The organism is Pseudomonas syringae group sp. J248-6 (assembly GCF_032586995.1).
Taxonomy (GTDB): Bacteria; Pseudomonadota; Gammaproteobacteria; order Pseudomonadales; family Pseudomonadaceae; genus Aquipseudomonas; species Aquipseudomonas amygdali.
In genome coordinates, this window is the sequence record NZ_JAWHOP010000033.1 from 9711 (window position 1) to 52580 (window position 42870).

The 42870-nt window shown below is 58.9% G+C and carries 39 protein-coding genes; 13 read left to right on the forward strand and 26 right to left on the reverse strand.

What is annotated here, in order from left to right; genetic code table 11:
• Positions 1–509: 509 nt before the first annotated feature.
• From RYC17_RS25580 to RYC17_RS25590, 3 genes are all read left to right on the forward strand, one after another.
• The gene (locus RYC17_RS25580) at positions 510–1127 is read left to right on the forward strand and encodes a TetR/AcrR family transcriptional regulator (RefSeq protein WP_058400317.1); all 618 of its coding nucleotides are present in this window, start codon (positions 510–512) and stop codon (positions 1125–1127) included.
• Between the two features lie 81 nt (positions 1128–1208).
• Positions 1209–2318, forward strand: a complete 1110-nt coding sequence (locus RYC17_RS25585; RefSeq protein ID WP_316904716.1) for an efflux RND transporter periplasmic adaptor subunit — start codon at positions 1209–1211, stop codon at positions 2316–2318.
• On the forward strand, positions 2315–5404 hold the full coding sequence (locus tag RYC17_RS25590; RefSeq protein ID WP_316904717.1) for an efflux RND transporter permease subunit: 3090 nt from the start codon (positions 2315–2317) through the stop codon (positions 5402–5404). The genes RYC17_RS25585 and RYC17_RS25590 overlap by 4 nt, the downstream gene beginning before the upstream one ends.
• 2 nt (positions 5405–5406) lie before the next feature.
• On the opposite strand, the gene thiO is transcribed toward RYC17_RS25590, so the two are convergent.
• Genes thiO through RYC17_RS25625 form a run of 7 tightly spaced genes read right to left on the reverse strand, consistent with a single transcriptional unit; the run spans position 5407 to position 12353 of the window.
• On the reverse strand, positions 5407–6519 hold the full coding sequence (gene thiO, locus RYC17_RS25595) for a glycine oxidase ThiO (RefSeq protein ID WP_058408737.1): 1113 nt from the start codon (positions 6517–6519) through the stop codon (positions 5407–5409).
• Between the two features lie 27 nt (positions 6520–6546).
• Positions 6547–6951, reverse strand: a complete 405-nt coding sequence (locus RYC17_RS25600) for a type IV pilin protein (protein WP_316904718.1) — start codon at positions 6949–6951, stop codon at positions 6547–6549.
• 11 nt (positions 6952–6962) lie between these two features.
• A complete protein-coding gene (locus tag RYC17_RS25605; protein ID WP_316904719.1) occupies positions 6963–10163 on the reverse strand; it encodes a pilus assembly protein in 3201 nt (1066 codons plus the stop codon).
• Complete coding sequence (locus RYC17_RS25610; protein ID WP_058408740.1) at positions 10150–10656, reverse strand: PilX N-terminal domain-containing pilus assembly protein; 507 nt, start codon at positions 10654–10656, stop codon at positions 10150–10152. Before RYC17_RS25610 ends, RYC17_RS25605 begins: the two co-directional genes overlap by 14 nt.
• A gap of 11 nt (positions 10657–10667) precedes the next feature.
• Positions 10668–11375, reverse strand: coding sequence for a PilW family protein (locus tag RYC17_RS25615; protein ID WP_004659630.1), 708 nt, complete (start codon positions 11373–11375; stop codon positions 10668–10670).
• Complete coding sequence (pilV, locus tag RYC17_RS25620; protein ID WP_005733840.1) at positions 11372–11887, reverse strand: type IV pilus modification protein PilV; 516 nt, start codon at positions 11885–11887, stop codon at positions 11372–11374. Before pilV ends, RYC17_RS25615 begins: the two co-directional genes overlap by 4 nt.
• Positions 11877–12353 (reverse strand): GspH/FimT family pseudopilin, encoded by a 477-nt coding sequence (locus RYC17_RS25625; RefSeq protein ID WP_058408741.1) that lies wholly within the window; start codon positions 12351–12353, stop codon positions 11877–11879. Before RYC17_RS25625 ends, pilV begins: the two co-directional genes overlap by 11 nt.
• 131 nt (positions 12354–12484) lie before the next feature.
• Here RYC17_RS25625 and RYC17_RS25630 point away from each other — a divergent pair, with 131 nt between their 5' ends.
• Positions 12485–12985: a GspH/FimT family pseudopilin gene (locus RYC17_RS25630; RefSeq protein WP_122281636.1), complete on the forward strand. Its 501-nt coding sequence runs from the start codon at positions 12485–12487 to the stop codon at positions 12983–12985.
• A gap of 6 nt (positions 12986–12991) precedes the next feature.
• Here the strand turns inward: RYC17_RS25630 and ispH are convergent, their stop codons facing one another.
• The 6 genes from ispH to murJ form a co-directional block, all read right to left on the reverse strand.
• Entirely contained in the window at positions 12992–13939 is a 948-nt protein-coding gene (ispH, locus tag RYC17_RS25635; protein ID WP_122281637.1) for a 4-hydroxy-3-methylbut-2-enyl diphosphate reductase, read from the reverse strand.
• Between the two features lie 57 nt (positions 13940–13996).
• Positions 13997–14473, reverse strand: coding sequence for a peptidylprolyl isomerase (locus tag RYC17_RS25640; protein ID WP_002551981.1), 477 nt, complete (start codon positions 14471–14473; stop codon positions 13997–13999).
• Positions 14466–14972, reverse strand: a complete 507-nt coding sequence (gene lspA, locus RYC17_RS25645) for a signal peptidase II (protein WP_004667306.1) — start codon at positions 14970–14972, stop codon at positions 14466–14468. Before lspA ends, RYC17_RS25640 begins: the two co-directional genes overlap by 8 nt.
• A complete protein-coding gene (gene ileS / locus RYC17_RS25650; protein ID WP_316904720.1) occupies positions 14965–17796 on the reverse strand; it encodes an isoleucine--tRNA ligase in 2832 nt (943 codons plus the stop codon). The genes lspA and ileS overlap by 8 nt, the downstream gene beginning before the upstream one ends.
• A 20-nt stretch (positions 17797–17816) precedes the next feature.
• On the reverse strand, positions 17817–18743 hold the full coding sequence (ribF, locus tag RYC17_RS25655) for a bifunctional riboflavin kinase/FAD synthetase (protein ID WP_316904721.1): 927 nt from the start codon (positions 18741–18743) through the stop codon (positions 17817–17819).
• 122 nt (positions 18744–18865) lie between these two features.
• Positions 18866–20404 (reverse strand): murein biosynthesis integral membrane protein MurJ, encoded by a 1539-nt coding sequence (gene murJ / locus RYC17_RS25660; protein WP_058408745.1) that lies wholly within the window; start codon positions 20402–20404, stop codon positions 18866–18868.
• 250 nt (positions 20405–20654) lie between these two features.
• Between murJ and rpsT the strand changes: the two genes are divergently transcribed.
• The gene (rpsT, locus tag RYC17_RS25665; protein ID WP_003344603.1) at positions 20655–20933 is read left to right on the forward strand and encodes a 30S ribosomal protein S20; all 279 of its coding nucleotides are present in this window, start codon (positions 20655–20657) and stop codon (positions 20931–20933) included.
• Positions 20934–21137: 204 nt separating this feature from the next.
• On the opposite strand, the gene RYC17_RS25670 is transcribed toward rpsT, so the two are convergent.
• The 5 genes from RYC17_RS25670 to rplU form a co-directional block, all read right to left on the reverse strand.
• The gene (locus tag RYC17_RS25670; protein WP_003318791.1) at positions 21138–21608 is read right to left on the reverse strand and encodes a CreA family protein; all 471 of its coding nucleotides are present in this window, start codon (positions 21606–21608) and stop codon (positions 21138–21140) included.
• A gap of 27 nt (positions 21609–21635) precedes the next feature.
• Positions 21636–22754: a glutamate 5-kinase gene (gene proB / locus RYC17_RS25675; protein ID WP_005746379.1), complete on the reverse strand. Its 1119-nt coding sequence runs from the start codon at positions 22752–22754 to the stop codon at positions 21636–21638.
• 89 nt (positions 22755–22843) lie between these two features.
• On the reverse strand, positions 22844–24067 hold the full coding sequence (cgtA, locus tag RYC17_RS25680) for an Obg family GTPase CgtA (protein ID WP_316904722.1): 1224 nt from the start codon (positions 24065–24067) through the stop codon (positions 22844–22846).
• Between the two features lie 216 nt (positions 24068–24283).
• Positions 24284–24559: a 50S ribosomal protein L27 gene (gene rpmA, locus RYC17_RS25685; RefSeq protein ID WP_002551972.1), complete on the reverse strand. Its 276-nt coding sequence runs from the start codon at positions 24557–24559 to the stop codon at positions 24284–24286.
• A gap of 32 nt (positions 24560–24591) precedes the next feature.
• Complete coding sequence (rplU, locus tag RYC17_RS25690; RefSeq protein ID WP_002551971.1) at positions 24592–24903, reverse strand: 50S ribosomal protein L21; 312 nt, start codon at positions 24901–24903, stop codon at positions 24592–24594.
• 239 nt (positions 24904–25142) lie between these two features.
• On the opposite strand from rplU, the gene RYC17_RS25695 reads away from it, so the two are divergent.
• Positions 25143–26111: a polyprenyl synthetase family protein gene (locus tag RYC17_RS25695; protein ID WP_058400303.1), complete on the forward strand. Its 969-nt coding sequence runs from the start codon at positions 25143–25145 to the stop codon at positions 26109–26111.
• Positions 26112–26192: 81 nt separating this feature from the next.
• Here the strand turns inward: RYC17_RS25695 and RYC17_RS25700 are convergent, their stop codons facing one another.
• The 5 genes from RYC17_RS25700 to selD all read right to left on the reverse strand — a co-directional run bounded on the left by RYC17_RS25700 (position 26193) and on the right by selD (position 30866).
• Positions 26193–27089 carry a LysR family transcriptional regulator gene (locus tag RYC17_RS25700; RefSeq protein WP_058400302.1) on the reverse strand — a complete coding sequence of 299 codons (897 nt, stop codon included), beginning with the start codon at positions 27087–27089 and terminating at the stop codon, positions 26193–26195.
• A gap of 58 nt (positions 27090–27147) precedes the next feature.
• Positions 27148–27735 (reverse strand): NAD(P)H-dependent oxidoreductase, encoded by a 588-nt coding sequence (locus tag RYC17_RS25705; protein WP_058400301.1) that lies wholly within the window; start codon positions 27733–27735, stop codon positions 27148–27150.
• A 198-nt stretch (positions 27736–27933) separates the two neighbouring features.
• A complete protein-coding gene (locus RYC17_RS25710; protein WP_058400300.1) occupies positions 27934–28698 on the reverse strand; it encodes a sulfite exporter TauE/SafE family protein in 765 nt (254 codons plus the stop codon).
• Between the two features lie 33 nt (positions 28699–28731).
• Positions 28732–29832 carry a tRNA 2-selenouridine(34) synthase MnmH gene (gene mnmH, locus RYC17_RS25715; RefSeq protein ID WP_316904723.1) on the reverse strand — a complete coding sequence of 367 codons (1101 nt, stop codon included), beginning with the start codon at positions 29830–29832 and terminating at the stop codon, positions 28732–28734.
• On the reverse strand, positions 29832–30866 hold the full coding sequence (gene selD, locus RYC17_RS25720; protein ID WP_122281640.1) for a selenide, water dikinase SelD: 1035 nt from the start codon (positions 30864–30866) through the stop codon (positions 29832–29834). Before selD ends, mnmH begins: the two co-directional genes overlap by 1 nt.
• Before the next feature lie 235 nt (positions 30867–31101).
• Between selD and RYC17_RS25725 the strand changes: the two genes are divergently transcribed.
• Genes RYC17_RS25725 through phnE form a run of 4 tightly spaced genes read left to right on the forward strand, consistent with a single transcriptional unit; the run spans position 31102 to position 34332 of the window.
• Entirely contained in the window at positions 31102–31953 is an 852-nt protein-coding gene (locus RYC17_RS25725) for a putative selenate ABC transporter substrate-binding protein (protein WP_003408408.1), read from the forward strand.
• Positions 31950–32747, forward strand: a complete 798-nt coding sequence (locus RYC17_RS25730) for a phosphonate ABC transporter ATP-binding protein (protein WP_316888288.1) — start codon at positions 31950–31952, stop codon at positions 32745–32747. Before RYC17_RS25725 ends, RYC17_RS25730 begins: the two co-directional genes overlap by 4 nt.
• Positions 32741–33568, forward strand: a complete 828-nt coding sequence (locus RYC17_RS25735; protein WP_122281642.1) for a PhnE/PtxC family ABC transporter permease — start codon at positions 32741–32743, stop codon at positions 33566–33568. Before RYC17_RS25730 ends, RYC17_RS25735 begins: the two co-directional genes overlap by 7 nt.
• Positions 33565–34332, forward strand: coding sequence for a phosphonate ABC transporter, permease protein PhnE (phnE, locus tag RYC17_RS25740; protein WP_122281643.1), 768 nt, complete (start codon positions 33565–33567; stop codon positions 34330–34332). Before RYC17_RS25735 ends, phnE begins: the two co-directional genes overlap by 4 nt.
• Before the next feature lie 66 nt (positions 34333–34398).
• On the opposite strand, the gene ggt is transcribed toward phnE, so the two are convergent.
• The 3 genes from ggt to RYC17_RS25755 all read right to left on the reverse strand — a co-directional run bounded on the left by ggt (position 34399) and on the right by RYC17_RS25755 (position 38779).
• Positions 34399–36126 carry a gamma-glutamyltransferase gene (gene ggt / locus RYC17_RS25745; protein WP_122281644.1) on the reverse strand — a complete coding sequence of 576 codons (1728 nt, stop codon included), beginning with the start codon at positions 36124–36126 and terminating at the stop codon, positions 34399–34401.
• 205 nt (positions 36127–36331) lie between these two features.
• Positions 36332–37219, reverse strand: a complete 888-nt coding sequence (gene mmsB / locus RYC17_RS25750; protein ID WP_122281645.1) for a 3-hydroxyisobutyrate dehydrogenase — start codon at positions 37217–37219, stop codon at positions 36332–36334.
• A 33-nt stretch (positions 37220–37252) separates the two neighbouring features.
• The gene (locus tag RYC17_RS25755; RefSeq protein ID WP_122281646.1) at positions 37253–38779 is read right to left on the reverse strand and encodes a CoA-acylating methylmalonate-semialdehyde dehydrogenase; all 1527 of its coding nucleotides are present in this window, start codon (positions 38777–38779) and stop codon (positions 37253–37255) included.
• 158 nt (positions 38780–38937) lie between these two features.
• On the opposite strand from RYC17_RS25755, the gene RYC17_RS25760 reads away from it, so the two are divergent.
• The 3 genes from RYC17_RS25760 (at position 38938) to RYC17_RS25770 (ending at position 42800) form a co-directional block, all read left to right on the forward strand.
• The gene (locus RYC17_RS25760; RefSeq protein WP_122281647.1) at positions 38938–39885 is read left to right on the forward strand and encodes a LysR family transcriptional regulator; all 948 of its coding nucleotides are present in this window, start codon (positions 38938–38940) and stop codon (positions 39883–39885) included.
• A gap of 273 nt (positions 39886–40158) precedes the next feature.
• On the forward strand, positions 40159–42246 hold the full coding sequence (gene tssI / locus RYC17_RS25765; RefSeq protein WP_316904724.1) for a type VI secretion system tip protein TssI/VgrG: 2088 nt from the start codon (positions 40159–40161) through the stop codon (positions 42244–42246).
• The gene (locus RYC17_RS25770; protein WP_122281904.1) at positions 42243–42800 is read left to right on the forward strand and encodes a DUF4123 domain-containing protein; all 558 of its coding nucleotides are present in this window, start codon (positions 42243–42245) and stop codon (positions 42798–42800) included. Before tssI ends, RYC17_RS25770 begins: the two co-directional genes overlap by 4 nt.
• The last annotated feature ends 70 nt before the right edge of the window (positions 42801–42870 follow it).

Below are 42870 nucleotides of genomic sequence, written 5' to 3' on the forward strand. Positions count from 1 at the left end.
CGTGAGGAACGATAAGTGTCTGGGCAACGATAATCTCCACTATCGTGCGACGCTTCGCGTCGGCATGCGTTTCTGGAAGCTCTGCGTCCTATCCTGAATAGGCGGCGCGGCGCAGATTTGTGACGCAGAGCGTCACCCCAGGCATTCCCACGCCGGAGCGTGAGGAACGATAAGTGTCTGGGCAACGATAATCTCCACTATCGTGCGACGCTCCGCGTCGGCATGCCTTTCTGGACGCTCTGCGTCCTATCCTGAATAGGCGGCGCAGCGCAGATTTGTGACGCGGAGCGTCACCCCAGGCATTCCCACGCTGGAGCGTGAGGAACGATAAGTGTCTGGGCAACGATAATCTCCACTATCGTGCGACGCTTCGCGTCGGCATGCGTTTCTGGACGCTCTGCGTCCTATCCCGGTTGGATGTCGCATGCGCTGAGAGCGTAATGGTCGTGACCAATTCCCAACAATGTCACTTATTGTCCACTTACTCCAATGTCAGTAAGCTCCGCCTCATGAGCAAAAACATCAGCAATCCCGCAGCAGGCCGTGGTCCGGTGGACCATGAGATTCGTGATCAGATCGTGATTGCGGCCACCGAACATTTCAGCCAGTACGGTTACGGCAAGACCACCGTGTCCGATCTCGCCAGGGCTATCGGTTTTTCCAAGGCGTACATCTACAAATTCTTCGAGTCCAAACAGGCCATCGGCGAGATGATCTGCGCCCACTGCCTGAATGAAATCGAGGCCGAAGTCAGCGCTGCAATCAGCCAAACTGACAAGCCACCGGAAAAGCTGCGACGCATGTTCAAATCAGTCGTTGAGGCCAGCATTCGCCTGTTTTCGCAGGACCGCAAGCTGTACGAAATCGCCACATCGGCAGCTACCGAACGCTGGCAGGCGACGCTGGTTTACGAGGAACACCTCAAGGCCACTCTCCGGGACATTCTGCAGGAAGGCCGACAGACCGGCGACTTCGAGCGCAAGACGCCTCTTGATGAAACGGTCATGGCGATCTATCTGGTCATGCGCCCCTACATCAACCCGCTGCTGCTGCAATACAGCTTCGAGCACACCGACGAAGGGCCAAGTCAGTTATCCAGCCTGGTGCTGCGCAGCCTGTCGCCTTAACAAAACAACAATTGTGACTATTGACTAAATTGGTCACTGGAATCAAAGTGCAGACACTGATCACTGCACATTGAGATTCCCATGCTCCGGCACCGATTCGTTTTGCTTGCTCTCGCCAGTGTTTTGCCGGCTGTCCTGACCGGCTGCAACGAAAAAACGCCAGCGGACCCGCGCACAGAAGCGCCACTGGTGCGCGTTGCGAGCCTCCAGGAGGCCGGCCTGGAGCCCCGTTCCTTCACCGGAACCGTAGCGGCGCGGGTGCAAAGCGACCTGGGTTTTCGGGTGTCCGGCAAGGTGCTGGAGCGGTTTGTCGATACCGGGCAGGCCGTCAAGCGCGGTCAACAGTTGATGCGTATCGACCCAGCCGACCTGAAGCTCGCTGCCAACGCACAACGCGAAGCAGTGAATGCGGCCAGAGCCCAGGCAAAGCAGGCCGCAGACGAAGAGATACGCTACCGAAGCCTGCGCAGCAGTGGTGCCATTTCAGCGTCAAGCTACGACCAGATCAAATCGACGGCTGATTCGGCCAAAGCTCGACTCAGTGCAGCTGAAGCGCAGGCAGAAGTTGCTCTCAATGCAACTCGCTACGCAGACCTTGTGGCGGATGCCGACGGCATTGTCATGGAAACCCTCGTTGAGCCCGGTCAGGTCGTCAGTGCAGGGCAAGCCGTGGTACGCGTGGCCCACGGCGGACCGCGTGAAGCGGTTATTCAACTTCCGGAAAACCTGCGCCCCCGTATCGGCTCTATCGCCCAGGCTACGCTGTTCGGCAATCAGGACATCAGCGCCACGACACGCTTGCGACAGCTGTCGGACGTTGCGGACCGTCAGACCCGCACCTTTGAAGCACGCTGGATACTGGAAGGCGAGATGGCAAATGCCCCGCTGGGCACCACCATCACCGTGAAAATCCCCAGTGCAGATAGCGCCGGGCAAAGCACGTTGCGGGTGCCAATCGGCGCGCTGTATGACGCAGGCAAGGGACCGGGCATCTGGGTCATTCAAGGGGAACCAGCACAGGTTTACTGGACGCCAGTAGTGGTTCAGCAGCTTGATGACGAGCAAGCCAGCATCAGTACGCAGCTCAAGCCAGGCACACGAATAGTCGCACTTGGCGCGCACCTTCTGCACGAAGGCCAGCAAGTAAGAGTGACCGCTCAAGCGGCCTTGGCACAGAGCGCGCGCCCATGAGTAATGACCGTTTCAATCTGTCAGCGCTGGCCGTCCGCGAGCGCTCGATTACCCTGTTCCTTGTTTGCCTGATTTCGCTGGCCGGGATCATTGCCTTTTTCAAACTGGGCCGGGCCGAAGACCCGGCATTTACCGTCAAGGTAATGACCGTGGTGTCCGTCTGGCCGGGAGCAACCGCCCAGGAGATGCAGGATCAGGTGGCGGAGAAGATTGAAAAGCGCCTTCAGGAGCTGCGCTGGTACGACCGCGCTGAAACCTACACCAGACCGGGCATGGCATTCACCACCCTGACTCTGCTCGACAGCACGCCGCCGTCGCAAGTGCCGGATGAGTTTTACCAGGCGCGCAAGAAAATCGGTGACGAGGCCATGACTCTTCCGTCCGGGGTTATCGGGCCGATGGTCAACGACGAGTATTCGGACGTCACCTTCGCGCTGTTCGCGCTGAAGGCTAAAGGCGAGCCGCACCGCGTACTGGCACGTGACGCCGAATCACTGCGCCAGCGCTTGCTGCATGTGCCGGGAGTGAAAAAGGTCAATATCGTGGGCGAGCAGCCCGAGCGAGTCTACGTCGAGTTCTCTCACGAACGGCTGGCAACGCTGGGTATCAGCCCTCAAACGGTATTTGCCGCGCTGAACGACCAGAACGCGCTGACTGCCGCAGGCTCGGTCGAAACCCGAGGACCGCAGGTATTTATCAGGCTCGACGGCGCTTTCGATGAGCTGCAGAAAATCCGCGATACACCTGTTGTGGCACAGGGCCGGACATTGAAGCTGGCGGACATTGCCACAGTAAAGCGCGGTTACGAAGATCCGGCGACGTTCATGATTCGCAACGGCGGCGAGCCTGCGCTGCTGCTGGGGATCGTCATGCGCGATGGCTGGAACGGGCTGGACCTGGGAACGGCACTGGACCAGGAAGTGGGCGCGATCAACGCCGAACTACCACTGGGCATGAGCCTTAGCAAGGTCACGGATCAGGCCGTCAATATCAGTTCGGCGGTCGATGAGTTCATGATCAAGTTCTTCGTCGCACTGCTGGTGGTCATGCTGGTCTGTTTTATCAGCATGGGCTGGCGTGTCGGTGTGGTGGTTGCTGCCGCCGTCCCGCTGACCCTGGCGGTGGTCTTCGTAATCATGGCCATGAGCGGCAAGAATTTCGACCGGATCACACTGGGCTCGCTGATCCTGGCACTCGGGCTGCTGGTAGATGATGCGATCATCGCCATCGAAATGATGGTGGTGAAGATGGAAGAAGGATACGACCGCGTCGCTGCCTCTGCGTATGCCTGGAGCCACACCGCCGCGCCGATGTTATCCGGCACGTTGGTCACCGCTGTCGGCTTCATGCCTAACGGCTTCGCGCGCTCCACGGCAGGCGAATACACCAGCAATATGTTCTGGATCGTCGGTATCGCGCTGATTGCCTCGTGGGTGGTCGCCGTGTTTTTCACCCCGTATCTGGGCGTCAAATTGTTGCCTGATGTGAAGCAGATCGAAGGCGGACATCAGGCGCTTTACAACACACCACGCTACAACCGCTTCCGTCGGATTCTGGCGCGCGTCATTGCAGGCAAATGGCTGGTAGCAGGCTCGGTCATCGGGCTCTTTGTGCTGGCCGTGCTGGGCATGGGACTGGTCAAGAAACAGTTCTTTCCAGTGTCCGATCGTCCTGAAGTATTGATCGAACTGCAGATGCCTTATGGCACCTCGATTTCTCAAACCAGTGCGGCTGCTGCAAAAGTGGAAAGCTGGCTGGCCGAACAGGCGGAAGCCGGGATCGTCACCGCCTACATTGGTCAGGGTGCGCCACGCTTCTACATGGCGATGGGGCCGGAATTGCCTGACCCGTCATTTGCCAAGATCGTGGTACGTACCGACAGCCAGGAACAGCGTGAAACGCTGAAGCACCGATTGCGTCAGGCTATTTCCGAGGGGCTGGCCGCCGAGGCACAGGTAAGAGTCACGCAACTGGTCTTCGGCCCCTATTCGCCCTACCCCGTCGCTTACCGTATTGCCGGACGCGACCCGGAAACACTGCGCAGCATTGCGGCGCAGGTGCAACAGGTTCTGAACGCCAGCCCGATGATGCGCACCGTCAATACCGACTGGGGCACACGTACTCCGGCGCTGCATTTCACTTTGCAACAGGACCGTATGCAGGCCATGGGGCTGAGTTCCAGTCAGGTGGCTCAGCAACTGCAGTTTCTCCTGACAGGTCTGCCCGTTACGGCAGTGCGCGAGGATATTCGCACCGTGCAGGTGGTTGCACGCTCCGCTGGCGACACCCGACTTGATCCGGCAAGGATAATGGACTTCACCCTCACCGGCGTCGATGGGCAACGTGTTCCGCTGTCGCAGATTGGTACCGTTGATGTGCGCATGGAGGAACCGGTGATGCGACGACGCGACCGCACGCCGACCATCACTGTTCGGGGCGACATAGCCGACGGCCTGCAACCACCGGATGTGTCGACAGCCATAACCCGACAGTTACAGCCGATCACCGACAAGCTGCCCAGCGGCTACCGGATCGAGCAGGCAGGTTCAATCGAGGAGTCCGGCAAGGCCATGGCAGCGATGCTGCCATTGTTTCCGATCATGCTGGCGGTCACGCTGATCATTCTGATTCTTCAGGTGCGTTCGATATCCGCCATGGTCATGGTCTTCCTGACCAGTCCGCTGGGGCTGATCGGTGTGGTGCCTACGCTGATCCTCTTTCAGCAGCCATTCGGCATCAATGCGCTGGTCGGGCTGATCGCACTGTCCGGCATTCTGATGCGCAACACGCTGATTCTGATCGGCCAGATACACCACAACGAGCAGGCGGGGCTCGACCCGTTTCAAGCGGTGGTCGAGGCCACCGTACAACGTGCGCGCCCCGTGATACTGACAGCGCTGGCCGCCATTCTGGCGTTTATCCCACTCACCCATTCGGTGTTCTGGGGCACGCTCGCCTACACGCTGATCGGCGGCACCTTTGCGGGTACGGTGCTGACCCTGGTGTTTTTGCCGGCCATGTACTCGATCTGGTTCAGGATCAGGCCGGATGGCAGCGGGCGACGCCTGGAGACACAGCCTGCCTGAGTTCAGTCAGTCGGAAAATGCAAACGCCCTGAAGGTGTATAAGGCGAAGGATCAATAATGGGCTCGCGGTTCAGCAGCAGGTCAGTGATCAACTGGCAGGAAGCCGGGGCCAGCACCAGGCCGTTGCGGTAATGACCGCAGTTGAGCCACAGGCCATCAAACCCGGCCAGCGGCCCGATGAACGGAATGCCCTCGGGCGAGCCGGGACGCAGGCCTGCCCATTGAGCGACAGGCTCAGCGTTGGTCAGCTCCGGAAGCAATTCGATGGCCGACGCTTTGAGGCTTTCCAGCGCGGCATGCGTGGTGGTCTTGTCGAACCCTTCATGTTCCAGGGTGCTGCCGATGAGTATGTGGCCGTCACGGCGCGGGATCGCGTAGCGCCCTTTGGCCAGCACCATGCTGGAGAGGAAGTCCGACGCACACTTGTAGAGAATCATCTGGCCTTTCACCGGCTCGACCGGCAGGTCCAGACCAAGGGTCTTGAGCAGTTCGCCACTCCACGCGCCTGCTGCCAGGATCACCCGATCCCCGGTTACATCGCCTGAAGCCGTGCTCACGCCCGAAACCCTGCTGCCCTCGCGCACAAAACCGCTGACTTCGCACTGCTCGCGGATCTCGACATTGGGCATCGCCAGCAAGGCAGCCTTGAGCGACTTGACCAGCCGGGGATTGCGCACGTTGGCCACGTCGGCCATGTAGATGGCCCGCGAATAGCCCTCCCCCAGAACCGGTACGGCATCGTTCACCGCCGAGATATCGACACTGGTCAATGAGCGTTTCTCGCGTACCGCCCATTCAAGCGCAGCCTGTTCGTCGTCAAGGTCGAGCCAGTACAGGCCTGTCTTGTGAACCTCGGGATCGATACCGGTCTGTGCGAACAAGCGCTCGGCGAGATGCGGGTAGAAGTCCTGCGACCAGTGCGCCAGCGCGGTGACTGCCGGGCTGTAGCGCCACGGGTAAAGCGGCGAGACAATTCCGCCACCCGCCCAGGAAGACTCCTGGCCAACACCCGAGCGATCCAGCAACACGACGCTGACCTGCTCAGAGGCGAGATTGAAGGCGGTCAGCAGACCTATGACGCCACCGCCGACAATGACTGTTTTTTGCTTGGACATCTTGGTCTCGGGACAAGGAAAACGGTTTTAGCGGCCCCAGCAGTCTTTGGTGGTCACGCCCGAGGTAGCGCCAGTGTTGCTGCGCGCACCAGTGCTGGTGATCACAAAACTGCCGCATTTGTCACCGGCCATCAGCGTGCCTGCGATAGGGGTAGCCGTCAGGGTGAAGTCGGTGGCAGTGGGTACCAGCACTATCGTGTAATAGGAATTGCCTCCGCTCACGGTAGCGTTCACATAAGTAGACGAATTGCTTCGCGAATAAAAGCGTTCCAGCGCTTGGGTCTGCTCTGACAGCAGGCTGGCAATCGCCGACCGCTGGGTACGCTTCACGTATTCGGTGTAGCTGGGATACGCGATGGCCGCCAGAATACCGACAATCGCCACGACGATCATGAGTTCGATCAACGTAAAGCCCCTGGATATCGCTCGCATGATTCGTTTCCCTATTGGATTTGTCGCCACATGATGCGTTGGCTGCCACTCCCGCCCTTTTCCTGCAGAGGCTCAGCCGGATTGCCCGTGGAGTTATTAACGATCTTCACATCATTGCCGTTCCCGGCACCCGAGACGATAGCTGAGACGACCGGGATGCCGGTGTACCCCAGTCCCGCGACAAGCAAGTCTGAACTGTTGATAGCGCTATCGCCGCTGGTATCAAGCACCTGATAGTTAAGCATGCTGCCAGTCGCGGCATTGAGCTCGAATAAACGACCGGTGCCGGTGCTCTCACAAGGGTCGGCGGAGTTTACGGATGCAGTCGAGAAAATAATCCGGCCCCTACTGGTCTGCGCGGGATAAATGATTCGCTCCCCCAGATAGGGTGCTACGGCGGAGAGCGGCATGTACCAGCCTTTCTTGACTGACCAATCCACATCATTGGTTGTCGATGTGAAATAGGTAGTTCCGTTACTGATGACGCTGCCATTGACCGCCTGCGCCTGCAGGTTCGCCTCGACAGTGCTACCCGTTCCGGAGTCGGCATCCCATATCGCGTAAAAGTCCTGAAGGGCAGTGGTTTGCTTGTCTGCAACTTCCAGAAACTTGCCTGTCCCGAAATAAACGATCTTGCCGTTGAGCGGATGATCGAGCAAGAAGGGTTGAACCGTTATCGGTTGGTTGGCACCACGCGGTGCCGTGAACAAAGGCGCGCCGCCAAAAGCCACTTTCCAGCTGGCGGAGGTTGCACCACTCAGGTCGAACTTCCAAAGCCGCCCCTTCAGGTCGCCCGCGTAGGCGGCCTGAACCACATTCTGAGCGTTGACACGCAATTTGACCGAAGAAAGCCCGTTATCGGTTTCGTTGTTAAGCACCGGCGTCTGGATCTCGGCAATGAACGCCCCGGTATTGGCATTCAATACATACAGCGACGCTCTGCCGGTGAAACTGCCATAACCGTTCCCGACCACCATAATCCCGGTGCCATCCGCCATCCGCGCGACATCCGGTTTGGAATAGGCGTATCCAAGATTGTTGAATTTGTTGTTGGTGTCGGACGTGTCAGGTGCCTTGACCTCCCATAACGCGCTGACTGTGTTACTCGTCCCCTCAAATAGCTTGATCGCGAAGAACGCCTTGCCTCCAGCCCCGGTACCACCATAAGCGACGGTGCGCCACGCTGAACCGGCTGACAATTGCGTATCAAACACTGCAATCTGCCCATCCACGGTGAACTTGTGCACGCCGGATCCATAAGTGGTCGATGCAATGGTAGCCAGTGAAGTCAGGGCGGTGGATGGCATGTAGGCGTATCGTCTTGAACCATCACTGGTATTGATAACGTTGAAATAGCCGTCATTGGCATTGGCCAGAATGCTGGGAGTCATGCTGTTTGCCTTGGTGGCCAGATAGGTGGTGTAAGTGGTGTCACCTGTCAGGTCGGCGGCGGTCTTTTGTGAAGGGAATGCAGTACCAAGCGAAGAGTTGACTATATCGCCCAGCAGCCGGGTACGTGTCCTGAACTTCGCGTTGGTGGTCCCCTTGGCCCAGGCGATAAGCTCTGCCCCGGTGGCATTGGTTGGCAAGGTAGCGTTCAGTGCCGTCTGTTGAGCAGTGCTGAAGGCGTTGTAATCCAGAGCGATCCTCCCCGGAGTGGCAACGTTCCAGGATTCGAAGACCGGTGCCGTTGCCCCACTGACGATGGCGGTGTCGGTAGTCCAGACCGGTGCACTCAACGCTCCATTGGTCTGATCCAGGTTGTAGGCTTTGATAGTGCCATGCCAATCGGTTGGGTCGTACAGCGTCTGGTAGAACTGAGTCCCCGACTGGAGCGTTGATGAGTTTGCCGCCCCGCCTGCGCCAGAACCGACCTTGGCATAGATATCGCTCAATGCCAGATTCAAGGCAGATGTCAGCCCCGCGCTGTCATTGGCCTGGAAGTATTTGCCATGGCCATGATTATCATCGGTCGCATCGTTCAACATCTGATTCGATGCAGTGAACCCGATGGTATAGGTGCTCATATTCTGTTTTACAAAGCCTGCGGTGTCCCAGCTTTTGCCGGTCAGGTCGCCCCCGGCAGTCACAGCATCCCGGCGCAGATCGATGTCATAGGCGAACTTGGCAAGATCGTCCAGATACAGCGTATCTCCCTCACCATCGCCAGACAGGTTGGCACCGTCATTGGCTGCGTTTAAATCCCAGTTGGGTAGCGAGCGAGTGGTGTCCAGGACATCGTCAGGGTCGTTGGTGGGGAACGTACGATCATAGGTGGGCAAGCCATCGGTAATCACGACGCCATAGTTTTTCTGGCAGCGGTACTGGATCGGACTCACATAGGTCGATCCGCTTTGATAGAACGGCGTCATCCCCCGGAAGTAGCGGGTGATCTCGTAATAGGTTTCAGCCAGTGGGGTATTGGCTGACGGGGTCAGGTTGGTGATGGCCGTTTTGAGGTCAGTAATATTCTGCGTAGCCTGCTGTTGAGAGACGCCAGTGGTTTGATAAGTGCTGACCGCTACCGGAGAGAGGTCCGCGACCACCCTGGCAATCTTGCCTCCGGGACCAGGATCACTGTTTGTGGGTTGGTTGAAAGACGCGAGGCCAATCCTGAGCGATGTATTGTTGGTCACCAGATTGGTCGCCACGGTTTTCGCGACGTTCATTCGATAGTCATTGGGAATTACGCCATTGGTGTAGTTTCGAACACCAAAAAAGTTGGGGCTGACCAGATCAATGAGATAAGACAGGTAATCAGCGGTATAACGGGTCAGCCCGCTACCGGCTGGATCCGGCAAATTAAGGCAGTACTGAATGCCATTGCGAAATACTGCACGACCGCCAAATGGACACATGAGTGAAAGAGTAAATATGCTGTTGGCGTTGATATCCCCCACCGACAGGGTCTGGTCGTCCGAAATGGTGCTCATGAACGGGCACGCTACGGTAATCAAGCCACTCAGGCACTGAGTCGAGTAGTAACCAATATTTGGACGATTGACCGATGCGTCAAACCCTGAATCCCAGATGATGTTGTACATACTGCCCGAGTTATCGACCAGCAACATAAGGTTTGGTGGCACCGCCGGAGAGCTCAACAGGGGCACTTGCGCTGGCGTGAAGGCATAAACCGGGCTTGCCAGATACAGCGCAAGCAGCGCGCCATAAAGGTATTTCAAGCCACCACGAAGCGCCTTAGCAATTGGCATAGATACTCTCCAGCACCGTTCGCGAGGTGCCTTGAATGGCGATGGCTGTTACCCGATACATCGTTACCGAGCCCGTACAATTTTCAGGACGTTTTATGGGCGTAGGCGTTGTACCCAGATTCTGAATGCCAAACATCGCAGCGCTAGTTCCGATCCAGGTCACCCCGGAAGTGCCCAGCCCCGGATTCTGTACCGTTGTCGAATCAACAGGCGGGGCGCAGGCAGCAAATGAGTTACAGACTGCCATTGCAAAATTGGACTCCATGATCCTGGACTCACCGAGACGCAGCTGTGCCTCGGCTGCCTGAAACGAAACATTACGAACCGTCACACTGCCCGCCATCTTCTCCTGCAATGTGGCGTTCTGCATGGAGGAAATGCCCAGCAATGTCAGCAGCAACAGGAACACAAGACTGACCAGCAGCACCATGCCGCGCTGTCTGGCAGGGAAAGCGTAAGTCTGTGTTGAGGTGAAATGCATGGTCTTGTTCATACCCGGCCCGTTCACAAGCGATTACGCAGGTAAGCAACAACGTTGTACTGCTGACTCTTGACGATGCCATTCTGCCCATCCTGCAGCGTCAGACTGATACGAACGCTACGAACGTTAGCAGCATTGGCCTTGGTGACTGCCGTGGTATAGAACATCGGGTTGCCTGCCATTCCAAAGGAAACTGTAAAATCCGCGACATTCTGCAATAGCGGTTGTACATCGCCGCCCGTACCGTACTGGATGGTCAAATTTGTACCGGTAAGCTTGTAAACCAGCTGCCGCAGCGGAAAAGCCGTTTCCCCCGCAGCAGGTGCCCGACTGTTGGCGTAGAGCTGTGTAGTAGTCTGGCAGTTTGAAACGATAGTCCAGGTCGGCGTACCGCCTGCGGTACCTACATCGGTCGTCACCAGGGTGAGCGTCTTGGTCGGGTTATCCCAGAGAATCGGATTATCCAGCGCAGCAGGCCAAGGGACTGCGGGAGCTACAGGCGTGTAATTGCTGAAACTCAGGCAACCATACATACCCGTCATCCGGATTTCCTGAGTCAGTTTGCTCAATATGAACCGGGCATCTTCCTGCATCCGGGCAGCTGCATTCTGGCTTTGATAAGTGCCTCTGGCGGCAGTGAATATCTGCACGATACCCAGGCTGACAACCAACCCCAGCACCAGCGCCACCATGATTTCGACCAGACCGAAGCCTTTGGACGGTTTTCTCATGGGTTGACCCCGATCCGGGAGACCAGTTTGAAGATCTGAGTGGTCGGGCTGACGGTCGTATTCCCTGTTGCCTGATTGCTCGAACCCGCAGCGCGTGCATCGCTCCAACCAATGATGATAGTCACCTCCGGAGCCTTGCTGACATCAATACTGCCCGTGCCGCTTGCGCCCGCAAAATTAACGATATTGGTTTTGAAATCATACAAATCCTGCACCCTGGCATCGTTCGGGTTGGCGACTTGCTCCGTAGCCAGACTCGCCAGGGCATAGTTCGCCAGGACATTGGTCGACCCGTTGGCACTCGCATTGCCATCAACATTCGCCCGAATACGATCCATCATGTCGTACGCAATGAAGCTGGCCTGGCTGGTCATGGCCGAACTGTCGGTGTATTTGAGGGCATTAAGCTGGATAGCGGCGGCCCCCAGCAGGCCTATAGCCAGGATCAGTACCGAAACCAGCACCTCGATCAGGGTCATGCCGGTCTGGCGATGTCGGGTTTCATTGGGCATTGCAGCTTCCACTGAGGACGATCCGGCCTGTCAGGCAGATACTCATGGTTTTGGTAGTACTGCCTCGGGTGTAGGTCATGGTTACCAGCGAAGACGGCGCGATTAGCCCGCCCAGATTGTTGAAATCGAATGCCGCCACATTGGGATCCGCCACCAACGTACCGCCGCTGCTCATTGCAGCCACTGTACGAAGCGCCTTCTTGTTGGCATCGGAAACCAGATAAACCTGCAATTCGCCAGTCCACGCCGTCCCGCTGGTCGGCGCAATACGCACCGTCACTCCCCGGTTTATCGCCTCAAGTCGCGCATAGTTGAGCGCCCGCTGCAAATCGCTGAGCTCGGTGTCGGCCTTGTTGCTCTGAATGGAACTGGTGAAATTCGGGATAGCGATAGCCGCAAGGATGCCCACCAGGGACACAGTGACTAACAATTCGATGAGGCTGAATCCCTTGGCTATATGACGCATTGAGTGTCTCCTAGACGTTACGACTATAAGGCAGCAATGCCGCAGGAAAATCCACAGCGGGACGTACGGTTGTTTTGTGACGACGAATGCCCGCAAGGTTCTGAGAACGCGGTTTCCAGGGAGGAAAGCATATGAGGCATGCAGGGTTCACACTGATCGAATTATTGATCGTCGTTGCACTGATCGGCATTCTGGCCAACGTCGCAACACCTTCTTTCAAGCAACTGATCGAATCCAGCCGCGGGCTCGCCACCGCTCAGGAACTGGCCAGCGGTATCCGTTCGGCAAGAGTCGCCGCTATAACGCGCAATCAGATTGTGACGATTCATGCCATTGAAGATGACTGGAGCAACGGCTGGCGGATCATACTCGACCTGGACGGCAAAGGCCCCGACGAAAACGATACGCTGCTTGTAGAGCGCGCCAATGGCGGAATGACCCGCGTGGTCGGCAACCAGAAAGTGACGGAGCGACTGAGTTTCAACGGCCTGGGCAACTTGCGCAACAGAACCAACGGCACGTTGCATGTGTGCCTCCACGACCAGCCGGTCAGCAACTATCGCGTGATTGTTGCGCCAACTGGACGGGTCAGGATAGAGGACACGAAGCGTGATGTTGCGTTGTGCGGGTAGGCAGCCTCAGAGCAGCGACTTGACGCGCAATTCCTTGGGCATGGAGAACGTGATGTTCTCCTCGCGACCGGCGAGTTCATCCGCACCGGTGGCGCCCCAGGCCTGCAATTGCTGGATCACACCGCGCACCAGGACTTCGGGGGCCGAAGCGCCCGCAGTGATGCCGATACGCTCTACACCGTCGAACCAGCCTTGTTGCATGTCCTCGGCACCGTCGATGAGGTACGCCGGAGTCGCCATGCGCTCGGCCAGCTCGCGCAGGCGGTTGGAGTTGGAGCTGTTCGGGCTGCCCACTACCAACACCACGTCACACTCGTCGGCCAGTTGCTTGACCGCATCCTGACGGTTTTGCGTGGCGTAGCAGATGTCGTCCTTGCGCGGCCCGCCAATGGCCGGGAAGCGCTTGCGCAAGGCGTCGATCACCCGGCTGGTGTCATCCATCGACAAGGTGGTCTGGGTCACGAACGCCAGGGAATCGGGGTTGCGCACCTGCAGGCTGGCAACGTCCGCTTCGTCTTCGACCAGATAGATCGCGCCGCCATTGCTGGCGTCGTACTGGCCCATGGTGCCTTCGACTTCCGGGTGACCGGCGTGGCCGATCAGGATGCACTCGCGGCCGTCACGGCTGTAACGGGCAACCTCGATATGCACCTTGGTCACCAGCGGACAGGTGGCATCGAATACTTTCAGGCCACGGCCAGCTGCTTCGGTGCGCACCGCCTGGGAAACACCGTGGGCGCTGAAGATGACAATGACGTCATCCGGCACCTGGTCCAGCTCTTCGACGAAGATCGCACCGCGAGAGCGCAGGTCTTCGACGACAAATTTGTTGTGAACGACTTCATGGCGCACATAAATCGGCGGACCAAACACTTCCAGAGCGCGATTGACGATTTCGATCGCGCGGTCCACTCCGGCACAAAAGCCGCGGGGGTTGGCGAGTTTGATTTGCATGCTGTGCCTCATGGTTGGTACGGGCAGCCCGGCCTGGGCCGGGCTTGATGGCGAAGGTCAGGAAGCCAGAATCGCCTTCACTTCGAAGATTTCCACTTCAAAGCTCAGAGTCTTGCCTGCCAGCGGGTGATTGAAGTCAATGGTGACCTGATCATCATCGAATGCTTTCACCACGCCGGGCAATTCGGTATTGGCGGCGTCGTTGAAGATCACCAGCAACCCTTCGGACAGTTCCATTCCCACAAACTGCGAGCGTGGCATGATCTGCACGTTTTGTGGGTTGGGCTGACCAAAGGCGTTTTCCGGCGGAATTTCCACGGTCTTACGATCGCCCGCCTTGAAGCCGAAAATCGCCATTTCGAAACCGGGCAACAGGTTGCCGTCACCAACCTTGAACGTGGCCGGAGCCTTTTCGAAGGTGCTGTCGACGGTATCGCCGTTTTCCAGACGCAGGGCGAAGTGCAAGGTGACCTGCGTATTCTGACCGATGCGCAGCTCGCCAGACGAGCCTTGAGTCGAAGACTGCTCAGTCATTGACGGTTTCTCCGGTTTTCTTGCTCTTGAACATATCCAACGCCAGCATGATTGCGCCGACAGTGATCGCGCTGTCAGCGACATTGAACGCCGGGAAGTACCAGCGGTTCTGCCAATGGACCAGAATGAAGTCGATCACATGGCCCAGCACGATACGGTCGTATAGGTTGCCCAGTGCGCCGCCAAGTACTAGCGCCAGTGCAACAGCCAACCATGTATCGTCGCGCCCCAGACGCTTGAGCCAGACGACCAGCACGGCACTGACCACAATGGCGATCAGGGCAAACAACCAGCGCTGCCAGCCGGCACCGTCTGCCAGAAAACTGAAGGCAGCACCGGTGTTATAGGCCAGGGTCCAGCTGAAGAAGTCCGGAATCACAATGATCTGCTGGTACAGGCTCAAGGCGTTCTCGAAGTAGTACTTGCTGGCCTGGTCAATGACCAGAACCAGCACGCTCAACCACAGCCAGGCCAGACGGCCAAACGAGGTGTCAGGCATAGTGACGGACCTCGCCTGCACCGCTGATGTTGTCTACGCAACGGCCGCAGATTTCCGGATGTTCAGGGTTTACACCCACATCCTCGCGGTGGTGCCAGCAACGGGCACACTTGGCATGGCTGGACTTGAGCACCTTGAGCTTCAGGCCCGCGACCTCGGTGACCACCGCATCAGCCGGAGCCGACACAAGCGGAGCAACGCTGGCGGTCGAGGTGATCAGCACGAAGCGCAGTTCGTTGCTCAGCTTCGACAGGTCGGCGACCAGCGAATCTTCAGCGTACAGGGTCACTTCGGCCTGCAGGTTGCCGCCAATCGCCTTGGCCGCGCGCAGGTTTTCCATTTCCTTGTTGACCGAGGTTTTCACCGCCATGATCCGCTCCCAGTAGGCGCGGTCCATTTCGAAGTCGGCAGGCATTTCAGTCAGGCCTTCATACCAGGTGTTGAGCATCACCGATTCGTTGCGCTCGCCCGGCAGGAACTGCCACAGCTCGTCGGCGGTAAACGCCAGGATCGGCGCGATCCAGCGCACCAGCGCTTCGGAGATGTGGAACAGTGCGGTCTGGCAGGAACGACGCGCGGTGCTGTCGGCAGCCGTGGTGTACTGACGATCCTTGATGATGTCCAGATAGAAACCACCCAGCTCCTGCACGCAGAAGTTGTGGATCTTCGAGTACACGTTCCAGAAGCGGTATTCGCCGTAATGCTCTTGCAGCTCGCGTTGCAGCAGCAGCGTGCGGTCCACGGCCCAACGGTCCAGCGCGAGCATTTCTTCAGCCGGCAGGATGTCGGTTGCCGGGTTGAAGCCCGACAGGTTGGAGAGCAGGAAGCGCGCAGTGTTGCGGATACGACGGTAAGCATCGGCGCTGCGCTGCAGGATCTGGTCGGAAACCGCCATTTCGCCCGAATAGTCAGTCGCCGATACCCACAGGCGCATGATGTCCGCACCCAGCGAGTCGTTGACCTTCTGCGGTGCCACTACGTTGTTCAGCGACTTGGACATCTTGCGGCCGTTCTCGTCGACCACAAACCCGTGGGTCAGCAGCTCGCGATATGGTGCGTGGTCGTCCAGCATGCAACCGGTCAGCAGCGACGAGTGGAACCAGCCACGGTGCTGGTCGGAGCCTTCCAGATACAGATCGGCACGTGGACCGCTTTCATGGCCCATCGGATGCGAACCGCGCAATACGTGCCAGTGCGTGGTGCCCGAGTCGAACCAGACGTCCAGGGTGTCGGAGATCTTGTCGTACTTGGCAGCCTCGTCACCCAGCAGTTCGCTGGCATCCAGCTTGAACCAGGCTTCGATACCCTCTTTCTCGACGCGCAGAGCCACTTCTTCCATCAGCTCGACGGTGCGTGGGTGCAGGTCGCCGCTTTCCTTGTGCAGGAAGAACGGAATCGGCACGCCCCAGTTGCGCTGACGCGAGATGCACCAGTCAGGACGGTTGGCGATCATCGAGTGCAGGCGCGCCTGGCCCCAGGCCGGAACGAACTCAGTGTCTTCGATGGCCTTGACCGCACGCTTGCGCAGGGTCTCGCCGCTCTCAGGCTGCTTGTCCATGCCCACGAACCACTGAGCAGTGGCGCGGTAGATCAAGGGCGACTTGTGGCGCCAGCAGTGCATGTAGCTGTGGCTGATGGTTTCGGTGTCCATCAGGCTGCCGACTTCGACCAGCTTGTCGATGATGTTCTGGTTGGCCTTGAAGATGAACTGGCCACCGAAGAACTCCAGCGATTCGACATATACGCCGTTGCTCTGCACCGGACTGATGATGTCGTCGTTGCTAAGGCCGTACTGCTTGCAGATATTGAAGTCGTCTACGCCATAGGCAGGCGAGCAGTGAACGATACCAGTGCCGGCACCCAGCTCGACGTAGTCAGCCAGATAGACTGGCGACAGGCGGTCGTAGAACGGGTGACGGAAGTTGATCAGTTCCAGCGCCTGACCGGTGGTGGTCGCGATGACCGAGCCTTCCAGCTTGTAACGGGCCAGGCAGCTTTCGACAAGTTCGGAAGCCAGCACCAGCAGTTTGTCGCCGACATCGACCAGCGCGTATTCGAATTCAGGGTGGACGTTCAGCGCCTGGTTGGCAGGAATGGTCCACGGTGTGGTGGTCCAGATCACGATGGAGGCAGGTTTGCCCAGCGACGGCACGCCGAACGCGGCTGCCAGTTTCGCTTCGTCGGCGATCGGGAACGCCACGTCGATGGTCGAGGACTTTTTGTCCTGATACTCGACTTCGGCTTCAGCCAGTGCCGAGCCGCAATCGAAACACCAGTTGACCGGCTTGAGGCCTTTGAAGACGAAACCGCCCTTGACCATCTCGGCCAGCGCGCGGATTTCCCCGGCTTCGTTGGCGAAGTTCATGGTCAGGTACGGATTGCTCCAGTCACCCAACACACCCAGGCGGATGAACTCGGATTTCTGGCCTTCGATCTGCTCGGACGCATAGGCGCGGCACAGCTCACGCGTACGGTCTGCGGAGAGGTTCTTGCCGTGAGTCACTTCAACCTTGTGCTCGATCGGCAGACCGTGGCAGTCCCAGCCCGGCACATACGGGGCATCGAAGCCCGCCAGGGTCTTGGAACGCAGGATCATGTCCTTGAGAATCTTGTTGACCGCATGACCGATGTGAATATTGCCGTTGGCGTACGGAGGACCGTCGTGCAGGACGAACTTGGGACGATCCTTGCCAATCTCGCGCAGCTTCTGGTACAGGCCAATGCTGTCCCAGCGCTGCAGAGTTTGCGGCTCGCGCTGGGGCAGGCCGGCCTTCATAGGGAAGGCGGTGTCCGGAAGATTTAGCGTGGCTTTATAGTCAGTCATTTCAGGCTCTTGTTTAGCGGTTAGCCATGCCAATGGGCACGGGCGGCGGCGACGTCCGCATTGATCGCCGTCTTGAGCGCCTCCAGTGAGGCGAAACGCTGCTCATCACGCAGCTTGTGGTGGAAAGCCACCGTCAAACGCCGGTCGTAAAGGTCGCCGGCAAAATCCAGAAGGTGCACTTCAAGGTGGGCACTGCCATCACCCGCTACTGTCGGGCGCACGCCGATGTTGGCGACCCCCGGCCAGATTTTGCCGTCGATGTCCGTGCTGACCAGGTAAACCCCGCTCAACGGCACACGACGACGCTTGAGTTGCACATTGGCGGTGGGCGTACCCAATTGACGCGCCAGCTTCTGACCATGCAATACCCGTCCAGTGATCTGGAACGGACGACCAAGCATGCGCTCGGCCAGGGCAAAATCCGACGCAGCCAAGGCCTTGCGTACCTTGGTACTGCTGACCCGGATGCCATCTATTTCAACGGTCTGCGCCGCCTCTACAGTAAATCCATACGTCGTGCCGGCCTGTTGCAGGAAGTCGAAATCGCCGACCCGGTCAAAACCGAAGCGAAAATCGTCGCCCACTTCGAGGTGCTGAACGCCGAGGCCGTCGATCAGCACGGTTTCGACGAAACTCGCCGCACTCAGCTTGCACAGTCGCTGATTGAAGGACAGGCAAAGTACCCGGTCAACGCCTTCGGCACTCAGCAGCTCGAGCTTGTCACGCAGGCGGGCCAGACGTGCCGGAGCGGTCTCGGGTGCAAAGAACTCACGCGGCTGCGGCTCGAAAATCACCACACAGCTGGGCACACCCAATTCGACGGCACGCTCGCGCAGACGCGCCAGGATAGCCTGGTGGCCGCGGTGAACGCCGTCGAAATTGCCAATCGTGGCGACGCAGCCCCGATGTTCGGGGCGCAGGTTGTGAAGGCCTCTAACCAGCTGCATAACGCACTTCTTGCTCATAAAGTGGCCGATTATAACCACACACGGCCGTGGGCGACAGGCAACACACCAAGACCGGATGAAGGTTCTTGGCGTGCCCCCGGAAAACAACGATCAAACGGGGCCTACATAATGGCCTTGCGGGCGAAATCCCTCAGGCGAAAGCCCAGCAACAGAAGCATGGCGAAGTAAGTCACGACACCCGCCGCAACCAGCGCACCCAGACGCAGAAAACGCTCCAGCATGTGACCTTCATCCCACGCCGGCATGACGTGCATGAGCCCGAGCAGCACAGCCGACATCGCCGCAACAGCGACCACCAGTTTCAATAAAAACACCGTCCAGCCAGGTTGCGGCTGAAACAGATCCTGTTTGCGCAACTGCCAGAACAGCAACCCGGCGTTGATACACGCCCCCACACTGATGGCCAGCGCCAGACCGGCATGCTGCAAGGGCACGATGAAGGCCAGATTGAGCAACTGGGTCACTATGAGGGTGAAGATCGCGATTTTCACCGGTGTGCGGATATTTTGTTGCGCATAAAAGCCGGGGGCCAGCACTTTGATCAGGATGATCCCCAGCAAGCCGACTGAATAGGCAACCAGAGCACGTTGGGTCATGGCCGAATCAAGCGCATCGAATCTACCATACTGGAACAACGAAACGGTCAACGGCTCGGCGAGCAACCCCAGCGCCAATGTGCAAGGCAGGACCAGCACGAAACACAGTCGCAGGCCCCAGTCGAGAATCCGCGAATATTCCTGACGATCGCGCTGCGCGTAGGTTTTCGACAGGATCGGCAGCAGGATTGTACCCAGCGCCACACCCAGCACGCCGGAGGGTAATTCCATCAGACGGTCGGCGTAGTACATCCATGACACCGAACCGGCGACAAGGAACGAGGCAAATATCGTGTTGATGATCAGAGAAATCTGACTGACAGAAACGCCAAGGATGGCAGGCAGCATCTGTTTCATTACGCGCCAGACGCCGGTATCACGCAGATTCAGGCGCGGCAGCACCAGCATGCCGATCTTTTTCAGGTGCGGCAGTTGGTAAAGCAGTTGCAGCAGCCCCCCCACCAGAACCGCCCAGCCCAGCGCCATAACCGGCGGATCGAAGTACGGGGTCAGGAACAGCGCGAAGAAAATCATGCTGACATTGAGCAGCGTTGGTACGAACGCAGGCACCGAGAAACGGTTCCAGGTATTGAGGATCGCGCCGGCCATCGAGGACAGGGAGATCAGCAATATATAAGGAAAGGTCACCCGCAGCAGGTCCGAGGTGAGCGCGAATTTTTCCGGGGTGTCGACAAAGCCGGGGGCAGTGGCCCAGATCACCCAGGGCGCAAAGATCACCCCGAGCAGCGTCACCAGTGCCAGCGCCAGGGTCAGCAACCCGGTGACGTAGGCGACAAAGGTGCGAGTCGCCTCCTCCCCTTGCTGGCTCTTGTATTCCGCCAGAATAGGCACGAACGCCTGGGAAAAAGCGCCCTCTGCGAAAATCCGGCGCAGCAGATTGGGCAGTTTGAAGGCAATAAAGAACGCATCCGTGGCCATTCCGGCTCCGAAAGTGCGCGCGATGATGGTGTCGCGAACAAAGCCCAGAACCCGGGAAACCATGGTGATAGAGCTTACGGCGGCGAGTGACTTGAGTAGATTCATTGAAAGAGTTGTGCGCCTTGGCAAAGGATGGGCGATTAAGCCAGCCATTTATGCGATACTTCGCGCCGCAAAAACGCCCGAAGCAAAGGCCGCGAGTTTACAGGTCACAGGCCGGAAATAAATCCTCCGGTCAAATGTAGCAACCACTCAGCGGAACACCTTAACTGCCCTTGACAAGACTTCAACTCATCGGCATGATTCGCGGCCTATTTTGTTTGCTATTTCACAAAGTCTTTCGAGGAGCTCGACGGTGGCCAACACACCTTCCGCCAAAAAACGTGCAAAACAGGCTGAGAAGCGTCGCAGCCACAACGCCAGCCTGCGTTCCATGGTTCGTACCTACATCAAGAATGTAGTTAAAGCCATCGACGCAAAAGACGCAGAAAAAGCGCAAGCCGCTTATGTTCTGGCTGTTCCTGTTATCGACCGTATGGCCGATAAAGGCATCATCCACAAGAACAAGGCTGCTCGCCATAAAGGTCGTCTGAACGGTCACATCAAGGCCCTGAGCCTTGCTGCTGCAGCCTAAGCGACCCGCTTGTTAAAAAACCGACCTCAGGGTCGGTTTTTTATTGCCTGCTGGAAAGTAGCCGGTGCAACGGAAACCTGTGACGCAGAGCGTCACGACAGGCATTTTCCCACGCTGGAGCGTGAGGAACGATAATTCAACTATCGTGCGACGCTCCGCATCGGCATGCCGTTCTGGACGCTCTGCGTCCACCCCTGCGCCACATCAAGGCGCGGGCGCGGTTGTCCATGGCAGGATCGGGATTGCGGTCACGGCATTCTGCGGGCTGCCTTCGATGACCCGGTCGCTGTAGACCAGGTACACCAGCGCGTTGCGCTTCTTGTCGAAGAACCGCACCACCTGCATGGTCTTGAAGACCAGCGAGGTACGCTCCTTGAACACCTCGTCGCCGTCCTTGAGGGTTTCCTTGAAGCGTATAGGCCCGACCTGACGACAGGCGATAGACGCCTCGGCACGGTCCTCGGCCAATCCCAGACCACCCCTCACGCCACCGGTCTTGGCGCGTGACAGGTAGCACGTCACGCCGTCGACCTTGGGATCGTCAAACGCCTCGACCACAATGCGGTCGTTTGGCCCGACCATCTTGAACACCGTCGACACCTGACCGATCTCTTCAGCCGAGACCAGCACCGGCATCAGCAACGCGGCTGCCAATAAACCTTTCATGAAGCGCATCAAATAGTCCTTTTTTGCAGCCTCGAGTCAGACGAGGATCAGGTTGTCCCGATGAATCAGCTCGGGCTCGGCCATATAGCCCAGCTCGCGCACGATGGATTCGGAAGAGTGACCAATGATTTTCTGGGCTTCGATGGCACTGTAGTTGCTCAGCCCACGAGCGATTTCGCGACCGTCCGGGGCGACGCAGACGACCATCTCGCCACGCCGAAAGCTGCCCTGGACCAGCTTGACACCCACCGGCAGCAGGCTTTTCTGATCCTTGGCCAGCGCCGCAACAGCGCCATCGTCCAGCACCAGCGTGCCGCGAGTTTGCAGGTGCCCTGCCAACCATTGCTTGCGCGCCGCGAGCATGCCGCGCTCAGGAGACAGCAATGTACCCAAACGCTCGCCACCCTTGAGCCGCGCCAGCACACGCTCGATACGCCCACCGACAATGACGGTATGCGCACCGGAACGCGCCGCCAGTCGCGCAGCACGCAACTTGGTCTGCATACCGCCGCGCCCCAGTGCGCCGCCTGTACCACCAGCAACCGCATCCAGCGCAGGGTCATCGGCGCGCGCTTCGTAAATGAGTTGCGCATCCGGGTTGTTGCGCGGATCAGCGTCGAACATGCCGTCGCGGTCAGTCAGGATGACCAGCAGATCGGCCTCGACCAGATTGGCAACCAGCGCCGCCAGCGTATCGTTGTCGCCGAAACGGATTTCGTCAGTGACCACTGTGTCGTTTTCGTTGATGACCGGCACAACCCCAAGCTCGACCAGCGTGCGCAGGGTGCTGCGGGCATTGAGGTAGCGCTTGCGGTCTGACAGGTCGTCGTGGGTCAGCAGAATTTGCGCAGTATGCCGGCCATGCTCGGCAAAACTCGATTCCCACGCCTGCACCAAGCCCATCTGACCGATGGCCGCAGCAGCCTGAAGCTCATGCATGGCACTGGGTCGGGCCGTCCAGCCAAGACGGCTCATACCGGCAGCCACCGCCCCGGAAGACACCAGCACCAGCTCGACACCCGCCTCATGCAGCGCCACCATCTGCTCCACCCAAACACCCATGGCGTTGCGATCCAGGCCCTTGCCATCCGCGGTCAGCAAGGCACTGCCAATCTTCACAACCCAGCGCTGGGCGCCCGTCACTTTGCTGCGCATCTTCTTCCAACCTTAGCCAGAGATTTTCAAATTCGGGATACAAAAACGCCGCTGACAATCGTAGCGGCGTTCAAGTTTACTTCAAGCGATCAGTCACGGACGTAAATGATTTCCGGACCATCTTCATCGTCCACGTCTTCTTCATCCCAGTCATCGTCACCAATGTCATGCACGCTCTTCACGCCGCTGCGACGCAGTGCACGCTGATCGTCCAGTGCCTGCAACTGGGCACGGGCCTCGTCTTCGATGCGCTGATCCAGCTCGGCCAGCTCTTCAGCGTAGCCAGGCTCCTCGGCGATACGCTGGCTGCGCTCTTCGAGGTAACGCATGATGTCGCGGGTCAACTGCTCGGTGCCTTCTTTGGCAATCGCAGAGATCACGTAAACCGGGCCAGTCCACTCCAGGCGATCAACGATCTCCTGCTTGCGCGCTTCCTGCTCCTCTTCAAGGATCTGGTCGCACTTGTTCAGCACCAGCCAGCGATCACGCTCGGTCAGCGACGGGCTGAATTTTTCCAGCTCGTTGACGATCACTTCGGCGGCATCCGGAGCACTGCTTTCATCCAGCGGTGCCATATCGACGAGGTGCAGCAGCAGGCGGGTACGCGCGAGATGCTTGAGGAAGCGAATCCCCAGACCAGCACCATCGGATGCACCTTCGATCAGGCCTGGAATGTCGGCCACCACAAAGCTCTTCCAGCGATCGACACTGACCACGCCCAGGTTTGGCACCAGCGTGGTAAATGGATAGTCGGCGACTTTTGGCTTGGCGGCGGATACCGAACGAATGAAGGTGCTCTTGCCAGCGTTTGGCAAGCCCAGCAAACCAACGTCAGCCAGCACTTTCAGCTCAAGCTTGAGATCACGCTGATCACCCGGCTTGCCCGGCGTGGTCTGACGCGGAGCGCGGTTGGTACTGGATTTGAATCGGGTGTTACCCAGACCGTGCCAGCCGCCCTGGGCGACCATCAGGCGCTGACCGTCCTTGGTCAGGTCACCAATGATTTCCTGAGTAGTGGCGTCGATGATGGTGGTCCCGACCGGTACACGCAGCACCAGCTCTTCACCCTTGCGACCCGTGCAGTCTGCGCTACCGCCATTAGAGCCGCGCTCGGCGTCGAAGTGACGGGTATAACGGTAGTCGACCAGCGTATTCAGGTTGACGTCGGCGACCATGAAGATCGAGCCGCCATCACCACCATCACCACCGTTCGGACCACCGTTTTCAATGAATTTTTCGCGACGGAAGCTCATGCAACCGTTGCCGCCGTCACCGGCTTTTACTCGAATGGATACTTCATCTACAAATTTCATAACGCACGCCTCCCGCCACAGGGACGAGCAGAACCACATAAATTACATAAGACTCTTGCAAAAATGAGCGTTGCGATACCGATCAGAAACCAGCGACCCCAAGGGTCAACATCACAACAGCCCGCACAAACAGTTTTGCAAGAGACTCACCTGCCTCTCTACCTCTACAAACAAAAAAGCCCCGTCGCAAGACAGGGCTTTTAAGCAACTGCGTGATTACGCTGCGGAGACTTCAGTCTTCGGAACGATGCTCACGTAGCGGCGACCGAAGGCGCCCTTGACCTGAAACTTGATCACGCCTTCCACTTTCGCGAACAGGGTGTGATCTTTACCCATGCCAACGCCGTAGCCAGCGTGGAATTGGGTACCGCGCTGACGCACGATGATGTTGCCAGGAATGATAGCCTGGCCGCCATACATCTTCACGCCAAGGCGTTTGGCTTCTGAGTCGCGCCCGTTACGGGTACTACCACCAGCTTTTTTGTGTGCCATGAGTCAATTCTCCAAATGAGGATTAGGCTGAATTAAGCCTGAATACCTGTGATTTTGATCTCGGTGTACCACTGGCGGTGGCCCATACGCTTCATGTGGTGCTTACGACGACGGAACTTGATGATACGAACCTTATCGTGACGACCTTGCGAAACCACTTCAGCCACAACGGTAGCGCCAGCAACAACTGGAGCACCGATGTTGACGTCGTCGCCATTACCAACCAGCAGAACGCGGTCGAAAGTGACGGATTCGCCAGTAGCGATTTCCAGTTTTTCAATTTTCAGGTATTCACCTGGGGCGACTTTGTACTGCTTGCCACCGGTAACAATTACTGCGTACATGGTATTTCTCCGAAAATCCTGCTCACCCAGCTCTTTATAAGAAGAGTATCGGCTGGCATGGCTGCATGGGGCTGGAACGGCCCGTTTGCATTGCGTAAGGCAGGTGCTGCCCAGGAAAGTTAGGGTGCGCGATTGTACGCAAGGCATTCGTGTGTTGCAAGAGGCGGGTCGTCATACCTTGACACGCTCTACCCCGCGACCTAGCATGCGGCGCAACCTATCCGGAGCACGTGTCGCTGATGCAACCCCAAGCCTTCTATCGCGCGGTGGCGGACGACTTTAGTGCCGTTGACCTTATCATCAAAAAGCAACTGACGTCGCGCGTACCGCTGGTCTCGAAAATCGGTGATTACATTACGTCGGCAGGCGGCAAGCGTCTGCGTCCGTTGCTGGTACTGCTGTGTGGCAAGGCGCTGGGCCGCGAAGGCGATGACCTTCGCCTGCTGGCCGCCACCATCGAATTCCTCCACACCGCAACCCTGCTGCATGACGACGTCGTCGACATGTCCGGCATGCGTCGTGGTCGATCCACCGCCAACGCGCTGTGGGGCAATGCGCCCAGCGTGCTGGTCGGCGACTTCCTGTATTCGCGCTCGTTCGAAATGATGGTCGAACTGGGTTCGATGGAAGTCATGAGAATCCTGTCCAAGGCGACCCGTATCATTGCCGAAGGCGAAGTGCTGCAGTTGTCGAAGATTCGCGACGCCAGCACCACTGAAGAAACCTACATGGAAGTGATTCGCGGCAAGACAGCCATGCTGTTCGAAGCCTCGACTCACAGTGCCGCAGCCCTGTGCAACGCATCAGAGGTACAGAGCGAAGCGCTGCGCACCTTCGGCGACCACCTGGGCGTGGCTTTCCAGCTGGTCGATGACCTGCTGGACTACCGTGGCGATGCCGAAACCCTGGGCAAGAACGTCGGCGACGACCTCGCCGAAGGCAAGCCTACCCTGCCGCTGATCTACACCATGCGTGAAGGCAGCCCGGAGCAGGCCGCACTGGTTCGTCAGGCGATCCAGAAAGGTGGTCTGGAAGACCTGGAAAGCATTCGCAATGCCGTGGAAAGCGCCGGAGCGCTGGACTACACCGCACAACTGGCCCGTGACTATGCCGCCCGCGCGATTGCCTGCCTGGACGCCCTGCCGCCCAGCGAGTACCGGGATGCATTGGTCGAGCTGAGCGAGTTTGCGGTCGCCCGCACACACTGAAAGCCATCGCAGCAGAAAAGCCCGTCCAGCGTGACGGGCTTTTTATTACCTGCGCATAACCCCCATCACGCTCAAGCGCCTTCAGTGCGTGTAGTAGGCAAGTTTCTCCTGCATAAAATCCAGAAAACACTGAATCCTCAACGCCAGTCGCGTATTGCGGTAGTACACGGCATGAATCGGCTGGCGATAGCCACTGTTGGCGCCTTTCAACAGACAGACCAGCCGCCCCTCGCGCAGGTCATCACGGGTCATGAAGTCGGAAAGACAGGCGATGCCCACGCCCTCCAGGACCAGATGGCGCAAAGTGTCACCGCTGGATGCCGAGATTGCAGGCTTGATGGACAGGCGATCACCTTCAGCGTGGCGCAACGGCCATTGATTAAGAAATTCCACGTGTGTGAAACCGACCAATACGTGTTGCGCCAGTTCTTCTGCGGTTTTCGGGGTGCCGTGACGTTGCAGGTAGGCCGGGCTGGCAACGATATTCAGCGGGCAACTGCCCAGCGAGCGTGCATGCAGGGTCGAGTCAGGCAGCGCGCCGATTCGAATGGCGATATCGGTGCTCTGCTCAAGCAGGTCGATGAACCAGTCATCACTGTTGAGTTCCAGTTCGATGTCCGGGTAGCGCTGACGAAACTCCGCCACATGCGGCACGATGCAATGCAGCATGAACGGTGACGCGGCATTGACACGCAAACGGCCGGCGGGCGTCTGCCGGGAGGAAGAGAGCCTTTCTTCCAGGCTTTCCATCTGCTCAAGGATGTGACGCGCACGCTCCAGAAAGAACTTGCCCTCCTCGGTCAAGTCCATGCGCCGCGTGGTGCGGTTGATCAGCGTGGTTTCAAGCTTGGCTTCCAGACGCGACAGGGTACGGCTGACACCGGAGGGCGTCTGGCCCATTTTCTCTGCCGCTGCGGAAATCGAACCGCTTTCGATAACCGAGACAAACACCTGTAACTCATCGGATCGGGCTTTCATTGTTGTCCCCTGCTCAACACTCAGGGGATATTAACGCTGTTCAGTGCAAAAGTTGCGCTCACTGCGCAGCAAACACCTTGGCCAGATGAGCCTGGTAACGCTGCACATCCGCTTCGATATTGGGCATTTTCATCACGTCCACTGCCAGAAACGTCGGCAGCCCGATCATACCCAGAAACTCGTTGGCCTTGTGAAACGGGAAGTACACCGCGTCGACACCCTTGGCCTCGAAGAAATCAGAAGCGTCATCGAAGGCTTTCTGTGGCGCATTCCAGGTCGCGGAAATCATGTATTGCTTGCCCTGCAGCAAGCCACCGCTGCCATACGTCTGCGACGCATCCGAACGGGTGCGGCCGTCATTGGCGTACAGGCTGCCGTGCCCTTCGGTGAACACTTCATCAATGTATTTTTTCACTGTCCACGGCGCCCCCATCCACCAGCCAGGCATTTGCCAGACGATGACATCGGCCCAGAGAAACTTCTGCACTTCCTCGGCCACGTTGTAACCGCCGTCAATGAAGGTTTCCTTCACATCAAAACCGGCACGGTCCATGAACGCCACACCAGCCTGATGCAGGGTTGCGTTATAACGACCATCGGAGTGCGCGAACTGCTTGCCGCCGTTGAGGAACAATACTTTTTTCATGGCTGATCTCTCGCTACCCGACCCCGCCCGTCTTGAGGCTGAGATGGAGGTGATTAATGGATGAGCCGAGAGTAAAGAGATGTGCGCCCATGAGTAAGACAGCGAAGGGCAAAATACTCTTGCTTCACAGTCACGAATGGCGTTAAGACTATTGAAAAAAATGCCTGAGCGGATGAAGACAGGTTTACCCCATCAGGCTCAACCCTTTATCAGCAGGTGCAGCCCTAACAGCCCCATGCCGATGAAGAACACGCGCTTGAACAGCGCCGCGCTGATTCGCTGACGCAGCCACTGCCCCAGCAGCATGCCCAACAGGGCTGGCATCAGCGCCAACGTGGATGCGCCCAGTTCTGCGCCGCCCAGCGCACCGTTCCACGACAAGCCCGCTGCCAACGCCAGCGTGGAAACAGTGAAGGACAACCCCAGCGCCTGCACCAGTTGATTGCGTTCAAGCCCCAAAGCCTGCAAATAGGGCACCACGGGAATCACGAACACGCCGGTGGCCGAAGCGATAACCCCGGTAATCAGGCCGCACAACGGCCCCAGCCAGCGCTCTTTGGCGGCCGCGACCCTGAAGGTCGGCAGCAACAGCCCGCTCAATGCATAAAGAAACAGCGCACCGCCCAATGCTCGCGTCATCGAATGACTGCCGCTCATGCCAAGCCAGAAAGCCCCGGCCAGAGTACCAATGAGAATCATGCCCAGCGTCGGCCATAGCCGCTTCAGCAGCGGTCGCAGGTTTCCGCCCGTCGACAGTTGCCAGACGTTGGTGAAGGTCGATGGAATGATCAGCAGCGCCGCAGCCTGCGCCGGCAGCATGGCCAGCCCCAGTAAGCCCATCGCTACAGTGGGCAGGCCGAGGCCAATGACACCTTTGACCGTGCCGGCCAGCAGAAAAGTGCCGATCACCAGCGCCGAAAGGCCCCAGCCGAGGGTTTGATAGAAGTCGAGAATTGAGTGCATGGCATCCCTGCCGAGGTCGATAAAAAGTGGGGCCTAACGTTTGTCAGACCGCTCGCGCAAATAGGCCAGCACGTCCATTTGGTTGCCGGCGAATTCGATACGCGCAGCTTTATGTTCGCGCTGATAAGCGTACATCGGGTCGTAATATTCGCCGAGCAGGCCCTCGATCCAGCCCCTGTGCGGATCAACCTTACCGCTGCGCTGTTGCTCGTCCAGCGCTGCCTGCATAAGGCCGGACAAGCGTTGATGACGCTCGCCGCCCAGGCGTTTGTGAATGTTGTTCAGGCTCTGCAACAGACGCTCAGCGAACAGGCCAAAGCCCTGCGATTCGCCTTTGACGCTGATGAACTCTGCGCAGAGGTTGACCACATAATCCGCCAGAATGCGCTCGACGCGGTTCTCGAAGCTGTCTTCCAGCCAGACCATCGGGCAGCCTTGCATTGCTTGATGAAGCTCCAGCGGCACGTTGCAACTGCCGACCAGACGGCTTTCATCTTCCACGACGAATTGTTCGATACCGGCTGCGCGCTTCTTGAGCAGGTCGATGGCCAGCCGGTTCTCGAAGTCGATCTGCGCCGGTTGCCCGGTGGCACGCTTGCCGAAGCTGGAGCCGCGGTGGTTGGCGATGCCTTCCAGGTCCAGGCTGTTGCGCAGTTGCGTCAACACTTCGGTCTTGCCCGTGCCGGTCATTCCGCCGAGCACGACGATCTCGCATTCGCTCACCGCCTCGTGCAGGGTATCCAGCAGGAACGTGCGCATCGCCTTGTAGCCGCCAATGATGCGCGGGTAGTCGACCCCGGCATCCTTCAGCCAGCGCTGGACCGTCTGCGAGCGCAGCCCGCCGCGAAAGCAATACAGGTAGCCATCCGGATTGGCCCTGGCGAACTCGACCCACGCATTGACGCGTTCATCCTTGACCTGACCACAGACCAATTGATGCCCAAGCTGGATAGCGGCGTCCTGGCCGTGTTGCTTGTAGCAGGTACCGACCTTCTGCCGCTCGATGTCATTCATCAGCGGCAGGTTGATCACGCCCGGAAACGCGCCCTTGGAAAACTCCACCGGAGCACGAGCGTCCATCATCGGCACGTCATTGAGAAAAAGTGTGCGGTAGTCGCTGCTGTTGTCGGCCATCAGAACACCTCGACGGCGTGGGTCTGTCGCTCACGTAGGGTGCCGATAGGGTTGAGCAGCAGGCCCAGTTCGGCAGCCACCTTCAGAAACTCCGCCTCACCTTCAGGGCTGACCGCGACCAGCAGACCGCCGCTGGTCTGTGGGTCGCACAGCAGGTCGCGCTGGGCATCGCTCAGCGCAGCGATCCTGTCGCCATAGCTTTCAAAATTGCGCAACGTGCCGCCCGGCACACAGCCCTCGGCAATGTAATGCTCGACGCCGGGCAGGCGCGGTACAGCGGCGTAATCCAGACGAGCGGTCAAGCCTGCACCATCAGCCATTTCAACCAGATGCCCGAGCAGACCGAAGCCGGTGACATCGGTCATTGCCAGCACCCCGGCCAGCTTGCCGAAGCGACTGCCCGGCTTGTTCAAGGTACACATCCAGTCGCGCGCCAGACCAATGTCTTCATCGCGCAACTTCGACTTTTTCTCGGCGGTGGTGAGGATGCCGATGCCCAACGGCTTGGTCAGGTACAAGGTGCACCCCGCCAGGGCGGTGTCGTTGCGTTTCATGTGCTTTTTCTGCACCACGCCGGTCACCGCCAGACCGAAGATCGGCTCCGGCGCGTCGATGGAGTGCCCGCCCGCCAGCGGAATACCGGCAGCGTCGCAGACGGCACGACCACCGCGAATGACTTCACGCGCCACTTCTGGCGGGAGGATATTGACCGGCCAGCCGAGGATGGCGATGGCCATCAGCGGATCGCCGCCCATCGCATAGATATCACTAATGGCATTGGTCGCGGCGATACGGCCGAAGTCGAACGGGTCATCGACGATGGGCATGAAGAAGTCAGTGGTCGAGACCACGCCGCGCTCGTCATCCAGTGCATAGACCGCCGCGTCATCGCGCGAGGCATTGCCGACCCAGAGCTTGGGGTCGAGGTTCTGAGCGCCGCTGCCAGCGAGGATCACGTCCAGCACCTTGGGGGAAATCTTGCAGCCACACCCTGCTCCATGACTGTACTGGGTCAGGCGGATTGGCTCATTCATTGCGACACTCTCGGTTACTGGGAAACAGGCTGTGGAGTCTAGGGGCTGTTCCCTTATCAGCGCAAACCGCGTCGTGCGCCGATCGTGCACTCGGGCGATGAATCTGCCGAACTGGCCTTTCTCGCCATGCCTCTTATAATCCCCGCGCATCACCACCGAATTCTGTGAAGCGCCGCCTGCTCGTGCTGGCGGGCGTCACGTTATCCTTTTTCCGCTATTGAACCGGAGAACCTCCATGCTCAAGCGTACCCTGGCGCTCGCCGCCGGCCTTGCCCTGTCCTTCTCCGCCCTGACCAGCCACGCTGCCGACACCCTGCGCGTCTCGGCCATTCCCGACGAAGCGCCCACCGAACTGCTGCGCAAGTTCAAGCCGCTGGGTGCTTATCTGGAGCAACGGCTGGGCATGAAAGTCGAGTTCGTTCCGGTCGCCGATTACCCGGCAGTGGTCGAAGCACTGGCCACTGACCGGCTCGACATGGCCTGGCTGGGCGGCTTCACCTTCGTTCAGGTCAACCTCAAGACCGGTAATGCGGTGCCACTGGTACAGCGTGAGCAGGATGCGAAATTCACCAGCAAATTCATCACCTCCGACCCAAACGTGAAAACCTTGGCGGACCTCAAGGGCAAGACGTTTGCCTTCGGCTCGGTGTCGTCGACATCCGGCAGCCTGATGCCGCGTTATTTCATGCTCAAGGAAAACATCAAACCGGAAACGTTCTTCAGCCGCGTCGCCTATTCCGGTGCGCATGACGCAACCGCAGCGTGGGTTCAGGCGGGCAAGGTCGATGCAGGCGTGCTCAATGCCAGCGTCTGGGACAAACTGGTCGCCAGCGGCAAGGTCGACACCAACAAGGTTCATGTCTTCCAGACCACACCGGCTTATTTCGACTACAACTGGACTGTACGCGGCAGCCTCGACCCGGCGCTGGCGGCGAAAATCAAACAGGCCTTCCTTGACCTTGACCCGGCCAACCCGGAGCAGAAGGCAATCCTTGATCTTCAGGCTGCCAGCCGCTTCATCGAGACCAAGCCAGAGAACTACAAAGGCATCGAAGAAGCCGCTCGCGCTGCCGACCTGCTGAAATGACCCTGCGTCTGTCCGGCATCGAACTGCGCCACAGCGATGGCACACTGGCGTTGCGCGGTCTTGATCTGAACATCGCTGGTGGCGAGCGGGTCGCGATCATCGGGCCGTCGGGTGCGGGCAAAACAACGCTGCTCAACCTGCTGGCCAGCGCGTTGCCGCCCAGTGCCGGACAACTGGAAGTGCTGGGGGCTGATCCCTGGCAGCTCTCCAGCAAACGCCGCCAGCGACTGCGTAGCCGCATTGCGCTGATCCATCAGGCACCGCCGTTACCCGCGCGCCAGCGGGTCATCACTGCAGTGTCGGCGGGCAAACTTGGTCAATGGGGGCTGGGCAAAAGTCTGCTGAACCTGCTGCACCCACTGGACGTTTCTGGCACCCGCGAAGTGCTGGCACGTCTGGACCTCGCGGACAAACTGTTCGAGCGCTGCCAGCAGTTGTCTGGCGGGCAGCTGCAACGCGTTGGCATCGCCCGCGCCTTGTATCAGGCACCTGAACTGCTGCTGGCCGACGAGCCGGTTTCGGCGATGGACCCGCGTCTGGCCGATCACACCCTTGCGCTGTTATGCCAGCACGCCATCGAGCACCACGTGACGCTGGTCGCCAGTCTGCATGCGGTGGAGCTGGCGCTGGCGCACTTTCCGCGAATCATCGGGGTGCGCGACGGGCAAGTTCACTTCGACCTCGCCGCAAACGAGGTCGACCGGCAGCATCTCGACACCCTGTATGCCAATGAACAACTGAGCCCTCAGCCTGCCCCGGATGTGGCTGAAACACTCTGGACGTCGCGATGCTGACTCAGGATCAGCGCGACCCGGCGGCAACGCCACGCCTGTTGCTGACGCTGCTGACGGTCGCCCTGCTCTGGCCGGGCATTCGGCTGGCCGAACTGAACCCGTTTGTATTACTGCAAGCCGATAACGCCAGGACGATGGGCAGCTTTCTCGCTGGGTTCTGGCCGGTGGCGCACTCTGCAGAATTCCTCGGGCTGTTGCTGGAGGCGACATTGCAAACGCTGGCTATCGCCACGGCTGGCATCGCCCTTGCTCTGCTGCTGGCTGTACCGGCAAGCCTGCTCGCCAGCAAGGCGCTGTCCCTGTCGGCCGCCTCACGCGGCGGGCGTCCCGGCTGGCTCGGCCAATGCCTGCGCTGGCCGGTACGCGGCGTGTTGATCTTCCTGCGCAGCGTGCCGGAAATCGTCTGGGCGCTGTTGTTCGTGCGCGCGGTCGGCCTGGGCCCGACGGCCGGCGTGCTGGCCATCGCCATCACCTATGCGGGCATGCTCGGCAAGGTGTACGCGGAGATTTTCGAATCGGTGGACCAACGCCCGGCCCACGCGCTGCTCCAGGCAGGCAGCGGTCGCCTGGCCGCGCTGGCTTACGGCATCCTGCCCAACGCGGCCGCCGAATTGACGTCGTACACTGTGTACCGCTGGGAGTGCGCCGTGCGCGCTTCGGTGGTCATGGGTTTCGTCGGCGCAGGCGGACTGGGTCAGCAGATCGACCTGTCGATGCGCATGTTCGCCGGTGACGAAGTGGCGAGCATGCTGCTGACCTTCCTGCTGCTGGTGCTGCTCGCCGACCAGCTCAGCCGCCTGCTGCGCAGGCAGTTCACATGAAGCGCGCAGGCAATCTGCTGCTGGTGCTGGCGATGATTACGGCAGTGATCGCATCGTTTATGTACCTCGGCCTCGACCTCTTCACCCTGGGCAATCATGACAACCTGACACAGATGGGCCGTTATGCATTGCGCTTCATGAGCCCGGACCTCAGCAGTGAGCATTTGCAGGCAATCGGCCAGGGCGCTCTGGAAACGCTGGCCATGTCGGCACTTGGCACGTTGCTGGCTGCCATCGCAGGTTTGTTGCTGGCATTGCCCGCTGCCGGTCGCCTGGGCTGGCCGTTGCGCAGCGTGAGTCGTCTGCTGCTCAATGCACTGCGTGCCATTCCGGAACTGGTGTGGGCCGTGTTGATGGTGCTGGCTGCCGGGCTCGGCCCCAATGCAGGCACGCTTGCGCTGGCACTGCACACCACGGGCGTTCTGGGCCGTCTGTTTGCCGAAGCGCTGGAAAACACCGCGCCCGAGCCCGCCGCTGCCATTCGCCTGCAAGGCGGTAGCGCCTGGCAGGCATTCGGCTATGGCACCCTGCCCAACCTGTGGCCGCAGTTGCTGGCCTACACGCTGTACCGCTGGGAGAACAACATTCGCATGGCCAGCGTGCTGGGTTTTGTTGGCGCGGGTGGGTTGGGCCAGATGCTTTACATAAGTCTCAGCCTGTTTCAGGAAGCGCAGGCCAGCACCGTGATTCTGGCGATGCTGATCCTGGTGTTCGCCGTTGACGCGTTGAGCGGCTGGAGCAGACAGCGTTGGGTAAGCAACTGACCCGGCACCAGAAACGAAAACGCCACGGTCCTGAAGCTCGGAACCGTGGCGTGATCACAGAGTGACTCAGTAGCCCAGTGACAACCCGGTGTTGCGACGCGGGTCGTTGGCACCGTAGAAGCGGTTGTTACCGACCGGTTTGCCGCCCAGCGAAGGCGCGCCGACCAGAATCGCTGCCACATGATTGAGTGGCTGCGGACCGGCAAACTTGTGGCCCCAGCTCTCAAGAATCTTCAGCGTGTCAGGGCTGACCGCGAAGGTATCGATGTTGGTTTCCTCAGGCTGCCATTGCTGGTGGAAGCGCGGCGCATCCACCGCTTCCTGAATGTTCATGCCGTAGTCGATGACGTTGAGCATGGTCAGCAGCGTGGCGGTAATGATGCGGCTGCCGCCCGGCGTGCCGACGACCATCACAGCCTTGCCGTCCTTGGTGACGATGGTCGGGCTCATCGAAGACAGCGGCGTCTTGCCCGGCGCGATGGCGTTGGCTTCGCCCTGCACCAGACCATACATGTTGGGCACGCCGACCTTGACGGTGAAGTCATCCATTTCGTCGTTGAGAATCACACCGGTCTTGCTGGCCATCACGCCCGCGCCGAACCAGTTGTTCAGGGTGTAGGTCACCGAGACCGCATTGCCCCATTTGTCGACGATCGAATAATGGGTGGTGTTGCTGCCTTCATGGGGCGCGACGCCCGGTTTGATCTTGTTCGAGTCGCCAGCCTTTTGCGGCTCGATGGCCTCACGCAGCTTGGCCGCGTACTTCACGTCCAGCAGGTGCTCGACCGGGTTCTTGACGAAATCGGGGTCGCCCAGATAGCTGTTGCGGTCTACGTAGGCATGACGCATGGCTTCGATCTGATAATGCATACCCTGCGCCGAGCGGAAGCCCAGCTCTTTCATCGGGTAGCCCTCGAGGATGTTCAGAATCTGGCAGATGACCACGCCACCGGAACTTGGAGGTGGCGCTGACACCACGTGGTAGCCACGGTAGTCGCATTCGACCGGAGCCAGCTCGCGGGTCTTGTAATGATCGAGGTCGGCCTGGGTGATGATGCCCTTGCCAGCCTGGCTTGAATCGACCAGAGCCTTGGCGACCCAGCCCTTGTAGAAACCATCGCTGCCCTTATCGGAGATTTCTTTAAGAGTCTTGGCCAGGTCTTTCTGCACCAGCTTCTGACCGACCTGCATCGGCTCGCCCTTGTCGAGGAAGATCGACCCGGAATCAGCCATATCTGCCTTGAACACCTCCGTGGCGCTCGACAGCATGTCGACATCGCCCTGACCCAGCACAAAGCCCTCCTCGGCCAGCTTGATCGCCGGGGCGATAACTTCTTCGCGTTTGCGGGTGCCGTACTTGCTCAGGGCCATTTCCATGCCGGACACGGTGCCCGGCACGCCAACGGCCAGATGACCTTTGGCACTGAGATCAGGAATGACCTTGCCGTCCTTGTCCAGGTACATGTTGGCCGTCGCGGCCAGAGGTGCCTTTTCGCGGAAGTCGAGGAAAGTCTTGCGCCCGTCCGCCAACTGGACGGTCATGAAGCCGCCGCCACCGAGGTTACCGGCCGCAGGATAGACCACCGCCAGCGCGTAACCGACCGCTACAGCCGCATCGACGGCGTTGCCGCCAGCCTTGAGTACATCGACACCCACATGGGTAGCCAGGTGCTGAGCCGTCACGACCATGCCGTTTTCGGCGGCAACCGGGGCTTGTGATGCAGCAAATGAGGGGGAATAAGCGACGATCAATGCCGTCGCTATCAGCGATCTGGCGAGGGGTTCGAACTTCATGGTCGATCTCTTCTTTTTCTGAGTCAGGGACGTTTGATGAGTGGAGCGCCAGCCTCCAGGCGAGGATGCGGCGCTTCTCGTCGAAGCGTACCGAGCATCCCTGCGCTGATCTGACGAAGTCCAAAGTAGCCGGTTCTGCCACGTTTTCCTAATGTAAAAACCGGATACAAAGCTACGCCCCACTGATTCCCGACACGGGTGACGGCTAGGCTTTCGGGCGATACCCCTCAATGATCGCCGAGAAGTCCTTGCTGCCATCACCGCGCAGACTCATGGCCTGATAAAGCTGCTGCGCAACCGCGCCTAGAATCACTGGTTGATGCGCAGCGCGCGCAGCCTCGGTTGCCAGGCCCAGGTCCTTGAGCATCAACTCGGCGCCAAAGCCGCCGCTGTAGCCACGCGACGCGGGGGCCGTTTCGACAATGCCGGGCCACGGGTTGTAGGCCTCAGAACTCCAGCAACGACCGGTCGAGGTATTGATGATGCCGGCCAGCACTTGGGTATCGATACCCAGTGCATTGCCCAGCGCCATGGACTCGGCCACGCCGATCATGGAAATCGCCAGCAGCATGTTGTTGCAGATCTTGGCAATCTGGCCGGTGCCCACGTCACCACAATGCACGATGTTGCGGCCCATCTGCTCCAGCACCGGTTTGAGCACGGCAAAGTGCTCGACAGAACCACCGACCATGAAGGTCAACGTCCCGGCCTGCGCGCCACCGGTGCCGCCCGACACCGGCGCGTCGCCCAACACCACGCCTTGCTGTGCAGCGACAGCGGCGATGTCGCGGATGGTCTGCGGGTCGATGGTGCTGCAATCAACCGCCGGAACGCCGGGCGAAATGCCTTTCAACACCCCGTCGTCGTTCAGGTACACGCTACGCACATGCGCCGCTGCGGGCAGCATGGTGATGACCAGCTCACTGCCTTCGGCGGCCTGCCGGGGTGAGTCACTGACCTGTGCGCCCAGCTCGGCGAACTCAGCCAGTACGCTCTTGTTGAGGTCGAATACCTGCAAGCTGTGTCCGGCCTTGATCAGGTTGCGGGCCATGGGCGCGCCCATGTTGCCCAGACCGATAAATGCGATGTTCATTATTGTTCTCCTGGTCTGGCTGAGAGGCTGTGCTCAACGCAAATTGATCGTGGTATTCACGCCGTCGTTCACGCTGTCGTCATCGAACCAGCGGCTGGTAACGGTCTTGGTCTGAGTGTAGAACTGCACCACCTGTTTGCCATACGGTCCCAGGTCACCCAGTTTGGAACCTCGCGAGCCGGTGAAGCTGAAAAACGGCACCGGTACCGGAATCGGAATATTGATCCCGACCTGCCCGACATCGATCTCGCTTTGAAACTTGCGCGCCGCCGCGCCGCTCTGGGTGAACAAGCCAGTGCCGTTGCCGAACGGGTTGGCGTTGACCAGCGCGATAGCCTCATCGAGGGTATCGACCTCCAGCACAACCAGCACCGGTCCGAAAATTTCCTGGGTGTAGATCTGCATGTCGGTGGTGACACCCGAGAACAGCGTCGGCCCTATGAAATTGCCGCCCTCGTAACCCGGCACCGAAACCTCGCGACCGTCCAGTTCCAGCGTCGCGCCTTCACGCACACCGCTCTCGATGAGGTCCAGAATGCGTTGTTTGGCCCGTCGTGAAATCACCGGGCCGATGTCCGTGCCCGGCTCCTGACCGGCATTGACCTTGAGTGTCTGCGCCCGCGCCTTGAGGTCCGGCAGCCACTGTTTCGACGCACCGACCAGCACCACCACGGAGGTCGCCATGCAACGCTGGCCCGCTGCACCAAAACCTGCGCCCACCAATGCATTCAGCGTTTGCTCACGGTTGGCATCAGGCAGCACGACCGCGTGATTCTTCGCGCCCATCATCGCCTGCACACGCTTGCCGTGCCGACCAGCCAGATCGTAGACATGCGTGCCGACAGCGGTCGAACCGACAAAGGAAACAGCCTTGATGTCCTTGTGAGTGCAGATCGCGTCCACCACGTCCTTGCCGCCATGCACCACATTCAGCACGCCGGCCGGCACTCCCGCCTCAATCGCCAGTTCAACCAGCAACAGCGTCGACAGCGGGTCCTGTTCAGAAGGTTTGAGGACAAAGGTATTGCCACAGGCAATCGCCATCGGAAACATCCACAGCGGAATCATCGCCGGGAAGTTGAACGGCGTGATGCCCGCGCAGACGCCGATGGGCTGGCGCAAGGTGTAGGTATCCACGCCATTGGCAACGTTTTCGGCAAACTCGCCCATTTGCAGCGTGCCGATCGAACACGCGTGCTCGACCACCTCAAGGCCGCGAAAAATATCGCCCTCGGCATCGGCCAGGGTCTTACCTTGCTCGGCACTCAATACTGCCGCAATGCGTTTGGAGTGTTCGCGGATCAGCGCCTGCAATTTGAGCATGATGCGCATACGCACACCGACAGGCGTTTCGCGCCAGGTGCGATAGGCCGCGTGAGCCGCAGCGACAGCAGCGTCCACTTCACTGGCCGTGGCAAATGGCACCCGGGCGAGGACTTCCTGAGTCGCAGGGTTGACGATGTCTTGCCATTCACTGCTTTGCGAGTCTATCCACTCGCCGTTGATCAGCAGTTTTACGTGAGCAATGGTGGTTGTGGTGTCGTTCAACGAGGCGTTCATTTCAGCGGTTCTCCCTTCAGCAAACCACGCATCCAGCGCATGTGCAGATGGATCGCCGTGGTCTCCCGGCAGTCTTGTTTTTGAGTTGGTCAGGGGGCGTGCTTTGGAGTATAGATGTGCAAACTTCTAACAAGAACGCAGATAAAAGCAGGGTCAACATGCAAAAAAACATCACCTCCCTGGGGCTGTTGAACTGGGATGACCTGAAGTTTTTCCTTGAGGTGGCACGCACCCGAAAAGTCAGCAGCGCGGCCCGGCGTCTGGGCGTTGACTACACCACCGTGTCGCGGCGCATCAACTCGCTGGAAACCTCACTGGGCACACTGCTCTTCGAGAAATCGCGCAACAACGGCTTCATCATGACCGCCGAAGGTCAGCGCCTGCTGGGTTACGCCGAGTCCATCGAAAGCACACTGCACATGGCTTGCGAACAGGTTTCCGGGTCCAGCGTCGCGCTATCCGGGCATGTGCGCATGGGCTGCACCGAAGGCTTCGGCAGCTTCTTCATCACCCCGCAGCTGAGCCACTTTCTCGACAGCTACCCGAGTATTTCGCTGGATATCCTGCCGCTGCCGCACTTCATCAGCCTCTCGAAGCGCGAGGCGGATATCGTCATCGCCTTGGAGCGCCCCGAACACGGCCCCTATGTGTGTTGCAAACTCTGCGATTACAGCCTGCGCCTGTACGCGACCCAGACGTATCTGGACAACCACCCGGCCATCGAGCAAAAAGCCGATCTGAGCGAGCACGTCTTCATCAGCTACGTCGACGATCTGGCGTTCAGCTCCGAGCTGCTGTACCTGAGCAACCTGCTGCCCAACGCCCAGGCACAACTGCGCAGCACCAGCGTCATCGCCCAATACACCGCCGCACTACAAGGCCGCGCACTGGCGATCCTGCCGTGCTTTCTGGCCGCCCAAGACCCGAGGCTGCTGCCGGTACTGGCAGAAGAAGTGAACATTACTCGGCAATTCTGGATGTACTGCCGGGAGGACCTGCGCAAGTTGAAGCGAATCACGTTGCTGTGGGATTACATTCGGGAAGTCACGGAGTTGAATAAGGGTTTTTTGTTGGGGGAGAAGGTGGAGTTACGGTTTTCGAGATGATGCGCAAGAAGTTGCCTGGTCATGCCGTGTAACAGACGCACTGAATAGCTGAGGAGCAAGCTTCACGTACGTTTCGAGGCGCTGCGCAACATCGTGAAAAAGCGCGCAAGATGATGCGCAGATTTTGCTGCTTTTTTTGCTCCACGCACCTAAAACCCATCCTAAACTTCGCCAACCTACTGATTCATATATAAAAATATTATATGGCACCTTTCTTGTTATCTCTCACGCTATTCAGCGGGCGAATTCGTCCGTTACCGCGGAGAGTTTCGGATGTTCGCACCTGCCAGTCAGCCTCGTTTCAGCCTGAGCATCGATAGCCACAACGGCATTGATCATGGTTTTCAGGTAATCGCGTTTACCGGCCATGAGGCCATCAACCAGCCCTTCTGCTTTACGCTTGAGCTGGTCAGCGAGCGCATGTCGCTCGACCTTGAAGACCTGCTGAATCGTCCTGCATTTCTGCAGTTCGCGCCAGATGCTGGCGGCATTCATGGCTTGATTGATCAGGTATCCCAAGGCGACTCCGGCACACGCCTCACGCACTACTCGATCACCCTGCGCCCGCATCTGGCCCGGCTCAGGCATCGCACCAATCAGCGTATTTTCCAGAATCGCACCGTGCGGCAGATCATTGCGCAGGTACTGAAAGAACATCACCTGCTGACCAATGACTACCGCTTCAAACTCGGCACCACATACGCCAAACGGGAATACTGCGTGCAGTACAACGAGTCGGATCTGCATTTCGTCCAGAGACTGTGCGAAGAGGAAGGTCTGCACTATCACTTCGAACACAGCCCCACAGCGCACCAACTGGTGTTTGGCGATAACCAGATGGTGTTTCCTAAACTCGATTCGGTGATCTATCGCCGGGACAATGGCCTGGTGGCCGATAAGCCGGTCATAAAGCGTTTCAAGCTGCGCCTGGAAACCCGCGTCAACCGCACCACTCGCCGTGATTACCACTTTGAAAAACCCCTTCTGAAGATGGAAGGTTCGGCGGATATCAAGACGCAGCCTGATCTTGAGGACTATGACTACCCCGGCGGTTTCACCCACCGTGATCAGGGTCTGCAACGGGCGAATCGAGCCCTTGAACGCCACCGCCATGATTACCGGCTGGGCGAAGGTCAAAGCGATCAGCCTCGCTTGGTCAGCGGTCATTTTCTGCCATTGGATGGACACCCCAACGAGGACTGGAATGATCGGTGGTTGCTCACTGAGGTGCGTCACGAGGGTCGCCAGCCTCAGGTTCTTGAAGAGTCCGCACATAAAATCCAGAGCCCTGACAACTTTCAACAGGGCTATCGCAATACCTTTTTCGCTACTCCCTGGCAGGCCTTGTATCGCCCGCCTCTGCATCATCCCAAACCGAGAATATTCGGCAGTCAGACTGCGGTGGTGACTGGCCCGAAAGATCAGGAAATTCACTGCGACCGGCATGGCCGGGTCAAGGTGCAGTTTCATTGGGATCGTGAAGGCAGCGGCGATGACAAGAGCAGTTGCTGGCTGCGCGTGTCGTCCAGTTGGGCTGGTAATCGCTACGGTGGCATAACCATTCCGCGGGTCGGCATGGAAGTGCTGGTGACGTTTCTGGAGGGCGACCCTGACCAGCCATTGATCAGCGGTTGCCTGTACCACGCCGAACACATCCCGCCCTACGACTTGCCTGCGCATCAGACGCGCAGCGTGTTCAGAACCCTGAGCAGCCCCGGCGGCAATGGCTCCAACGAACTACGCATCGAAGACCGGGCTGGTCAGGAGCATATCTACATCCATGCACAGCGCGACTGGGACCAAAACATCGAGCACGAGCAGAAAATAAGAGTCGGTCATGAGCGACACGACCGGGTCGAGGGCAACAGCTACAGCGAGTTCAAGGCTGAGGAGCATTGCACTGTCGATAGCAACCGGCTGACCAAAGTCAAAGCGGACGATCACCTGACGGTGGGTGGAACACAGCACATCAGGGTAGTTGATGGGTTACTGGCACACGCCGGGCAGGAAATTCATCTCAAGGCCGGTAACAACGTGGTGATTGAGGCGGGACTGGAGATCACGGTCAAAGCGGGTGATTCCTTTATCAAGATCGACGCCAGTGGCGTAAGCATTACCGGCCCTCAGATAAAACTCAACTCAGGGGGCAAGCCAACCTTGGGCTCCGGCGCATCGCCCGCTTTGCCTGGGCTTGTGAAACAGGCAGATGACGATGGGCCGGGGCAGTTGCTGGCGCAGCGCCTGGGTGAACCAGGCCCGATAGTAGAGCTGTGCCAGAAACCCAGGAGCGGAATGCCCATGGACTGCCCGCTTGCCGATTGCAGCTGTCGCAGGGCTTTGCTGTCGAGAGGTCGGGCATGAACGTTTACGTGCTGCTGGAGCGCACCGACTCGCTGCTGGAACAACTCTACCAACGGCTGTCCGATCCAGCGCCAGCCGTGTTATTCGACAAGACCGAGCTGGCCACCTACCGGGAGAAAAGTCCGCTTCTTTTGAACACATCAGGCAGCAATACCCTCGTCGAGGCAATGCATGAAAAACCAGAACGCTGGCCCGGCCTGATCATCGAAAGCCCCTTTCCCGTCGACGTGTTGCTCGGCCATCTCCGGCACATTCTGTTTGTCAGGTTCGACGGACAACGCCGAGGCGTGCTGCGCTACTCACATCCTGTCACTGCCAGCTATTTCTTTACGGCAGAGCCCCCTCAATCCAGTGCCCAGTGGTTCGGCCCTATTTCCAGACTGGGCTGGTACGGCGGCACCTTGGAGGACCTTGCACAAGGCAAGCAGCGCTGGTTCGACGTTCGCAATCCACACGCACCTGATTGGCAACCGCCACAACCTCAAGTGACGTTCGCTTTAAACCAGCGGCAAGAAGACGCATTGCGGCTCCAGAACAAGGAGTTCTTACAATGACCAACGGCAGACTGAGCGCTGGACCATCCTGCGAAATGGACAAACTGATCGTCCAGATCGTGGGCAAGAA

Coding starts and splice junctions, on each gene's coding strand:
- RYC17_RS25580 (WP_058400317.1), top strand. CDS start 510: ATGAGCAAAAACATCAGCAATCCCGCAGCAGGCCGTGGTCCGGTGGAC.
- RYC17_RS25585 (WP_316904716.1), top strand. CDS start 1,209: ATGCTCCGGCACCGATTCGTTTTGCTTGCTCTCGCCAGTGTTTTGCCG.
- RYC17_RS25590 (WP_316904717.1), top strand. CDS start 2,315: ATGAGTAATGACCGTTTCAATCTGTCAGCGCTGGCCGTCCGCGAGCGC.
- thiO (WP_058408737.1), bottom strand. CDS start 6,519: ATGTCCAAGCAAAAAACAGTCATTGTCGGCGGTGGCGTCATAGGTCTG.
- RYC17_RS25600 (WP_316904718.1), bottom strand. CDS start 6,951: ATGCGAGCGATATCCAGGGGCTTTACGTTGATCGAACTCATGATCGTC.
- RYC17_RS25605 (WP_316904719.1), bottom strand. CDS start 10,163: ATGCCAATTGCTAAGGCGCTTCGTGGTGGCTTGAAATACCTTTATGGC.
- RYC17_RS25610 (WP_058408740.1), bottom strand. CDS start 10,656: ATGAACAAGACCATGCATTTCACCTCAACACAGACTTACGCTTTCCCT.
- RYC17_RS25615 (WP_004659630.1), bottom strand. CDS start 11,375: ATGAGAAAACCGTCCAAAGGCTTCGGTCTGGTCGAAATCATGGTGGCG.
- pilV (WP_005733840.1), bottom strand. CDS start 11,887: ATGCCCAATGAAACCCGACATCGCCAGACCGGCATGACCCTGATCGAG.
- RYC17_RS25625 (WP_058408741.1), bottom strand. CDS start 12,353: ATGCGTCATATAGCCAAGGGATTCAGCCTCATCGAATTGTTAGTCACT.
- RYC17_RS25630 (WP_122281636.1), top strand. CDS start 12,485: ATGAGGCATGCAGGGTTCACACTGATCGAATTATTGATCGTCGTTGCA.
- ispH (WP_122281637.1), bottom strand. CDS start 13,939: ATGCAAATCAAACTCGCCAACCCCCGCGGCTTTTGTGCCGGAGTGGAC.
- RYC17_RS25640 (WP_002551981.1), bottom strand. CDS start 14,473: ATGACTGAGCAGTCTTCGACTCAAGGCTCGTCTGGCGAGCTGCGCATC.
- lspA (WP_004667306.1), bottom strand. CDS start 14,972: ATGCCTGACACCTCGTTTGGCCGTCTGGCCTGGCTGTGGTTGAGCGTG.
- ileS (WP_316904720.1), bottom strand. CDS start 17,796: ATGACTGACTATAAAGCCACGCTAAATCTTCCGGACACCGCCTTCCCT.
- ribF (WP_316904721.1), bottom strand. CDS start 18,743: ATGCAGCTGGTTAGAGGCCTTCACAACCTGCGCCCCGAACATCGGGGC.
- murJ (WP_058408745.1), bottom strand. CDS start 20,404: ATGAATCTACTCAAGTCACTCGCCGCCGTAAGCTCTATCACCATGGTT.
- RYC17_RS25670 (WP_003318791.1), bottom strand. CDS start 21,608: ATGCGCTTCATGAAAGGTTTATTGGCAGCCGCGTTGCTGATGCCGGTG.
- proB (WP_005746379.1), bottom strand. CDS start 22,754: ATGCGCAGCAAAGTGACGGGCGCCCAGCGCTGGGTTGTGAAGATTGGC.
- cgtA (WP_316904722.1), bottom strand. CDS start 24,067: ATGAAATTTGTAGATGAAGTATCCATTCGAGTAAAAGCCGGTGACGGC.
- rpmA (WP_002551972.1), bottom strand. CDS start 24,559: ATGGCACACAAAAAAGCTGGTGGTAGTACCCGTAACGGGCGCGACTCA.
- rplU (WP_002551971.1), bottom strand. CDS start 24,903: ATGTACGCAGTAATTGTTACCGGTGGCAAGCAGTACAAAGTCGCCCCA.
- RYC17_RS25695 (WP_058400303.1), top strand. CDS start 25,143: ATGCAACCCCAAGCCTTCTATCGCGCGGTGGCGGACGACTTTAGTGCC.
- RYC17_RS25700 (WP_058400302.1), bottom strand. CDS start 27,089: ATGAAAGCCCGATCCGATGAGTTACAGGTGTTTGTCTCGGTTATCGAA.
- RYC17_RS25705 (WP_058400301.1), bottom strand. CDS start 27,735: ATGAAAAAAGTATTGTTCCTCAACGGCGGCAAGCAGTTCGCGCACTCC.
- RYC17_RS25710 (WP_058400300.1), bottom strand. CDS start 28,698: ATGCACTCAATTCTCGACTTCTATCAAACCCTCGGCTGGGGCCTTTCG.
- mnmH (WP_316904723.1), bottom strand. CDS start 29,832: ATGGCCGACAACAGCAGCGACTACCGCACACTTTTTCTCAATGACGTG.
- selD (WP_122281640.1), bottom strand. CDS start 30,866: ATGAATGAGCCAATCCGCCTGACCCAGTACAGTCATGGAGCAGGGTGT.
- RYC17_RS25725 (WP_003408408.1), top strand. CDS start 31,102: ATGCTCAAGCGTACCCTGGCGCTCGCCGCCGGCCTTGCCCTGTCCTTC.
- RYC17_RS25730 (WP_316888288.1), top strand. CDS start 31,950: ATGACCCTGCGTCTGTCCGGCATCGAACTGCGCCACAGCGATGGCACA.
- RYC17_RS25735 (WP_122281642.1), top strand. CDS start 32,741: ATGCTGACTCAGGATCAGCGCGACCCGGCGGCAACGCCACGCCTGTTG.
- phnE (WP_122281643.1), top strand. CDS start 33,565: ATGAAGCGCGCAGGCAATCTGCTGCTGGTGCTGGCGATGATTACGGCA.
- ggt (WP_122281644.1), bottom strand. CDS start 36,126: ATGAAGTTCGAACCCCTCGCCAGATCGCTGATAGCGACGGCATTGATC.
- mmsB (WP_122281645.1), bottom strand. CDS start 37,219: ATGAACATCGCATTTATCGGTCTGGGCAACATGGGCGCGCCCATGGCC.
- RYC17_RS25755 (WP_122281646.1), bottom strand. CDS start 38,779: ATGAACGCCTCGTTGAACGACACCACAACCACCATTGCTCACGTAAAA.
- RYC17_RS25760 (WP_122281647.1), top strand. CDS start 38,938: ATGCAAAAAAACATCACCTCCCTGGGGCTGTTGAACTGGGATGACCTG.
- tssI (WP_316904724.1), top strand. CDS start 40,159: ATGTTCGCACCTGCCAGTCAGCCTCGTTTCAGCCTGAGCATCGATAGC.
- RYC17_RS25770 (WP_122281904.1), top strand. CDS start 42,243: ATGAACGTTTACGTGCTGCTGGAGCGCACCGACTCGCTGCTGGAACAA.